Here is a 44,924-nt window from a genome sequence, read left to right as displayed (position 1 = left end):
CCACGGCCCTCCCGCCCCGTCCCGCTCCACGGACGCGACCTCGGTGTGGAACCGGATGTGCGGGGTGACTCCGAACCGCTCGGCGTAGTCGGCGAGATATCCCGCGACCATGTCGGCGGACGGGTAGTCCGGCCACCGCCCCGGCATCGGGAAGTCCGCGAACTCCGTGCGCCCCTTGCTGGTGTTGAGGTGCAGGGACGCGTAGGCGGGCGACAGGCCGCTGCCGTTGCCGCGCGCCCAGAGCCCGCCGGGACGGTCGCCCTTCTCGTAGACCACGGCCTCGAGACCCGCGTCGCGCAGCGCCTTGCCGGTGGCGAGACCGGCCGCCCCCGCACCGATCACGGCGACACGACAGGTCATTCAGCACTCCGCAGGTGAACATTGATTGTGGTGAGGTCCAACTTTAGGCAGGAGCGCCCGTGAGGGACATGGACGCGACCACGCATTTGGCGACCGAACTTGTGGTGCAACACAATCGTCGTCATGAACGAGGATGACACCGACTGGACGCCGGTCATCGACCTCATCGAGCGCGTCAACGGCGACGAGGACCTGCTGGCGTCCGTGGTCGCCGGGGTGTCCTCGCTGGTACGGGAGGTGTCGGTGCTGCCGCCCGCCGACATCGCCGGCCACACCCGCGTGCTGCTCGCCGCCGCGACCCGCGCGATCGCGTCCCGGCGCGGGCCGACCGAGGCGGAACTGTCGTTCGTGGCCGAGCTCGGCGTCACCCGCGCCAGGCAGGGCGTGCCCATCGAGGCCGTCCTCAGCGCCATCCACGTCGCCGAACGCGCCATCTGGTCCCGGGCACGGGAGGTGGCGGCCCGCGAGGGCATCCGGGCCGGCCTTCTCCTCGACGCGCGGGAACTGTACGACGACTGGGCCGAAGCCGTCCGGTCCCGGCTGATCAAGGCGCACCGCGAGGCGCAGGCGGGCGGACGGGCGGGCCCGGACGAGCGCGACGCCGCGATCCTGCGCCGCCTCCTGGACGGCGGGTCGGCCGCCGCCCTGGCCGCCGCCGAAGCGGGCCTCCCGCCCAACACCCCGCTCTGGGTCCTGACCACCCGCCCCGCCGGCGCCCACGAACCCCCGCGCCGCCTCACCGCCACCACACGCGACGTGCCGGGCTCGCGCGGTCCAGGGGTGTCGGCACTGCTGGACGGGTTGCTGGTCGCCGTGGCCGTGCGGGCGCCCGCGGCCGACGGCGCCGCATACGCGGTCGGGATCGCGGGACCGGCGGAGCCGGAGAACCTGGCGGCCGCGCGCCGGCTCGCCGTGTCCGCGCTCGCCGCCGCGGAGGCGACCGGCCGGACGGGGCCGGTGCACGCCGCGGACGTCGCCGTCCTCGCCGCGATCACCGACCGCACCGACCTGGCCTCCGTCCTGCTCGAACGGCACCGGGCGGCCTGGACCGGCCTCGGCGCGAGCGGCGAGCCGGTCGCGCGGGCGGTGTGCGCCTGGCTGGAGGCGGGGCGCGACGTGACCTCGGCGGCCGGACGCCTGTTCGTGCACCCCAACACGGTGCGGAACCGGGTCCAGCGCTTCACCGAGGCCACCGGGATCGACCCGTCCGACACGTTCGGCGCCGTCAACGCCTGGTGGCTCTGCCGGACCTGGCTCGCACCCGCATGACCGTCGGCGACGCCGACACCGGGAAGATCCGTCGCCGGAACGATCAACCTTTCCGCCTCCCGCCGCGTCAGAATCGTGGGAACGCCGGTACGAATCCGAGGAGCGGCCTGTGACGCGGTGGCGCGTGTCGGATTTCGAGGAGATCCGGGAACTGGGGCGCGGGGCGCAGGGACGGGTCGTCCTCGCGCGGCACGCCGAACGCGGTTTCCCCGTCGCGATCAAGTACCTGCCGGCCGGGGCCGACCCGGACGCGCGGGAACGGTTCCGGCACGAGGCCGTGATGCTCGGACGGGTCGACAACCCGCATGTCGCGCGGCTGTACCGGCTCGTCGAGCACGACGGGGAGCTCGCCATCGTGATGGAGGCGGTGGACGGCGTCTCGTTCAAGGAGATCATCGGCCGGTACGGAACCCTGGAGCCCGAGGCCGCGCTCACCGTCCTGAAGGGCTCGCTGCTCGGCCTCGCCGCCGCCCACGCCGCCGGCGTCGTGCACCGGGACTACAAGCCCGCCAACGTGATCGTCCCCGCCGACGGGCGCAGCAAGCTCATCGACTTCGGCGTCGCCACGGCCGAGGGCGCCGCGTCGGGCGCGGGCACGCCGCTCTACATGGCGCCCGAGCAGTGGCGCGGCGAGCCCGCCACGCCCGCCACCGACGTCTACGCCGCCACCTGCGTGTTCTTCGAGTGCCTGACGGGCGGCCGCGCGTACGGGGGCGGCGACCGCGCGTCGGTCATGGCGGGCCACCTGTCCGGGGACGTCCCGGCCGACGAGGTCCCCGGGCCGCTGCGCCCGCTCATCGCCGCCGGCATGGCCAAGGACCCGGCGGAGCGCCCGCCCGGCGCGGCGGAGTTCGTCGGGGAACTGGACGAACTGGCGCGGACGGCCTACGGGACCGGCTGGGAGTCCAAGGGCCTGCGCACGCTCGCCGGGAGCGCCGTCGCGCTCTCCGCGCTGTTCCCCATCGCCGCCGGTCTCCTCCCGGCCGGCACGGCGGCCGCGGGGGCCGGGGCGGGAGCCGGGACGGCCGCCGGATCGACGGGCCTGCTCAGCGCGGTCGGCACCAAGACGGCCGCCGCCATCGCGGGCACCGCCGTCGTCGGCGCGACGGCCGGAGGCGTCGGCGTCTACCAGGCGTCCACGTCCGCGGAGGAACACCCGGCCGTGGTGAGCACCACCCCGACCCCGTCCGGGGAGCCGATGCGGATCGGCAAGATCACGATCCGCGCCCCGGCCGCCTGGAAGACGCACCCGATGCAGAACCGGGACACCTCCCCCGGCGAATCGACCCCGCCCGACAGCTACTACGTGGCAACCGCGAACAACTGCGACGAGATCGTGGAGCAGGGCGGCATCGCTCCCAGCGCCTACATGTGCCGGGGGTTCTTCGTGCTGGGTCCCAGCTTCTTCGACGCGCCCGGCGCGTACATCGCCAGCCCGTACAAGACCAGCGACAGCTACGGGGTGCTGTTCGGCCAGGACGAGGGCATGAGCTGCCCCCGGCACGAGAACCTGCGGGCGGTCGGCGTCGAGCACGGCGCCACGCGGACGGCGCAACGGTTCGCCGACATCGGCTCGAAGAAGGCGGAGTACAACCAGTGGCGCGTCCCCTGCTACACCCGTGACGCCACCACCGACGACCCGATCGGCTACGGCCCCACCCGCAGGACGCAGTTCGCCTACACCGAGCGCCTGTGGTACCTCCCACAGTCGAAGATGCTGGTCGTCGACCTCTGGGACACCCCCGGCCTGGAACGCCGCCTGACCGACGCCGAATGGGCTTGACCGCATCCGGCTCAGTCGCCGGTGGGGTCCAGGGTTCTCGCCTCCTCTGCCAGTTGCCTGGCGGTGGCCGGGGAGCCTGCCGCGTCCAGTTCGTGGCCCAGTTCTTCCAGTTCGCGGCCGCCGGCCATGAGGGCGGTCAGTTCGTCGCGGGTGATCTCCTCCTTGGTGTGGTAGGCGATGCTCTGGCCGCGGTTGAGGATCAGGAAGCGGTCGCCGACCGGGTAGGCGTGGTGCGGGTTGTGGGTGATGAAGATGACCGCGAGGCCCCGTTCCCGCGCCTGGACGATGTAACGCAGCACCACCCCGGCCTGCTTGACGCCCAGGGCGGCCGTGGGCTCGTCCAGGACGAGGGCCTTGGCGCCGAAGTAGACGGCGCGGGCGATCGCCACGCACTGCCGCTCGCCGCCGGAGAGGGTGCCGATGGGCTGGTTGACATCGCGGAGGTCGATGCCCATCGCGGCCATCTCGCCGTGGGTGGTGGACCGCATGAACTCGACGTCCAGGCGGCCGAGGCCCTTGCGCTTCTCCGAGCCGAGGAAGAAGTTGCGCCAGACCGGCATCAGCGGGACGACCGCGAGGTCCTGGTAGACCGTCGCGATGCCGCGGTCGAGCGCGTCGCGGGGCGAGGCGAACGCGACCTTCTCGCCCTGCACCTCGTAGGCGCCCGTGTCGTGGCGGTGCAGCCCCGCGACGACCTTGATGAGGGTGGACTTGCCCGCCCCGTTGTCGCCCAGGACGCACGTCACCTCGCCGGCGGACGCCTCCAGGCTCACGTCCCGCAGCGCGATGACGTTGCCGTAGTTCTTGCCGACGCCGCTCAGCCTGAGCAGCGGCGCGTCGTTCACATGCACGGGAGACGCGGTCACGAGGCTCGCTCCACTCTGCGCCGGACGACCAGGTTCACCACGGTGGCGATGAGCAGCATCGCGCCGAGGAAGAACCGGAACCAGTCGGGATTCCACTCCGCGTACACGATGCCCTTGTTCGTCATGCCGAAGATGAACGCGCCGATCGCCGCGCCGATCGCCGATCCGTACCCGCCGGTCAGCAGGCATCCGCCGATGACCGCGCAGATGATGTAGAGGAACTCGTTGCCGACGCCCTCCCCGGACTGGACGGTCGCGAACGCGAACACCAGGTGCATGCCGGAGAACCAGGCGCAGAAGGCCACGCCCATGAACAGGCCGATCTTGACGCGGGCGACCGGGACGCCGACCGCGCGGGCGGCGGCGGCCGATCCGCCCGCCGCGAAGATCCAGTTGCCGATGCGGGTGCGCAGCAGGATCCAGGTCGCGATCGCCACGAACAGCAGCCACCAGAACACGGTGATCTTGACCCGGACGTCCAGGATCGTGATGTCGGAGGCGAAGATCGCGCGGGCGCTCCCGAAGCCGTCCATGTCGCGGACGGAGTCGCTCGCGACGTTGCCGGTGAGGGCCTTGGTGACGCCGAGGTTCAGGCCCGCGAGCATGAAGAACATGGCGAGGGTGATGATGAAGCTCGGCAGCTTCGTCCAGTTGTAGAGGAGCCCGTTGACCATCCCGAGCGCCAGCGTCAGGACGAGCGAGATCGCCACGCCCGCCCACACGTTCAGCGTGAACTGGTAGGCGGTCAGTGCGGCGATCAGCGCCGCGGACGTCACCATCACCCCGGCGGACAGGTCGAACTCGCCGCCGATCATCAGCAGCGACACCCCGACCGCCATGATCCCGAACGTGGAGCTCGCGTAGAGCACGGTCGAGAACGAGCCGGTCTGCAGGAACGCGTCCGCGACGACCGAGAAGAACACGAACAGCGCGACGGCGCCGAGCAGCGCGCCGAGCTCCGGGCGGCCCAGCAGCCGCCGCAGCGGCGACTGCCGGGCCAGGCGCTCGTCCGCGCCCGGCCCGGCCACCGGCGGCTCGGTGACCGTGTGGGTCACCGGGTCCCCCGGTCGGCGAACGCCTCCAGTTCCGCGGCGTTGTCCTTGGTGACGATCGCCGGGCCGGTCAGCACCGGGCGCCCGCCGCCGAGGACGTTGCCGTTGTTCTTCAGCAGCCACAGCTGGTCGACGGCCCCGTAGCCCTGGAGGTAGGGCTGCTGGTCGACGGCGAACTCGATGGCGCCCGACTTGATCGAGGCGATGAGGTCCTTGTTCAGGTCGAACGTGCCGATCTTGGCCTCGCTGCCGGTCTCCTCGACCGAGTCGACGGCGGTCGCGGCGAAGGGCGCGCCCAGCGTCAGGACCCCGTCGATGCTCTTGTCGGACTGGAGCTTGGCCGTGATGGACGACTTGACGTCCGGCATGTTCGCGCCCTGGACGAACAGGTTCTCCAGGTCGCCGTCGAACGTCTTGCGCGCGCCGTCGCAGCGGGCCTCCAGGCCCACGTTGCCCTGCTCGTGGACCACGCACAGCGCCTTGGAGGCGCCGATCTTCCCCAGCTCGGTGCCGGCCGCCTCACCCGCGATCGACTCGTCCTGCCCGAAGTGCGCGATCGCGCCGAGCTCCGCCGACTCCTCCTGGCCGGAGTTGATCGAGACCACCGGGATGTCCGCGGCGGCGGCGCGGGCCAGGACGTCCTTCATCGCGTCGGGCTTGGCGAGGGTGACGATGATGCCGTCCACCTTCTTGTCGATGGCGGCCTGGACGAGCTGGGCCTGCTTGCCGCCGTCCGGGTCGGCCGAGTACAGGAACTCGACGTTGTCCTTGTCGGCGGCGGCCTGGGCGCCCTTCTGCACGATGTCCCAGAAGGTGTCACCGGGGGCGGAGTGCGTCACCATGGCGATCTCCAGCCGGGGGCCGGAACCGCCGGTGTCCTCCTCGGCCTCCTTGCCGCCCGAACCGCTGCATGCGCTCAGAACCAGCACGCTCGCGGCGAGAACCGCGAGCCCCTTGGACGATCCACGCGCGAAAACGCCTCTCATCGGATCTGCTCTCCGTTTCTCCCCGAATGGACGGTCTGAGGAGTTGATCACAGATGCTGGCGGCGTGCCCGCTGATCCCCTTCATAACGGGCGCGTGCCCGCCTGGTGGAGTCCAGCGCCGCCACCTCCGCGACCGGGACGTCCCACCATGCCGCACTGTCCGGGGTGCCTGCCAAGGGGTCCGTCTCAATGTGGATAACCGTCGTCCGCGCGGCCCTCCTCGCCTCCCCGAGCGCGTCGCGAAGATCGTCGGCGGTGGACGCGCGGAGCACGCCGGCGCCCAGGCTGGCCGCGTTGGCGGCCAGGTCGACCGGCAGCGGATCGCCGTCGAGGCCCGTGCCGGTGCGGGCGCGGTGACGGGTGCCGAAGCGCTGCGCACCGACCGACTCCGACAGGTTCCCGATCGAGGCGAACCCGTGGTTCTGGACGAGCACGACGATCAGCTTGACTCCCTCGGCGAGGGCCGTGGTCAGCTCCTGGGACATCATCAGGTACGACCCGTCCCCGACGAGGACGAACACCTCGCGGTCGGGAGCGGCCATCTTGACGCCGAGGCCACCGGCGATCTCATAGCCCATGCAGGAGTAGCCGTACTCGACGTGGTAGCCCTTCGGGTCACGGGCCCGCCACAGTTTGTGGAGGTCGCCCGGCATGGACCCGGCGGCGCACACGACGACGTCCTGCGGGCCGCCGGCCTCGTTGACGGCGCCGATGACCTCGGACTGGGCGGGTGGCTTCCCGCCCTGGGACGCGTACGCCCGGTCGACTTTCGCGTTCCAGTCGGCCGTCAGGACTCGGGCCTCGTTCCGGTAGGCGTCCGGGACGCAGTAGCCGTCCACCGCGGCGTTCAGGCCCCGGATGCCTTCCCTGGCGTCCGCGACGACGGTGATGCCCGCGAGTTTGACGGCGTCGGACCTCGCGACGTTGACGTTGACGAACGCCACGTCCGGGTTGGCGAACAGGCTGTGGGACGCGGTCGTGAAGTCGCTGTAGCGGGTGCCTATGCCGATGACGACGTCGGCTTCGCGGGCCAGTGCGTTCGCCGCGGTCGTGCCCGTCGCGCCTATGGCGCCCACTGAGCAGGAATGGTCCCAAGGCAGGGCGCCCTTGCCCGCCTGGGTCTCGGCCACAGGGATCCCGGTGCGTTCGGCGAAGGCGCGCAGGTCGTCGGTGGCCCGGGAGTAGATGACGCCGCCGCCCGCCACGATGAGCGGGCGTTCGGCGGCTTGGAGGACGGCGGACGCCTCGTCCAGCGAAGCGGGTTCGGGCAGAGGCCGCGCTATGCGCCACACCCGCTGGGCGAACAGCTCGTCCGGCCAGTCGTACGCCTCCGCCTGCACGTCCTGTGGCAGCGCCAGCGTGACCGCACCCGTTTCGGCCGGGTCGGTGAGGACGCGCATCGCCGCCATGAGCGCGCTGGGGAGCTGTTCAGGACGGTTGATGCGGTCCCAGTATTTCGACACGGGCTTGAGGCAGTCGTTGACGGACACGTCGTAGGACCGGGCGTCCTCAAGCTCCTGCAACACCGGGTTGGCCGGGCGAGTGGCGAAGACGTCGCCCGGCAAGAGCAGGACGGGCAGCCGGTTGATGGTGGCCAGGGCCGCACCGGTCACCAAGTTGGTCGCCCCAGGGCCGATGGACGTCGTGCAGGCGAAGGTGGCCAGCCGGTCGTTCATCCGGGCGTATCCGGACGCGGTGTGCACCATGGCCTGTTCGTTGCGGGCCATGTAGTACGGGAACTCTCCGTGGTCTGGCGAGTCGTCGGCGTGCTCCAGCAACGCCTGGCCGATGCCTGCGACGTTGCCGTGGCCGAAGATGCCGAAACAGCCCGCGAAGAACCGCCGCCGGTCCCCGTCCCGCTCGCTGTACTGCGCCCCGAGGAACCGGATGAGGGCCTGCCCCACCGTGAGCTTCATGACCGTCCCTCCGGCGAGGTCAGCGGCAGCCGCGGGTCGATCGCCTGCCCCTGCCAGGTGTCACGGATCCAGGCGTGCGCCGGATCGTCGCAGATACGCCAGGCCCGCTCCGGGGACGGCCCGGCCATCACGTTGAGGTAGTAGAGGTCGTGCCCCGGCGGCGCCATGGACGGCCCGTGCCAGCCGTGCGGGATCAGGACGGCATCGCCGCTGCGCACCTCCGCGAGGACGTCGACCGGGCGTCCCGGCGAACCGTAGACGCGCTGGTACGCCATGCCGTCCCGGGCGACCTCGAAGTAGTAGATCTCCTCCAGGACGGCCTCGTCCGGCGTCTCCTCGTCGTGCTTGTGCGGCGGGTAGGACGACCAGCAGCCGCCCGGCGTCAGCACCTCGCACGCGATCAGCTTCTCGGCGAACGGGAAACCCTCCGGGGTACCGAAGTTGTTGACCTGCCGGCTCGCCGGGCCGGCGCCGCGCAGCTCGACGGGGACGTCCCCGGCGGGACCGTAGCGCGGTTCGAGCCGGGCCTCGCAGCGCGCCCCGGCCAGCGCGAACCGGCCGCGCCCGCGCACCGCGACGCGCGCGTCCCGCGGCACGTAGGCGAAGTCGCTGACCCGGCTGAAGACGTGGTCGCGGCCGTCCAGCCCGAACCGCTCGCCGTCGCACTCGACCTCGCACGCCCCGGCGAGCGGCAGCACGATCATCTCGAACTCGCCGGTCCGGAACTCGTGCGAGCCGCCGTCCCGCAGTTCGAGGACGCGCAGCGCCGAGTGCACCCATCCGGCCGACTCGGGCGTCACGACCAGCCCGTACGGCTCCTCGGCGGCCGTTCCCGCGGGCAGGTGGTACTTCATCGGGGGTCCTCCAGGAGAGCTTCGACTTCGTCCGGCGACGGCATCGCGGCGGAGCAGGCGACGCGGGACGCGACGATCGCCCCGGCGGCGCCCGCGAACTCGATCAGCCGCCGCAGGTCCCATCCGGCGAGGAGCCCGTGGCAGATCGCGCCACCGAACGCGTCGCCCGCGCCGAGTCCGTTCACGACGTCGACCTTGACCGGCGGCACCTCCACCACCTCGCCGGCCGTCGCCGCCAGAACGCCCTCCGGCCCCATCTTCACGATCGCGAGTTCGGGGCCGCGGGCCAGGATCGCGCGTGCGGCGGCGTGCGGCTCGCGCTCCCCCACGGCGACCTCGCACTCGTCCAGGTTCCCCACCGCTACGGAGGCGCGCTCCAGAGCGAGCCCTGCCCAATGCGGGGCCTCGGCGGGGTCGGCCCACAACATCGGCCGGTAATCGAGGTCGATGACGGTCTGCCCGGGGTGTTCGCCGAGCGCGGTCAGTGTCGCCTCACGGCTCGGCTCCTGCGAGAGCCCGGTGACGGTGGCCCACAGGATGCGCGCCTCACGGATCGCCTCTAGGTCGAGCTCGTGCGGATGGATTTCCAGGTCAGGGGCCTTGGGGTAGCGGTAGAAGTACAGCGGGAAGTCGTCCGGAGGGAAGATCTCGCAGAAGGCCAGCGGGGTCGGCAGCCCGGGGACGGCCGTGACGAACCGGTCGTCCACCCCGTACCCCTTGAGGGCGTTGTGGACGAACCGGCCGAACGGGTCGTCCCCGGTGCGGGTGACGACGGCGGCGCTGCGGCCGTGCTTCGCCGCGGCCACCGCGACGTTGGTGGGGCTGCCGCCGAGGTACCTGCCGAACGACTCGACGTCCTCCAGCGGCACGCCCACCTGGTCCGGGTAGACGTCGACGCTCACTCGTCCCATCGTGATGAGGTCGAAGGTCATCGGGCCACTCCGGTGAGGAAGTCCAGGCTTCTGCGGACGTCGTCGTAGGGACCGCCGCCTTCTGCGGGCTCCTCGGTCAGGACGGTGTCCTGCTCCATCACGTACCAGCCTTCGTAACCGGCGCCCTCCAGCGCGCGGATGATGCCGGAGATGTCGATGTCGCCGTCCCCCAGCGGCCGGTACAGGCCGTCGCGAACCGCGTCCGTGTAGGTGACCTGGCCGTTGAGCACGCGGTCGGCGAGCGCGGCGTCCACGTCCTTCAGGTGGACGTGCGCGATGCGTGGTGCGGCGAAGCGCGCCAGCCACACCGGGTCGGTGCCGCCGACGAGCAGGTGCCCGGTGTCCAGGCACAGCGGGACGCTGCTGCCGCCCAGCACCCGCTCGACCTCCGCGCGCCGTTCCACGACCGTCCCGACATGCGGATGGAGGGTGACCAGGCGGCCGCGTGCGGCGGCCCGCAGGGTGATCGCGTCGAGGTTGGCCAGCAGCGTCGCCCACGCCTTGGTGTCCAGTTCCGGACGCCCGTCGTAGCCGTCCAGCCCGGTCGCGGCGGCCAGGATGAGGACGCCGCCGGCGCGGTCCAGGGCGCGGTCGACGTCCGGCATCGGGTCGTACGCCGGATCGTGCAGGACCGTCGGGACGAACGCCCCCACGAGACCCAGCCCGTAGGACGCCAGCAGCGCGTCCCTCGCGCCCGTGTCGCCGGGCAGGAAGCCGTCCGGCCCCAGTTCCGTCGCCGCGAGGCCGAGGTCGCGCATGTCGGCGAGGACCCGTCCGGGCTCCAGCTGATGACCCCAGCCGGGGACCTCGCACACGCCCCACGAGATCGGCGCGGCCGCGACCCTCATCGCCGCACCTCCTCGGTCCCGACGATCCGCCCTTCCCGGAAGGACAGCTCGCACGCCTCCGCGAGGTAGAACGCCTCCAGCGCCTCCTCAGGCGGGCACGGGTTGCCGCGGCGGCCGGCCACCACGTCCACGAAGGCGCGCAGTTCGGCGTCGTAGGCGTCCGCGAACCGCTCCATGAAGCCGCCGTAGGCGTGTTTCGGCGCCCCGCCCGGCTCGCTCTCCGGGGCATCGGGTTCGGGCAGTGCGGACACGGGCGTCCGTTCGTCCATACCGGTGACGATGCTGTCCTTGGACCCGAACAGCTCCAGGCGCGAGTCGTATCCGGCGGCGTTGTAGCGGGTGGCCGACACGAGCCCGAGCGTCCCGTCGTCCAGGACGAGCAGGGCGGATCCGGTGTCGATGTCGCCGCACTCGCGGAAGAAGTCGTCGCCGCGGTTGGAGCCGGAGGCCATCACCCGGACGACCTCGCGTCCCGTCACGAACCGGATGAGGTCCAGGTCGTGGATGACGCAGTCGCGGAAGAGCCCGCCGGACGTCGGGACGTACTCGGCGGGCGGCGGCGCGGGGTCGAAGCTGCACGAGCGGACGGTGTGCAGCCAGCCGAGCCGCCCGGACGCCAGGGCTTCGCGCGCCGCGGCGTTCCCGGAATCGAACCGGCGCTGGAACCCCACCTGCACGGGCACCCCGGCGGTGGCCGCGGCGGCCACTGTTTGGAACGTTCCATCAAGATCCGGCGCGAGCGGCTTCTCGCAGAACACCGGAATCCGGGCGGCCATGGCCCGCTCCACCAGGTGCGCGTGCGCGTCGGTGGCCGCGGCGACGACCAGCCCGTCCAGGCCGGCGGAGAACAGGTCCCCGACCGCGTCCAGCGCCGCGACGCGCGGCGATCGGGGCAGCCGGGCGGCCAGGTCGCGGGCGCGGCCCGGATCCGCGTCGGCGATGCGGAGGGCCTCCACATCGGGCAGTTCACACAGAGCGGTGGCGTGGCGCGCGCCTATGCGTCCCGCGCCTGCCAGTCCGATCTTCATCGATCCCCTCCCGGTCGGCGGTCAGGTGACTCACGAGTGTGCTGGAGCGTTCCAGGAGCGTCAACGATCGGTTGTGCGCGTTCCCGGTATTGGAAGTGTCCGAAATCGCGGTCGTTACTCTTGGGCGAGGGGCGATCAGGGCTGTCGCCCGGACGTTACCAAGCGCTAGTTTGTGAGCCATGCGGGTCTTCGTCACCGGCGCCTCCGGGTTCGTCGGGTCCTACACCGTCCGTGCCCTCCTGGCCGCCGGGCACCGCCCGCGCGCGCTGGTCCGCGACCCGGGCAAGACGACGAAGATCCTGGAGACGATCGGCGTCAACGCAGCGGACGTGGAACTCGTCCCAGGCGACATGCTGGACGCGGACACCGTCACGCAGGCGCTCGACGGCTGCGACGCCGCGATCCACGCCGCCGCCGCGATCGGCGTGACCGGTGCCGCCGGAGATCTCGTCGAAGCCAACGTCCGGGGCACCCGCAACGTCGTCGGCGGAGCCGTCGCCCGCGGCCTCGACCCCGTGGTCCACGTCTCGACGATCGGGGTGTTCGTCCCGCCGTCCGCCCCGGTCATCACCGCGGACGGCGCCCTCGCGAGCCCGCGCACCGGCTACGGCCAGTCCAAGCTGGCCGCCGAGCGGTACGCCCGCGACCTGCAGGCCGACGGCGCACCGGTCACGATCGTCTACCCGGGCGGCGTGTGCGGCCCCCACCAGCCCACCCTGGACACGCTGATGGAGGGCCTGGCCGCCGCGCTGGGGAAGGTGTGGCCGCTCCCGGGCGGCGGCGTCTCGGTCATCGACGTCCGCGACCTCGGCGAGGCGCTGGCACGTTCCGTCGGCGCCCGGCAGGGACCGAGCCGGTGGGTCCTGGGCGGCCACTACCTGACCTGGCCCCAGTACGCGGACCTCTGCGACCGCCTCACCGGCGTGAGATGCCGGCGCGTCCCGGTCCCGAGCCGCGTGATGCTCGGGCTCGGCTCGGCCCTGGACGCGGCCAAGCGCGTCCGCCGGTTCGACTATCCGCTCACCCGCGACGCCGCCGAGTTCATGGTGACGCTGGTGCCGACCGACGACCGTCCCGCCCTGGACGCGCTGGACCTCACCCTGCGTCCGGTCGAGGATACGGTCGCCGACGGCCTGCGATGGCTGGCCGAGACCGGCCACCTGAAACCACGCCGGGCCGGGCGGCTCGCGCCCGAGGAGAAGCCGATGCCGGAAACGAACGTCTCCCGTCCTCGCCGGCGCGCGCCGGGCGGCGGCCACACCGGCAGGCCGGGAGAGAAGCGTTCGCTGATCCAGCGCACCTTCGGACCGGTCTTCCACCGGGTCTCCGGCGCCGGATGGTTCGCCAAGATCGGCCCCAGGATCGTCCCGCCCATCGACAAAGCCCTGCACAAGGTCAGCGGGGGGCGCCTCCTGCTCGGCCAGCTCCTCGTCCCCAGCCTCGTGCTGACGACGACCGGCGCGGTCAGCGGACTCCCCCGCTCGACACCCCTGGCGTGCCTCCCCGACGACGACGGCGGCTTCTTCGTCGTGGGCTCCAACTTCGGGCGCGAGAAGCACCCCGCCTGGACCGGGAACCTCCTGAAGAACCCCGAGGCCGAGGTCAGCTTCCAGGGACGTACCGTGCCCGTCACCGCCCACCTGCTGGACGGCGCCGAACGCACCGAGATCTGGCCCCGTCTCACCCAGGTGTGGCCCGTCTACGACCGCTACGTGGAACGCGCGGACCGCGAGCTGAGAATCTTCCGCCTCACGCCTAGGTAGACGTCACCCGGTCAGTCGCCTCGGACGGTTCTGGAGAGGCGGCGGCCCAGGATGATGTAAGCGATGACCACACCGGCGACATTGAGGATGACGTCGTCGATGTCGAAGGCGCGGCCCATGACGAGGGCGCCCTGGATCGCCTCGATGACGAGCGAGAGCATGCCAGCGAGCAGGGCCAGGCGTATGGGGCCGCGGAGGGTCGTCCAGACGATGGGGAGGAGCACGCCAAGGGGTGCGAGGAGCGCGAGGTTGCCGCCGATCTGGAGCAACGCATCCTTGGTAGGACGGTCCAGGTAGAAGCGGAGCGAGCGGCCGGGGTCGGTGTTCCCGCCCGCCTGGCCGTTGTCCCGGACGGGAGTCAGCGTCAGCTTGAAAGCGAAATAGAAGAACACGCCGAGAGCGCCCAACGCGATCGTCACTACGACGACGCGCAGGGCGATGACGTACCAAGGGGCCTTCTCGCCCGGGGCCGCGGGCTGCCACATCTCCGTCAACACCCGCCGCAGCGTCCCCGTCCCCTGGCCGGCCATGCACGACCGGGGATACGGGGTGGCCGAAACCCGCATTGACGTCGCAACGCCCGCGCCGGGTTCAGGCCCGGCGCGGGCGTTGCGCGAGGGTCAGGCCGCCACCGGCGTGTTGGCCGGCTCCAGGGCCAGGTCCAGCACCTCGCGGACGTCGCTCACGGCGAAGACCGTGAGGTTCTCCAGCACCTCGGCCGGGACGTCCTCAAGGTCCGGCTCGTTGCGCTTCGGCACGATCGCGGTGGTGATGCCGAGCCGGGACGCGGCCAGCAGCTTCTGCTTCAGGCCCCCGATCGGCAGCACCCGCCCGGTCAGCGACACCTCGCCGGTCATCGCGACGTCCGAGCGGACCGCCCGGCCCGACAGCAGCGACGCCAGCGCGGTCGTCATCGTGATGCCCGCGCTCGGCCCGTCCTTCGGGATCGCGCCGGCGGGCACGTGGACGTGCACGCCGCGGTCCTTCAGGTCGCCGACCGGCAGCTCCAGCTCCGCCCCGCGCGAACGCAGGTAGCTGAGCGCGATCCGCGCCGACTCCTTCATGACGTCGCCGAGCTGCCCGGTGAGCGTCACGCCCGTGTCGCCGGTCTCCTTGTCGGCCAGCGACGCCTCGATGTAGAGGACGTCGCCGCCCGCGCCGGTGACCGCCAGGCCCGTCGCGACGCCGGGCACGCCCGTCCGCCGCTCGTTCCTGCTCAGCTCGACCTCCGGCGTGTACCTGGGCCGCCCCAGGTAGTCCTTCAGGTCGCCGGCGCCGATCGAGACCGGCAGCCCGGACTTCTCCAGCGCCACGTTCGCGGCGACCTTCCGCAGCACCCGCGCGATCGACCGGTCCAGCGACCGGACGCCCGCCTCGCGGGTGTACTCGGCCGCCAGCAGCCGCAGCGCGTCGTCGCCGAAGCCCACCTCGGACGCCTCCAGCCCCGCCTTGTCGAGCTGGCGCGGCAGCAGGTGGTCGCGGGCGATCGTGACCTTCTCGTGCTCGGTGTAGCCGTCCAGCTCCACGAGCTCCATCCGGTCGAGCAGCGGCGCGGGGATCGCCTCCACCACGTTCGCGGTGGCGAGGAACAGCACGTCGCTCAGGTCGAGCTCCACCTCCAGGTAGTGGTCCCGGAACGTGTGGTTCTGCTCGGGGTCGAGGACCTCCAGCAGCGCCGCCGTCGGGTCGCCCCGGTAGTCGGCGCCGACCTTGTCGACCTCGTCCAGCAGGACGACCGGGTTCATCGAACCGGCCTCGCGGACGGCGCGGACGATCCGGCCCGGCAGCGCACCCACGTACGTACGGCGGTGGCCACGGATCTCGGCCTCGTCCCTGACACCGCCCAAGGCGACCCTGACGAACTTGCGTCCCATGGCCCGTGCGACCGACTCGCCGAGGGACGTCTTACCAACGCCAGGAGGCCCGGTCAGAGCCAGGACCGCACCGCTCCTGCGTCCGCCCACAACGCCCAGGCCCCGGTCCTCACGCCGCTTGCGCACGGCCAGGTACTCGACGATGCGCTCCTTCACGTCGTCGAGCCCCGCGTGGTCGGCGTCCAGTATCTCCCGTGCGCCGGTGATGTCGTAGGCGTCCTCGGTCCGGTCGTTCCACGGGATGTCCAGGACCGTGTCCAGCCAGGTGCGGATCCAGCCGCCCTCGGGCGAGGCGTCGGACGACCGCTCCAGCTTGTCGACCTCCTTCAGCGCCGCCTCGCGGACCTGCTCCGGCAGGTTCGCCGCCTCGATGCGGGCCCGGTAGTCGTCCTCCTCGTCGGCGGGGTCGCCGTTCAGCTCGGCCAGCTCCTTGCGGATGGCCTCCTGCTGCTGCCGCAGCAGGAACTCCCGCTGCGTCTTCTCCATGCCCTCCTGGACGTCCTTGCGGATCGTCTCCGCCACGTCCAGCTCGGCCAGATGGTCGCGCGCCCACCCGATCACCAGGTCGAGCCGCTCCACCACATCCGGCGTCTCCAGGACCTCGGTCTTCTGCTCGTCCGACAGGTAGGGCGCGTATCCGGCGTTGTCGGCCAGCGTGGACGGGTCGTCGATCTGCTGCACGACGTCCACGACCTGCCAGGCGCCGCGCTTCTGCAGGATCGCGCTGACCAGGCTCTTGTACTCCTTCGCCAGTTCCTGCGCGCGCCCGGACGGCTCCGGCACCTCGATCAGGGTGCCCTCGACCCACAGCGCCACGCCCGGCCCGGTCGTCCCGGTCCCGATCCGCACGCGCTGCACGCCCCGGACGACGGCCCCCGGCTCACCGCCGGGCAGCCGCCCCTCCTGCTCGATGACGCCGAGCGTCCCGATGCCGGCGTACTGCCCGTCCATCCTGGGCACCAGCAGCACCCGCGGCTTGCTCGCCGACCGGATGCCCGGCCCCTTGGACTGGGCCACCGCCCGCGCGGCCTCGATGGCGGCCCGCACTTCGCCGCTCTCGGACAGGTCCAGGGGCACCACCATGCCCGGCAGAACGGCCCCGTCGTCCAGGGGCAGCACCGGCAACGTCAGGGTCTCGCTCATGCTCAGCTCCAAGTCCGTACGTCCACCCAACATCAAGTTGAGTCATACTCACTCAAGAAAACGGAGCAGCATTTTGTTTCCTCAGCAACGTTCGCTGAGAGCGATCACTGTTTCCCACTCGCCGCCGACGCGCCGAGCGGCGGCCGCCGCGGTCCTCCCGGCCTGCGCCGCACTGCTCCCCGGACGCCCGCGGGGGAGGCGAGGCCGGTGGCGGCGCGCACGCGGGCGGGCGGGCAACGAGGAGGCAAAGTCCGCTTCGCGATCATGATTCTTTGCGCCGGGGGCGGTTTACGTGCGCATGACGTGGGGGTACCTAACGCAACGAGATCGTGACACAGGGTGAACGAAAGATCCTCGGGGCGGCAAAGCCCCAGGTCGAAAGTAGGAGGGGTCCGGGATGCACCGCACAGAGCGTGAGAACCGGCCCGTCCCGGCGCCCCTGTCCCCGCGCGGCCCGGTCCGTACGGCCGAGGGCGGTCACGGCGTGCTCGACCGCGGCGGGCACCGTCCCCCAAACGGTGCCGCGGCGAGCGCGCACGGCGATACACCTCGGGTCCTCGGCCGTACCGGACCGGCCCGGCGCTTCGACCACCTCCGGACCCCGGTGCCGCACGCCCCCGCGGCACCGGCGTCCCCCACGAGCCGGGCCGGCGGCACCACCCGAGCCGTGCCGCCGGCCCGGCCTCCGTCATCCGGACGCCGCCGCGGCGTCCTTCCCCGGACGCCGGCCGGGTCACCCGGCCGGCCGGAGCGGAAGGGAGGTGGGAACCAGCCCCGAGACGAACCGGCTTCCAGCCGGTGAAACACAGGCGGCCGGAACTCCGTCCGACCCCCGTCCCGGCCGCCAGCGCAGTGAACGCTTCTCACCCGGTGCGGATCACCAAGGAGAAGGGTTCGACAGGGATCACTGCGGAGCCGGGCCCGTGCAGGCGTCACGCCCCACGGGTCCCGGTTCGCAGTTTCCGGCGCCAGACCTGCCCGTGGACGACGTCCCCGAAGCGTTCCACCGGGGGCTCCTCCGCTTCCAGGACGAATCCGGCCCGCTCGTAGACGCGGTGTGCCGGGCGCTGGAGCGCGGTCGTCCACAGCATGATCTCGGAGTATCCGGCGCCGGCGGCGAAGCGGACGCACTCGCCGACCAGCGCGGCTCCGACGCCCATGCCCCGCGTGTCCGGCTCGACGTGCAGCAGCCGGAGCTGCGCGACGTCTCCGGTCCGGCGGACGCAGAGGACGCCGCCGACGCGCACGCCGCCGGACTCGGCGATCCAGGCGTTCTCGCGCTCCGGGTCGTGATTCTGGACGTAGTCGGCGACGACCTCCGCGACGAGCGCCTCGTAGGTGCGGTCCCAGCCGCATTCCCGGTCGTAGAGGTCGCCGTTGCGCTCCACGATCCAGCCGAGGTCGCCGGGGCGCAGCGGGCGCAGGACGAAGCCGTCCGGGCGAGGACGGTCCCCGAGGATGTCGTGGACGGCGCGCATCGCGGCCAGGAGGCGCCGCCGGTCCCCGGCGGGCAGATCGCCCAGCAGCCCGCGGATGTCGGCGACGGACCGCTCGTCGAGCATGGCGAACACTTCGCGGCCGCGCGGGGTGAGCCGGACGATCTGCCGGCGGCCGTCGCCGGGTGCGCGTGTCCGCTCGGCGAGCCCGTCGGCCTCGAACCGGGCCAGCATCCGGCTGAGGTAGCCGGGGTCGAGGCCGAGGGCACGGCGCAGGGCGAGGACCTCGGTGTCGCTCCTCTGAGCCAGCTCGAAGATCACCCGCGCCTCGGTGAGGGAGTACGGCGTCTCGACGAGCCCCTCCCCGAGCACGCCGATCACCCCGGTGTAGAACCGGTTGAACGACCGGACCGTGCGGATGTCCCCTTCGGTAACCTCCATGCCCGTCCCTCCAACGTTTGACTCAGTCAAATATTAGGGGACGAAGGCGGCGGCCATCCAGTGCCGGGGGCTGCCGTCAGGCGGGCGCTTCGGCCTTTGCGTCACCGAGGGCGCGCGCCTCCTGGACGATCCTGCGCTCGACGAAGAAGGTCATCAGCGGCACGATCCCGCCGAGCACGATCACGGCCATCCTGCTCAGCGGCCAGCCGGTCCGCCGCCACAGGTCGTAGGCGCCCGCCAGGTAGACCATGTAGAAGAAGCCGTGGATCGGCGAGACGACGGCCACCATCTCCGGCATGTCCGTCGGCCCGTACTTCAGGACCATGCCGATCGTCAGCAGCACCAGAAGCGTGCCGACCACCAGCGCCAGGATCCGGTACCTGGTCACCGCGCCTTCCAAAGATCACACCTTTCGTCGCCGTCCCCCATGGGACGGTTCACACGGACCGTCCGGGTGGGGCCCGCACGGGGGCGGTCCCCGCGCGGCCGGGTCAGCGGATTCCGCCGGTCCCGGAGTTGAGCCGCGCGAGGTAGCGGTTGTAGGCGGCGAGGGCGGGGTCCTCGTCCTCCTGCTGCCGGATGATCTCCCGCTTGACCGCGGCCTCCGCGGGCTCCTCGATCTCCTTGGGCGCCGGGGCGGTGCCCGCCCGCTCGTCGCGGATCATCTTGACCCACATCACGACCACGAAGAGCGCGAAGATCGGCCATTCGAAGGTGTAGGCCCAACTGCGGTCGTTGCCACTCTGGGCGCGGTCGAACTGCCACCAGCCGAAGGCGAGGAACGCGCCGCACAGAACGAGCGCCAGCACGTGCAGCGCAAGCCAGCCTGGGGTGAGGAACCGTCGCACGTCCCCGAGCCTACCCCCGGGACCGCGGACCGCCGCCACGACCCCGTCCTTGCACCTGGGTGGGATGCCACCGCACTCGCTCCCGCATCGTGAGGAGGCACGGCGGTGTTGAAGGAAAGACGGACCCGCATGGGACGCTGAACAAACCGGGAAGGAGTACCTCGCAATGACCGAGACCCTCGCGTTCGGCACGGTCGACACCGTGCTCGGCCGCCTGCTCGTCGCCGAGACCGACACGGGCGTCGTCTCGCTGGACTTCCACGACACCCCCGCCGCCCGCGCCCGCACGGCCAAGGCCACGGGCCTTCCCGTCGTGGACGCCCCTGATCGCCTGGCCCCGGCCCTGTCCGCGCTCCACGACTACTTCAGCGGCGACCTGAAGCACTTCGAGGTACCGATCGACTGGCGTCTCACCTCCGACGTCCAGCGGCAGGTCCTGTCGACGCTGTACGACTCCGTCCCGTACGGGGAGGTCATCACCTACGGCACGCTCGGCGACCGCAGCGGCACCGGCGTCCACGCGCAGGTCATCGGCCAGGTGATGGGCGCCAACCCGATCCCCCTGATCGTCCCCTGCCACCGCGTGGTCGCCTCGAACGGCCTGGGCGGCTACAGCGGCGGCTCCGGCGTCGAGGTCAAGCGCTGGCTCCTCACCCTGGAGGGCGCCATCCCCGCCACCCTCGACTGGGACCTCACCCGAGCCCCGTAGACCGCCGTCTCCACGCAGGCGTCCGCGTGGTCCCGCAAGAAGGAAACCTACCTACTGGTAGTCGGGAATCGTAGGATGGGGACGTGCCGAGGATCAGTGAAGCGACCGTCGCGGAGCATCGGGCGCGGCAGTTGCGGACGCTCCTCGACGCCGCGCGGGCGCTCGTGGCGGAGGAGGGCCTCGAGGCGCTGTCGCTCGCGGCGCTGGCGAGGCGGGTCGGGTTGTCGCGGCCGAGCCTGTACGAGTACTTCCGGTCGAAGGACGACCTGGTCGCGGCGATCCTTGAGGAGGAGCTGCCCCGGTGGGCGTCGCTCGTCGAGGAGGCCCTGAACGGTCCCGGGGACCTAGAGGGCAAGGTCGAGGCGTACATCCGGGTACAGCTCGGGGTCATGACCGACGGGCGGCATGCCGCCGCGGTCGCCCTGGCCGAGCACGCGCTGGCGGAACCGGCCCTTGAGCGCATCCGGGTCGGCCATGCGATGCTGCTGCGCCCGCTCGCCGCCGCCCTGGAGGACGGCGGCGTCCCGGAGGCGATGCTCCGGGCGGAGTTGATCCAGGGTCTCGTCGACGCGGCCGCGCGGCTCGCGGAGCGCGCACCGGCCGAGGCCGAGGGGGTCATCGCGGCGACGCTGGCTCAGGCCACCCGGGGGCTTCGCTAGGGCGTCGTCGCCGCGAAGGTGACGCCGGTGAGGGTTTCGGAGATCTCCCAGAGCCGTTCGGCCTGGGCTGGGCGGTTCGCCTGCGGGGGCGTGACCACTTCGGTCGGGGCGCCGCGGTACTGGAGCAGGCGGGGTCCGTAGCAGGCGCCGCCGTGGACGTCCGGGGCCGTGGCCGCGTAGAGGGACGGCAGCGCGCCCGCGGCGGCGGACTGGGCCATCACGGCGTTGCCCACGCCGACGACCTTCTCCGTCAGCGTGCTGCCCTGCATCCTGGGGCCGGTCTGCTGGAGGTTGGTGGCGGCGTAGCCGGGGTGGGCGGCGGTGCTGGTCAGCTCGGGGAAGCGGCGGTCCAGGTCCCTGGCGAAGATCAGGTTGGCCAGTTTGGACTGGGCGTAGGCGGTCCACTTGCGGTAACGGCGTTCGCCCTGGAGGTCGTCGAAGTTCAGGCGGCCGGACCAGGCGAAACCCGAGGTGACCGTGACCACGCGGGGGGACGGGGCCGAGCGCAGCGCCGGCAGCAGGAGGCCGGTGAGGGCGAAGTGCCCGAGGTGGTTGGTGCCGAACTGCATCTCGAAGCCGTCGGCGGTGCTGCGGCGCGGGATGGCCATGACGCCGGCGTTGTTGACCAGGATGTCGAGGGACGCGTCGCCGTGCCGGTCCGCGAACGTCCGGACGGACGACAGGTCGGCGAGGTCGAGGGAGCCGAGCACGAGGTCGGCGTCCGGGGCGGCGGCCTTGACGCGGTCGAAGGCCGCCTGGCCGCGCTCGGCGCTGCGGCAGGCCAGCACGACGGATGCGCCGCGCCGGGCGAGCTGGAGCGCGGTGTGGTACCCGATCCCGCTGTTGGCGCCGGTGACGATCGCCCGCCGGCCGTGCAGATCGGGGATGTTCCCGGTCGTCCATCCGCGCATGGGGCACCTCCACGTCATATCGCGACTTCAAAAACTAGACGGGTCTTCGAATAGAGGACAACCGGTTCGCGATGTGGCGCAATTCACAGCCTCCGGGCGCGCCCTCCGGATACCGGAGGGCGCCCCGTTCTCAGGCCGGTTCTCAGGCCCGTTCTCAGGCTGGTTCTCAGGCCGGGAGGTTCTTCTCGATCGCGGCGACGACCTCGTCCGCCTCGGGCTCGGCCTGGGGCGCGAAGCGCGCCGCGACCGTGCCGTCGGGGGCGATCAGGAACTTCTCGAAGTTCCAGCGGATGTCGCCGGTGTGGCCCTCGGCGTCGGGCGAGCCGACCAGGCCCTGGTACAGCGGGTGCCGGCCGTCACCGTTGACCTCGACCTTCTCGGTCATCGGGAACGTGACACCGTAGGTCGCCGAGCAGAACTCCGCGATCTCGTCGGCGGTGCCGGGCTCCTGCCCCATGAACTGGTTGCAGGGGACGCCGACGACGGTGAAGCCGCGTCCGGCGTACCGCTCCTGCAGCCGTTCCAGGCCGGAGTACTGCGGGGTGAGGCCGCATTTGGATGCGACGTTGACAATGAGCACGGCTTTGCCCCGGTACTGGCCGAGGTCGGCGGGTCCGCCCCGCAGGCCGTCGATCTCTACGTCGTAAACAGACATAGGGCCGATCTTAGGAGATCACCCCCCGTGACCGGCCATGTCCTCGTCCAAACTCTCGCCGCCGCCCCGGGACGGGGACCCGGGGATGGCGGCTCGCCCTACGAGCCCAACGCGTTCACGAAGGACGCGAGCTGGTTGCCCGCCTCGCCGAGCTGGCTGAAGGCGTTGTTGACCACGTTGGCCGCGTCCGTGGGTGAGCTCAGCAAGTAGAAGATGACGAACGCGATCGCCACATAGCGGAGGTTCTTCTTCATCCGTACGCCGTCCCTGGTTGTAGCGCAGCGACACAACTGACCCGATCCCATTGTGCCCGGGCGCGTGTGCCCGCAAAGCGCGATTTTACTGTGACGCCGAGGCAACCGCTTGATGGCCACGCGCGAAGATGCCCCGTACCGCCGGGGGTACGGGGCCAGGGAGCCGTCCGTCAGCTCGGTAGCGCGCTCATGAACTGCGACAACGACTCGGCGGCCGAGCCGAGCCCGCTCAGGGCGTTGTTGACGAGACTCGCCGCTCCCTCTGGCCTGCTGATGACGTACCACACCCCGAAGGCGATCCCGGCGATCTTCATATGCTTCTTGTTCACTTCAACCACCCTCTGCAGTCAATGGACTACGGAGAGTGTTTCCCAGTGGTGGCCGGACAGAGAGCAAAGGCACGCAAAGAGACGGTCAGGTCCCGTTGGCGTGCTCGGCGAGGTACTCGATGTAGAGGGGGCGGAGCGCGTCCGCCATCTCCCCCTCCCCCGCGTGCGTGAACTCCTCCAGCAGCGCCAGGCCGTGGAAGAGGTCGAACTCCGCGCGGCCGACCTCGCCCAGGGACGCCGCCGCAGGGGGGATCGCGCGCAGCAGGTCCCACAGGAAGCCGACGTCGCGCCGCTCCTTAGCCAGGCTCATCGCCCGCTCGTACAGCTCCTTGGACGACAACTCGTCCAGACCGGCGCCACCGCCGGGCGTCACTTCGGACATGCCCTGACTCTAACCGGGCGGAAGAGGGCCAATCCCGCTCACTTCTTCTGGATGACGTCCTGCGGGATCTCCTGGTCCTGCTTGAGCGCGTCGAAGAGCCGGGTCGCCTTGGCCTTGTCCCAGGTGATGTACGAGCCGACGCCCGCCGCGCTGCCGTTGCCGCCGATCGGGACGGTGGTCGACACGCCGTCGCCGCCGCTGACGCCCTTCATCGCCCACATCATGCGCATCAGGTGGTGCAGGTGGTCGCCGTCGTCCACCAGGAAGTTGCTGGTGGCGTTCGTCGCCAGCGGGATGCTCTTGAACGGGTTGAGGACCGTCCCCGGGCTCGCCGCCTTCTTCATCAGCGCGCCGAAGAACTGCTGCTGGTTCTCCACGCGTTCGAGGTCGGCGCGGGCGAACTTGCGGGTCCGGACGTACCCGAGCGCGTCGGCGCCGCCGAGGGTCTGGCAGCCGGCCTTGAGGTCGAGCCCCGCCTTGACGTCCTTGATGTCTTCCTTGACGCACATGTCCACGCCGCCGATGGCGTCTACCACGCCGACGAAGCCGTTGAAGCCGATCTCGGCGTAGTGGTCGATGTGGAGGCCGGTGGCCTCCTCCACGGTCCGGGCGAGCAGCTTGGGGCCGCCGAACGCGAACGCCGCGTTCAGCTTGTTGCGCCCCTTGCCCGGGATCGGGACGTAGGAGTCGCGCGGGAGGCTGACCATGGACGTCCCGCCGGAGCCGTAGTGCAGCAGCATCATCGTGTCGGTGCGGCGCCCGGAGGCGAAACCGGTCTTGAGCTTCTTCTGCTCGGCCTTCGACAGGCCCTCGCGGCTGTCGGAGCCGACGATCAGCCAGTTCGTCCCCGGGGTGTCGGCGACCCGGCCGGGGTAGTCCTCCAGGACGGCCTCGCGCTTCAGCTTCGAGTCCAGGTAGAAGTAGCCGCCGACGACGATCAGCAGCAGGACGACCACGATGGCGCCGAACACCCGCCCCGTACGGCGGCGGCGCCGCCGCCTGGGCGGTGGACCGCCGTAGGGGTCGCCCTCGTCGTAGCGGCCCCCGCCGCGGAGCTGGTCACCCGCGTACGGGTCCCCGTACGGGTCTCCGTACGCCTCCCGCCCGTAGGCGGGCTGGTGGTGCTCCGCCGGAACGGAGCGTTGCCTGCTGCGGGCCACGCGGTCGTCCTCCTTGCGTGTCCAGCCTTCCGGCCAGCCGTCGCTCATGGGGTAGACCCTAGACTTCCCGCGCGTCCGCCGCGTCCTTCTCCTGCATGATTGTCCACTGGTACAAATCGCCGCTCTATGTGACATGTGAAGCGGAACCCGTCGTCCTCAGGTCGCACACTGCCCTTGGCGGGCAGTACGCGCGGAGGGCGGCGCATGGGTGCACGACGGCGTTTCCAGAGACGGTTCACGCTCCGCGGAAGGCGCCTCCGCGAGACCCGTCCCGCGCCCGAGCTGCCGGAACTGACCTCGCACGTCTGGCACGCGAAGGACCGGGAGCTGGCCGAGACCGGACTCGGCACGGTAGCACGGCGGCTCCCGGCGGTGATCGCCCAGGCGGCGGGGCTGGCCTGGCGGGCGAGCCCCGCCGACACGGTCGCGACGATCTCCCTCAACCTCGTCGCCGGGGTCTTCACGGCCTTCTGGCTGCTGGCGACCACCGGCGTGCTCACCGCGCTGTTCAGCGCCGGGCCGACGCCGGACCGGGTCCGTGACGCGCTGCCGTCGCTGGCACTGGTCGCGGGCGCGGTGGCGCTGCGCGCCGGGCTGCAGGCGTGCGCGGGCTGGTCGCAGTCGCGGCTGGAACCGCAGGTCCGGCGGCTCGCCGAACTCCGGCTGTACGAGGCGACGACCGCCGTGCACCTGGCCGCGCTCGACGACTCCGACTTCCTGGACGAGCTCCAGCGCGCGCAGGCCAGGGGCATGATGTCGGCGCCGCGGGTCGTCCAGCAGGCGGTGGACGTGCTCACCGGAGCCGTCGGGATGGTCGCGGCGGCCGGGACGCTCGGCGTGCTGCATCCGCTCCTCCTGCCGCTGCTCCTGCTGACCGCCGTCCCGGAGGGCTGGGCGTCCGTGCGCAGCGCGCGGATGCAGTACCTGACGATGCTCACCCTGGTCGAGGTCGCGCGCCGCAAGTGGATCCTGTCGGACCTGATGGTCGAACGGCGGCACGCCGCGGAGGTGCGGTCCTTCACCATGCGGAAGTTCCTGCTGAGCCAGTACGACCGGCAGGCCGCCTACCAGCGGACCGTCGAACTGGACCTCGCCCGCCGGCAGACCATCGCGCGGGTCACCGGAGACCTGCTGAAGGGCGTCGCCACGGCGGCCGTCTACATCGCGCTGGGGCTCATGCTGTGGAAGGGCGCGGTGCCGCTGGCGGTGGCGGGCACGGCGGTGCTGGCGATCCGGTCGGGCCAGTCCTCCCTGGCCAACCTCGTGTTCGCGGTCAACCAGTGCTACGAGGAAGGCCTGTACTTCGGCGACTACCTGGCCTTCTGCGCGAAGGCCGAGGAGCGCGTCCCTCGCCGCGCACTGCAGCCCGCCAGGGCGGAGGGACACGAAAACGTCCTGGACGGCTTCGACCGCATCCGCGTCCAGGACGTCAGGTTCACCTACCCGGGCGCGGACACACCGTCCCTCAACGGCATCTCGCTGGACCTGCGCAAGGGTGAGGTCGTCGCGCTCGTCGGCGAGAACGGCTCCGGCAAGACGACCCTCGCCAAGGTCATGGCCGGCCTGTACGACCCGGACTCCGGCGAAGTCCTGTGGGACGACGTGCCCCTGACGAAGGTGGCGCCCCACGACGTGTGGGAACGCGTCGCCGTCATCGCCCAGGAGTACACCCACTGGCCGATGACCGCCCGGCAGAACATCACCATGGGCCGCGGCCGCGAGCACGTCCAGGGCGAGGGCGAGGGCGAGGACCCGGCGATGCTCGCCGCCGCCCGCGCCTCCGGGGCCGACGAGGTCGTCGGCGACCTCGGCCGCGGATACGGCACGCTGCTCGACCGCCGGTTCAAGGGCGGCGCGGAGCTGTCGGGCGGGCAGTGGCAGCGTCTCGCCGTCGCACGCGGCTTCTTCCGCGACGCGCCGCTGCTGATCTGCGACGAGCCGACCGCGGCCCTCGACGCGCGGGCCGAGCACCAGCTGTTCGAGCGGATCCGCACGCACGCCGACGGCCGGACCGTCCTGCTCATCACGCACCGGCTCGCCAGCGTCCGCCACGCCGACCGCATCTACGTCCTGGAGCACGGACGGGTCATCGAAGAGGGCGACCACACCACGCTGATGGACCAGGGCGGCCTGTACGCGGACCTGTACTCGCTCCAGGCCGCCGCCTACGCGAACGGCGGCCCGCGCCCGCAGCCCGGCCAGGGCGCCGGCGCGGCGCCGGACAGCGGGCCTCAGAGGTAGGCGCCGAAACCGAAACCGGTCCGTTCGGGCGGCGGGGCGTCGGGGAGGTCCTCGGGTCGGAGCGTCCCCACCTCGGCGGCCTCGATCCCCCCGGCGCCCTCGTCGTCCTCCGCGGTGATGCGCCGCGCCTGCCGGGAGATCGCCGCCTCCAGCAGGTTGCGGACGAGCCGGGCGTTGCCGAACGAGGAGCCCCGCGGCTGCGCGGCGACCAGGCGGCGCACCGCGTCCAGGGTCCCGGACGCGAGCGCGAACCCGGCCTCCGCCGCCATGGACTCGAAGATGGTGACGAGCTCGTCGTCGGAGTAGTCCGGGAAGCGCAGGACCTTCGGGAACCGTGACCGCAGCCCCGGGTTGGCCTTCAGGAACCCCTCCATCTCCGCGTCGTAGCCGGCGACGATGACGACCAGGTCGCCGCGGTGCTCCTCCATCAGCCGCAGCAGCTCGGCGATCGCCTCGTGGCCGAAGTCGCGCCGGTCGCCGCCCGAGGACGACAGCGCGTACGCCTCGTCCACGAACAGCACGCCGCCGAGGGCGCGCTCGACCGCGCCCCGGACCCGAGGCGCGGTCTGCCCGACGAACTCGGCGACGAGATCGGCGCGGGTGACCTCCACCAGGTGCCCGGACGACAGCAGCCCGAGGCGCGCGTACACGGCGGCGATGAGCCGGGCGATCGTCGTCTTCGCGGTGCCCGGGTTGCCCATGAAGACCATGTGCCGGGACGGCGACGCCGGGGACAGCTTGGCGTCGCGCCGTAGCTGCTCGGCGCGGACCTCGGCCACCAGCGAGGACACCTCCCGCTTGATGTCGGCCAGCCCGATCAGCCGGTCGATCTCGGCGAGCGGGTCGCCGGGGACGTCGTCGCGGGCGCGGGTGAGGGTCTCGGGGACGTCCTCCAGCAGGATCTCGTCCAGCGACTCGGTCTCGTCGACGATGCCGTCGGCCAGGACGCGCCGTCCCTGCATCGCCACCGCCCGGTCCAGCAGGTTGATCATGGCCCGGGCGTTGCCGAACCCGCGTTCGCGCGGCGCCGCCTCGGCCAGTCCGCGGACCTTCTGCAGCACGCCGGCGGCCAGCTCGAAGCCCGCGTCGGCCGCCTTGGCCGCGAAGACCTCCACCAGCTCGTCCTCGGTGAGGTCGGGGAACCGGACGGTGCGGGGGAAGAACGCGGCCAGGCCGGGATGCGACTTCAGCAGCCCGTTCAGCTCCGCCTCCGGCCCGGTCAGCACGACGACGAGGTCCTCGCTGTGCGCCTGGACGCCGGTGACGAGCACGTCCAGGACCTCGCGTCCCCGGGCGGCGTCGGCGGCGGCCGACACCAGGGCGTGCGCGTCGCGGACGACCAGGACGCCCCCGTGGGCCTGCTCCACGGCCCGGCGGACCCGCAGGACGCTCTCGCTCGCGTACTCGCCGAGCAGGTCGGCGCGCTCGACCTCCACCAGATGCCCGGACGACAGCACCCCGAGCTCGGCGTAGAGGCGGCCGAGGATGCCCGCCACCTTGCGCTTCCCGGTGCCGGGATTGCCGATGAACACCAGGTGCCGGGGCCGTGCCCTGGCCGTCATGCCGGCCTCGCGGCGCAGCCGCGCCGCCTTCGCCTCGGCGACCAGCGCGTCCACCTCCCGCTTGGCGGGCTCGATGCCGGCGCACGCGGCCAGCTCGGCGAGCGGGTCGGTGTCGGCGGAGCGGCCCGGGACGAGGCGCTGCGGCACGTCCGCCGCCGTCACCTCCAGCGGCCCGGGGAGCGCGGCGGCGTCCGGCTGTTCCCCGTCCGCCTCCTCGTGCGCCTCCTCGGCGCGCCGGACGGCCGCGGCGACGGCCTCGCCCGCCATGTGCTCCACCAGCCGCGCGCCGCGCAGGTTCAGCAGCGGCGGGGTGCGGCGGAGCATGGTGGCGGCGGCCGCGGCCACGCCCGGTTCGACGCGGGCGCCGCGCCGCACGACCGCCAGGGTGAACAGCTCGGCGAAGTGGTCCTCGCCGAAGTCGCGGGTGCGGGCGACGTCGAACGCCCGGACGAGAGCCGGGTTGGCGTCGAACAGCCGCCGGTCCCCGCCGGGACGGCACAGCGCGACGACGCTGAGGGACGGGGAGCGGGCCATGAGGCGCCGGAGCTCCTCCACGGCCGCGGCGCCGCACCGCTCGTGCGCGGCGAGCTTCTCCAGGTCGTCGACCACCAGGAGCATCCGCGCCTCCAGGCAGTCGCGGACGCGGGACTGCAGCCACAGGACGGCGTCGCTCACCCCCAGCGACGCGAACACCTGGTCCGATATCCACATCGCCTCGCGGACCGCGCCGCCCTCGGCCAGCAGGCGTTCCACCGCCTCCGCGGCGGTCCCCTTGCCGGTGCCCTCCGGGCCCGCGATCAGCAGGCGGACCGGACGCTCCCCGGCGAGCCGCGCCGCCACCGCGTCCTCGAGCACCCGGGACAGCTCCGGCTGCCCGACCAGCATCTCGCCGGTGACCGTGCCACGTCGCTGACGCCGCTCCCCGCCGGCCTCGCCGTCCTCGGCGTTCTTGGCGCCGCCCAGCGACGCACCGAGCGTGTTGGGGACCCGCCGCGCGGTGAACAGCCGCCGCAGGTCGGCCTGGAACGCGCGCACGGGCACGCGGCAGCGCGGGCTCATCGGCGGGTCCGGAAGCCCCTGGACCGCGCCCGTGATGCGCACGGCCATGTCGAGCCAGGCACGGGACGCATCGGCCTCCCCCGCCACCAGGCCCCGCGCCAGCCAGGACCGCACATCGAGCTGCCACGCCTCGGGAGAGAAGCCCTCCCTCGCCGCGCGGAAGCGCTCCTCCAGGTTCTCGTAGCGCGTCGTGCCCAGCACCACGGCCAGCTCCGCGGGAACGACGGAGACCTCCGCCGCCAGGAGCAGGCGGGCAAGGGCGACGTCAGGCTCGTCCCCGTCCGCGACGGCTCCCGCCAAGCACGCGTGCGCGGCGTCCAATCCCGCGCACGCCCAACCCAGGTACCCGACCGGCCCCGCCAGTTCGGGCAGGACGGCCAGTTCCTCGTCGGTCAGCCCCGACGCCCACGCTTCGTCCAGCCGCCCGATGGGGACGCTCATGTCCTGCTCGCGCAGCCCGGGGTCGGCGGCGCGCCGGTCGAACAGGTCCATCAGCGCCCGCCGTCGCCGCTCCACCGGCTCCAGGCCCTCGAAGACGTCCAGGCCCGCACGCGCCAGCTCGAACATCACCGTCCGCCGCTCGCGGTCGTTCCCGGCGGGCTCGGGCAGCCACAGGCCCGGCGGGCGCCACCGCCCGCCCTGCGTGAACCAGGCCAGCGGCTCCCGGGCGGCCGGCTCGGGCGTCGCGAGGAACGCCGACAGCAGCTCGTAGTCCACGTCCCCCCGCGACCCGCCGCGGACCGCCGACGCGCCGAGCAGGAACGTCAGCAGCGACCACTGCTCGGCCCCCGCCGCGCTGGTGTCCCCGCCGTAGAAGTCGCTGAGCTGCCGCGTCAGCACCACCGCGCGCGGATCCCGGTTGTACTCCAGAGCCCGCTCGCGCATCTCCTCGTACAGGCCGTCAGGCACGCGCCAGGGACCGAACGCGTACACGTCCAGCACGGGCTCATCGGTGAGCAGCACTTCAAGATGATCCGGCAGCCGGGGGGAACTCACGATGCAGTTCTACCGCAGCGGGGTCACAGCGGGAGCGCGGTCGGGCGTTTGGGGGCGCGGCCGTCGCCGGTGGAGCGGCCGGTCGTCCGCCGGCCGATCCACGGCAGGAGGTACGTGCGTGCCCAGCGGACGTCCTCGCGGCGCGAGGTGAGCCAGTCGGCACGGTCCAGCGGCGGCCAGGGCTCGCGCCAGTCGCCGCGGGTGGGCAGGCCGATGGCCTCGGCGACGAGGAGGGCCATCCGGCGGTGCCCCTCGGGCGAGAGGTGGAGGCGGTCCTCGTACCAGGCGCGGGGATCGTCGAACACGCGCAGGGGCCACAGGTCGACGACGGTGCAGCCGCGGCGGTCGGCGATGGCGCGCAGGTGCATGTTGTAGGTGGCGGCCTTGCCGCGGATGCGGCCGCCGCCGCGCAGGCCCCGGGTGTCGAAGCCGGTGAAGACGACGACGCGGGACCCGGTGGCGCGCAGGCGGCGCACGGCGTCGTCGAAGACGACCGCGAGCGCGTCGGGGTCGGCCCCCGGCCGGATCATGTCGTTGCCGCCGGCGCACAACGTCACGAGGTCGGGCGCCAGCTCGACGGCGCACGGCACCTGGTCGTCGACGATCTGCCGGGCGAGCTTGCCGCGGACGGCGAGGTTGGCGTAGCGCAGTCCCGGGTGCCGCTCGGCGAGGAGCTCCGCCAGCCGGTCAGCCCAGCCGCGGAAGCGGTCGTCCTCACCGGGGTAGGGGTCGTTCAAGCCCTCGGTGAAGCTGTCGCCGAGGGCCACGTACGTCCGGATCCGCTCCAATTCACCCATCGCAACCCCCATTTCCGGTTCATGGTCGATCACGAAGATAAATCATGCACCGTGCATACGACCACACGGCTTACGCGACCGTGGTCCGGTTCAGGGGAAGCCGCGTCAGGTCCAGCTCGGCGAGGCGGTTCCGACCTGGCCGCCGGACGCGGCGGGCGGCGCGGAGGCGCCCGCGGACGGCATGGCGTGCATCGACATCGCGTGCTGGACGAGCGTGATCAGCACCTGCTTGGTGGACTCGCGGCTCCGCGCGTCGCACTGGACGATCGGCACGTGCGCGCTGATCGACAGGGCGTCGCGGATGTCCTCCACCGCGTACTGGAACTCCCCGTGGAACCCGTTGACGCCCACCACGAACGGCAGGCCGAGCTCCTCGAAGTAGTCCACCGCGGCGAAGCAGTCCTCCAGCCGGCGGGTGTCGACCAGCACGACGGCGCCGATCGCGCCGCGGACCAGGTCGTCCCACATGAACCAGAAGCGATGCTGCCCGGGGGTGCCGAACAGGTAGAGGATCAGCTCGCTGTCGAGCGACACGCGCCCGAAGTCCATCGCGACCGTCGTGGTCGTCTTGTCGGGCACGGCCGACAGGTCGTCCACGTCGGCGCTGGCCGCGGTCATCACCGCCTCGGTGGTGAGCGGCATGATCTCCGAGACCGACCCGACGAAGGTGGTCTTGCCGACACCGAACCCGCCGCCGACGACGATCTTGACCGAGGTCAGCTCGGCCTCTCCGCCGTGCGACCCCGGGGCCGGAACCTGGTCAGAGCTTCCGAAGGCCACTGAGCACCCTTTCTAGCAAGCGGAGGTCCGGCTGTCCGCCGGCGGTGGTGGCGGGCTGGGACTGGTGAAGCCGCAGCAGCCCTTCGACGGCCATGTCGGCGACGAGGACCCGCGCCACGCCGAGCGGCAGGCGCAGCAGGGCCGAGACCTCGGCCACCGAGCGGGCCGACCGGCACAGGTCCATGATCGCCCGGTACTCGGGGGTCAGCACGGCCACGTCCCGCGGCGGGTACGGCGCCGCGGTGACCAGCGCCTCGATCGCCAGATCGTAGCGCGGCTTGGTCCTCCCCCCGGTCACGGCGTACGGGCGCACCAGCGAGCTGGTCTCGTTCTCGGGACGCTCAGGGGGACGAGCCGGGGCCGGTGTCCGCCCCTGATCACCAGGCCAGCGCCCGGGACCCCCGGGACTGCCTCCGAAGCTGCCTCGATCCATGTCGCCGACCTCCGTCAGAGTCAGTCACGGTCTAATAGCGGGCGGGACCGGCGCCCATCTCCGTCACCGGAGGCCCCGAGTACGGAGGCTGGCCCTGATCCTGGGCGCGCAGCGCGGGCGTCAGCACCCGGCCCACGCGCTCGACCAGCAGCGTCATCTCGTACGCGACGAGCCCGAGGTCGCAGTCGGGCGCCGCCAGCACCGCGAACACCGACCCGTTCGTGATGGACATCACGAACAGCAGGCCGCGGTCCATCTCGACGACGGTCTGGTTGACCCCGCCCGCGTCGAAGATCTTCGCCGCGCCCTGGGTGAGGCTCATCAACCCGGAGGCGATCGCCGAGAGCTGGTCCGCACGCTCGGGCGGGAAGCCCGACGAGTACGCCATCGGCAATCCGTCCGAGGAGACCACGACGGCGTGCGCGACCTTCGCGACACGGTCCGCGAAGTTCGTCACCAACCAGTTGAGATCCTGCCCGCTCACCGGGTGCCTCCTGTCTCGCCGTCACCCTGTGACGGCGCCTCACCTGACGTGCCTGCACCGCGAGCCTCGTGGCGTCCCCGATGGACGCCACGCTGGAGGCTCGCGAAACGGTTGCGTACAACGTCGGCCGTCTGGCCGAATCCCTGCTGACCATCTGTGTGCTGGCCCGGTCCGTGCCCGCCCGGCGCCGGCTGGGCCTGCCCCTGCGGCGCCGCCTGGCCCTGCGCCGGACCGGCCGCCTGCGCGCCACCGGCCGGCGTGGCCGCGCGGCCGACCGCCCCCGGCACCCGGTTCTTGCCGGGCACCCGCTTGGGCAGACCGACGTTGGTGCGGGACGTCGCGACGGGCTCGCGGGCGGCCTCGGCGGCGCGGAATCCCGCGTCCGCCGGGGACTCCCAGCCCCGCACCGGGTCCTCCCCGGACCCGTCTCCCGACCTTCGCATGAACCACTCCGATTGCATCGCGTCGAAGATGGGCGAACGCTCGGGGACCCGCGGCGGCGCCTTCTGCTCGGGCGGAGCCTGCGCCGGCGGGGCCTGGGGCGCCCGCATGGACGGTTCGGGGACGGGGTTCGCGACCTCCTCCGGCGCGTGCGGCGCGGACATCGCGCCCGGCCGGGCCGGTTCCTGCGCCGGTATCTCGCCGGTCTCCCACTGGGCGCGACCGGGCCGGGGGTGGGCGCCGGTCGCCGAAGCGTCCCCGTAGGGGTCATGTGACGGCTGCCCCGAGTTCCCGCTGACCTGCTCCAGCGGCCCCGTCCCCCACGGGATCTGCCGCCCCGTGCCCGGCTCGGGCACCACCGGCTGGGCCTCCGGGACGACGGACTGCGGGCCGCCCGGGGGGTGGTAGGCGCCGTTGCCGGCGGCTCCGCCGTCCTGCTGCCGCTCGCTGCGCGGCTGGAAGAGGCCGTTGGACATGCCGTCGTCGGCGGGGCGTCCGGGAAGCTGCGCACCCGGCCGCCGGATGGGCAGCTCGCCCGGCCTGCGCGGGGGCTGCCCGTCGCCGGGCTGGTACGGGTCGTCCGCGGGCGGACGCCGGGCTCCGGGCGGCCCCTGCTCGCCGTGCGGGAGGGCCTGCTGCGGGCCCGTGCCCGGGAACGCGGCGTGCGCGCCGGTCCCGGCGGCCGGGATCGGGCCGGTCTCGTTCATGGCCGGCTGGGGGCCGGTGCCGCCGCGCAGGGGGCGCAGCGGCCCGGTGCCGGAGCCGCCGATCATCGAGTGGGAACCGGTCCCCCCGCCCATCGGCGCGCCCGCCGGCTGCCCCGCGGGCCCGTAGTCGTCCTGCCGGAACGCGCCGCCGGAGCCGATGGCGGGCGGCTCGGCGGTCGCGGTCAGCGCGGCGAGCTGCTGGCCCTCGGTCTCGCGCCCGCCGAAGCCGCGGGCGCCGACGCCGTTGGACTCGCCGGGGGTGATCACCGCGTCCGGCAGCACCACGAACGCGGTGAGGCCGCCGCCCTGGGCGGCGCGCAGCTCCACCCGGATGCCGTGCCGGACCGCCAGGCGGCCGACCACGAACAGGCCCATGCGCCGTGCCGCGGAGAAGTCGATGACGGGCGGGTTCGCCAGCCGCCAGTTGGCCTGCTCCAGCTCCTCCGCCGACATGCCGACGCCGTTGTCGGTGATCTGCAGCATCGAGCCGCCGCCGCTCAGCATCTGGCCGGAGACGGTCACCTTCGTGTGCTCGGACGAGAAGACCGTGGCGTTCTCGATCAGCTCGGCGAGCAGGTGGACGAGGTCGTTGACGACGGGCCCGGCGACGGTCATGTCGCCTTGAACCCGCAACGCGACCCGTTCGTACTGCTCAACCTCGGACAGTGAAGCGCGGACGACGTCGATCAGCGGGACGGCCTGGTTCCACCGGCGCACCTGCTCCTGACCGCCGAGGACGAGGAGGTTCTCACAGTTGCGGCGCATGCGGGTGGCCAGGTGGTCCAGCCGGAACAGGTTTCCGAGCTGCTCCTCGTCGCGCTCGCTCTGCTCCAGTTCCTCGATCAGGCGCAGCTGGCGCTCGATCAGGGACTGGCTCCGGCGCGAGAGGTTGACGAACATCGCGTTGATGTTGCCGCGCAGGACGGCCTCGTCGGCCGCCAGCCGGACCGCCTCGCGGTGGACCTCGTCGAAGGCCCGCGCGACCTGGCCGATCTCGTCGGTGGAGTCGATCTCGATCGGTTCGACCTCGATGCCGCCGGCGGCGGCCTCCGGGTCGCGCAGCCGGTCGACCAGGCCCGGCAGCCGCGTGCCGGCCACCTCCAGCGCGCCGGACTGCAGCCGCAGCAGCGGCCGCACCAGGGAGCGGGCCACGAGGATGACGGTCGCCAGGACGATCGCGAGGACGAGGAACAGCAGCGCCCCGTCGCGGATCGCGTCGGTCTGGGCGTCGGACTTGGCCTCGTTCGCGGTGTCCGCGAGCTCGGCGGCGACGTTCCGCTCGACCTCGTGCAGCTTGGTGACGCGCACGTTGGAGTCGTTCGCCCAGTCCTGGGCGAAGTTGCGGCCGAGCCTGACCCGCAGCGACGGGGACGCGTCGGCGACGGCGAGCGTCCGCAGCCGGGAGATCTCCGCACGGTCCAGTTCGGGGCCGGCGACGGTGTCCTCGAAGATCCGCAGCTGAGCCGGTGTGGCCAGGCCGCGGAACGTATCGATGCTTCGGCTCAGGCCGGTGCGGGCATCGTCGACCGCGGCGCGGCCGAACGGTGAGAACCCTCCCTCGTAGAGGGCCGCGGCGATGAGCGCCCGCTCGCGGGACGCCGCGTTCTTGGCCTTGGCGAGGTCGGCGAGCGCGAGCGCGGTCTGCGCGAGCCCGGGCGTCGGGGCCTCCTGGGCGACCAGCAGGTGGTAGTTGCTGAAGTCGTCGATGAACTCGCCGTACTTGGTGATGATCACGCCGGACGCGAGGCGCGTGGACACCGACCGCAGCGCGGCCAGGTCGTCGGCCCGGTCGAGGACGTTGTCGATCGCCTGTTCCGTCGCGGGCGAGGCGACGTCGAGGCCGTCGGCCGTCTCCCGCACCTTGCGCGCGGCGGCGTTCACCGCCTGCTGGATCGCCTTGAGCTGGTCTTCGTCGATGGCGCGCACGCCTCCCGAGGCCAGCCTCGCCATCGCGTCGCGCTCGTTCTCCACCTGTTGCGTGAGCGCAGTCAGATCCTTACCGAGCGTAGCCATATCGCCCGTCTGGCTGAAGGCGTCGGCGTCGTCCATGGAGACCTGGACGCGGTAGCCCGCAAGGAGTGCGGCCACGATCGTGGGCACCGCGATGAGGGCGAAGAGGCGCGTCCGCACGCGCCAGTTGCGCAGCTTGAGCCGGCCTCCCAGGAAGCCTCGCTTGGGGGCGTCTTCGCTGGCAGACGGGACTGGCTGAGGGGACTGCGGGGCCATCTCGGCCCCTTCGGCTTTCCGCACTGCCCTCCGCTACCTCTCAATGGGTCGATCGCTCGCGGCGCACAGTGACCCTGACGGAGATCCGGGTCGTGTCGCCTGCCCGCACCACTGTGGGCAAGCGCCGAACATTGCAACACAGAGCAACCATCATGGCCAACCCGAATGATCACACAGGTCTAGACTTGTGATGCAGGAGATAGAAATGTCACAGCTTGTTCATGAGTGTTCACATAAGTGCACGTAAAGCTGGCATCTCGCCCATGGCGCGCCCGGGGTGCGCTACGCTCCCGCCTCGTTGAAAGATCAGCTTTCAACCAGCTTCCCCCGCAAACTGGAGCGTTGTTCATGTCTGCTTCCCACCGCCGCACAGTCATCGGCGGCGCGCTCGCCATCGTGCTCGGGCTGACCGGCGTCGCCTGCGGCGACTCCGAGGACGGTACCTCGGCCAACGGCCTGGAGAAGTCCGATATCACCCTCGGCACGATGACGATCGCCGACACCGTCCCCATCCAGATCGCCATCGACAAGGGCCTGTTCAAGGCCGAGGGCCTGAACGTGAAGACGCAGGTCATCCAGGGTGGCGCCGCCGGTATCCCGCTGCTGAAGAGCGGCCGGCTGCACTTCAGCTTCGGCAACTACGTGTCGCTGTTCACCGCCGGCATCAAGGACCCCGGCTTCAAGCCGAAGATCGTCGCCGAGGGCTTCCAGAGCGCCTCGAAGTCGCACACCCTGATGGTGCGCAAGGACTCCCCGTACCAGACGGTCGCGGACCTCAAGGGCAAGAAGATCGGCGTCAACACCCGCCGCAACATCAGCACGCTGCTGGTCCGCGCCGCCGCCAAGCCCGTGAACGTGGAGTTCGACGAGGACGACAACTTCGTCGAGATCCCCCCGCCCAACATGGAGCAGGGCCTGAAGTCCAAGAGCGTTGAGGCCGTCCAGGCGATCGAGCCGTTCGGTACCCAGATGGAGCAGTCGATGGGCGCCCGCATGGTCGCCGACCTGTCCAGCGGCCCGACCGCCGACTTCCCGATCGCCGGCTACGCCGCCACCGAGGAGTTCATCAAGGAGAACCCGAAGACGTCCGCCGCCTTCCAGCGCGCGATGCAGAAGGCCCAGGGCATGGCCGCCGACCGCAAGCTCGTGCAGGACACCCTGCCGACCTTCGCCAAGGGCATCGACGCCAAGGTCGCCTCGACCATGAGCTACGGCACGTTCCCGACGACGCTGAGCGCCACCCGCCTCCAGCGCGTGGCGGACCTGATGCTCGAGTTCGAGTACATCGAGAAGAAGATCGACGTCAAGCAGTTCATCGCCGACTCCGCCGCATGAATTTTCGCCGCATCGCTTTGGGCGCCGCCGGGGCTGCCGGGGTGGTCGCCGTCCTCGAGGTCGTAAGCCGTGCAGGCCTCATCGACGAGACCGCCCTGCCCCCGGCGTCGACCGTTTTGGGGGAGGCCGCGAAACTGGCCGTCGACCAGGACTTTCTCCTCGACGTCGGAGCCACGCTGCAGGCGTGGTTCGGGGGGCTCGCGCTGGCGGTGCTCGTGGCGGTCCCGCTGGGCGTCCTGCTCGGCTCGGTCCCGCTGCTGGGCACCGCCGCCCGCGCGCTGGTCGAACTGCTGCGCCCCATCCCCTCGGTCGCGCTGATCCCGCTCGCCATCATCCTGTTCGCCGACCCCACGCAGATGAAGATGTCCCTGATCTTCTACGCCTGCCTGTGGCCGATCTTGATCAACACCCTGTACGCGCTTCGCGACGTCGACCCGGTCGCCAAGGAGAGCCTGCGCGCCTTCGGATTCGGGACGCCGTCGGTGCTGTGGCGCGTCTCGCTCCCGAGCGCCGCGCCGTTCATCACCACCGGCGTCCGCATCGCCGCGTCCGTCGCCCTCATCGTCGTGGTCAGCACCGAGCTGTTGGCCGGAGGGGTCAACGGCGTGGGAATCTACCTCAGCTCCACCCAGGCCGGCGGCGGCCGGACCGACCTGCTCCTGGCCGGGGCCGTCTGGGCCGGTGTCCTCGGGCTACTGGCCAACCTGGCGCTTCTCGGGCTAGAACGGGTGGCGTTCCGCTGGCACAGCGCCCGCGTGGAGGGGATCGCATGAGGGCCCTGAAAGCCCTGCGAGGGTTCATCGAGCGCGCCTGGCTGGTCGTCCTCTTCGTCGTGCTGTGGGAGCTGATCACCCGTGCGGTGAACGAGACCTACTTCCCGCCGCCCACCACGATCGTCAAGGCGCTGCACGAACTCTGGTTCTCGGGACCCGCGTCCAGCTTGTTCCTCACGGACAACGCCACGGACGACTTCTCCACCAGCCTGAGCCACCTGTTCATCGGGTGGGCCTCCGCGGGCGCCGTCGGCGTCGTGGTGGGCGCGGCCATCGGACGGTCCCAGACCCTGTACGACATGGCGTCACCGGTGCTGGAGTTCCTCCGCGCCGTACCGCCGCCGACCCTGCTGCCCTTCTTCATCATCGTCTTCCAGCTCGGCACGACGATGCAGGTCGTCACGATCGCGTTCGGCGTGGTGTGGCCGGTGCTGCTCAACACCTGCGACGGCGTCCGCACCGTGGACACCCTGCAGCTGGAGACCGCCAGGGTGTTCGGCATCGGCCGGCTGCGCCGGCTGGTGACGATCATCCTCCCGGGAGCGGCGCCGAAGATCTTCGCGGGGCTGCGGGTGGCGCTGTCGTTCGCGCTGATCCTCATGGTCATCTCGGAGCTGTTCGGCAGCACCGCGGGCATCGGCTCCGAGCTCATCGGCGCCCAGCGCGCGTTCGAACTGCCCCGGATGTGGGCCGGCATCGTCATGCTGGGCATCCTCGGCTTCCTGTTCAACGCCGTGTTCATGCTCCTGGAACGCCGCCTGCTGGCCTGGCACATCGGCGCGCAGAGGCTCGCGAACTGACGATGACCCTCATGCTGACCCTCAGAACGCACACACAGAAAAGGCGGCCGTGATGCTTCAGATAACCGGCCTCACGCACTCCTACGGCGACGGCCACCGGGCCATCGACGGGCTCGACCTCACCGTCCCGGACGGGCAACTCGTCAGCATCGTCGGCCCGTCCGGCTGCGGCAAGTCCACCCTGCTGCGCTGCATCGCCGGGCTGATCCGCCCGACCGGCGGGACGCTCACCCTGGACGGGAAGCCGATCAACGGCGTGCCCGACGACCTCGCGGTGGTCTTCCAGGACTACAGCCGGTCGCTGTTCCCCTGGCTGAGCGTCCGCGACAACGTCGCGCTGCCGCTGCGCCGGCGCGGGAAGTCGCGCTCGCAGCGGCGCGCCGCCGCGGAGGAGGCACTGGAATCCGTCGGCCTGCACGACGCGGGCCGCAAGTACCCGTGGCAGCTGTCCGGCGGCATGCAGCAGCGCGTGTCGATCGCCCGGGCGCTGGCCTACCGCCCCTCGCTGATGCTGATGGACGAGCCGTTCGGTTCCGTCGACGCGCAGACCCGGGAGGACCTGGAGGATCTCGTCCTGGAGGTGCACCGCACCCAGAAGATAACGATCCTGCTGGTCACCCACGACATCGACGAGAGCGTCTACGTCGGCGACCGGGTGGTCGTGCTGAACCGCTCACCCGCCCGGGTGCACGCGGACCTGCCCGTCGGGCTGCCGTCCGTCCGCGACCAGATCGACACCCGCGGGCTGCCCGAGTTCGTGCAGCTCCGGGCCGAGGTCGGCCGGCTCGTCCGCGGCGGCGCGAAGGTGCCCGGCGCGGCGCCCGCCGCCGAACGGTCCGAGGCGGAGGACCAGGAGCCGGAGAAGCTGAAGGAGTCCGGCGTGGGCAAGGGCGCCAAGCCCGCTCACTGAAGCACCCACTCACTGAAGACCGCCGCCATGAGCGGCGAACGGGAACGAGTCCGGGGCGGACGGGGCCGCCGCCACACCGGCCCCGCCTGCCCGGGACGAACGGGAGGCGATTCATGCGCGTACTCATCGTTGGTGCGGGGATCGGCGGGCTCACCACCGCGCTGAGCCTGCGTGAGGCCGGTGTCGAGGCGCTCGTCGTCGACTCCGCCGTCCAGCTGCGGCCGCTCGGCGTCGGCATCAACCTGCTTCCCCACGCCGTCCGGGAGCTCACCGAACTCGGGCTCGGCGACGAACTGGCCGAGATCGGCATCCCGACCGCCCAGACGGTGCATTTCGACCGGTACGGCGGCCGGATCTGGGCCGAGCCGCGGGGACGGGCGCTCGGCTACCACTGGCCGCAGTACTCGATCCACCGCGGAGAGCTGCAGATGGCGCTGCTCGACGCGGTCCTGGCGCGGCTCGGCAAGGACGCCGTCCGCACCGGGACCGTCTTCGAGGGCTTCGAGCAGGACGGGACGCAGGTGCGGGCGCGCCTGCTCGACCGCGCGTCCGGCACCGCCGGCACCGTCACGGCCGACGTGCTGATCGGCGCCGACGGGCTGCACTCCGCCGTCCGGGCGCAGCTCCACCCGGGCGAGTCGGCGCCGCTGTGGAACGGCATCAGGATGTGGCGCGGCGTCACCGAGGGCGAGCCGTTCCTGAACGGCCGGACTCTCGCGATCGCGGGCAGCAACGCCGCGTCCAAGATGGTCGCCTACCCGATCTCCATGCGCGCCGAGCGGCGGGGCAAAGCGCTCCTGAACTGGGTCGCGGAGGTGAAGCTCGCCGACGACCAGCTCGACGACACCGCCGACTGGAACCGGACGGGCCGCCTGGAGGACGTCCTCCCCTACTTCGCGGACTGGACGTTCGACTGGCTGGACATCCCGGCGATGCTGTCCGCCACGGCGGAGATCCTGGAGTACCCGATGGTCGACCGGGACCCCCTCGACCGCTGGACGTCCGGCCGGGTGACCCTGCTCGGCGACGCCGCCCACCCGATGTACCCGATCGGTTCCAACGGCGGCTCGCAGGCCGTCCTCGACGCCCGCGTCCTGGCGCACGAGCTGGTCAAGGCCGCCGATCCCGGCGCCGGGCTGCTCGCCTACGAGCGGGAACGCCGCGAGACGGTCAACCGCATCGTGCTGGCCTGCCGCGACATGCCCGCCGACCGCATCCTGCAGACCGTCAGCGAACGCGCACCGGAGGGCTTCGACGCCATCGAGGACGTCCTGGCGCCGACCGAGCTGAACACCATCGCCGGCGCCTACCGCCAGACGTCGTTCTCCGACGTCGAAACCCTCAACACCCGCCCGTCCTACACACCCTCCGCCTGAGAACCCGCCCTGAGGGATCCGGCTCGCCGCCGCGATCGTGCCGTCCGACCTCGGGACCGGATGCAGGTGCCTCGATCACTACGGAGCCGTCCCTCCTGGACCTGACCGTCGCCGACGACGACCCGCCCGCCGACGAATCCTGAGTCAGGCGGCCGGCATACTGCATCACCGGGCGGTCGTTACCGCGTCCAGACGGGTGCTCATGGCGTGGGCGGCGCGATCGTAGAAGGACGGGTCGTCGTGGAGGCGTGCCTGCGTTGAGCCGCCGCGGCAGACGGCGTCCAGCTCGAACGCGAGCTGGGCGACGTCGGTGGCCGCGTCGATTTCACCGTGCTCCCGGGCCTGGCGCAGGCAGCGCTCCAGGAAGTCCCGCCAGTCGCGTTGTGAGGACGCGATGGCGTCGCGGACGCGCCCCGGGCGGGCGTCGAACTCGGCCATCGTGGAGTCGAAGAAGCAACCGCCGGGGAAGACGGGTTGGCGCTGGTAGCGCCGCCAGGCGTCCAGCAGCGCCCGGACGCGCCCGAAGCCTCGGGGGACGGCGAGGGCGGGCTCGATGACGTGCTCGCGGTAGACGTCGACGGCCTTGGCGACGGTCGCGAGCTGCAGTTCCTCCTTGGATCCGAAGTGCGTGAAGACGCCGCTCTTGCTGATCCGCAGCTCGGTGGCGAGCCGGCCGATCGACAGGCCCTCCAGCCCCTCCGCCGACGCGATGTCGGCGGCGCGGCCGAGGATGGCCTGGCGTGTCTGCTCACCCTTGAGAACCCGCCCGTCGGTGCTCACGCCAACTAATCTGCACGACCGTTCGTGCAAAGTCAATGCGGCAACCCCCTTGACGGGCGAGGTCTGCACCAAAGAGTGTACGACCGTTCGTTTATTTTCCTTGGAGAGGCTCCGTATGACCGCCGAGACCACCGCGGCGCCGCCCGCCGCCACCGCGCGGCGCGACGTGCCCTGGCTGGCCGCCGGGGCGACGTTCCTGGCGATGCTCGACGCCACCGTCGTCAACCTGGCCGTCCCCGACCTGCGCGCCGACTTCCCGGGGGCCTCGCTCTCCGGGCTCACCTGGATGATCACCCTGTACGCGGTGCTGTTCGCGGCACTGCTCGCCCCGGCCGGGCGGCTCGCCGACCTGGTCGGCCGGCGCGTGCTGTACCAGTGGGGCGTCGGGCTGTTCACGCTCGCCTCGCTGGCCTGCGCGATCGCGCCGAACCTGCCCGTCCTGCTGACGACGCGCGCGGTGCAGGGCGCCGCCGCGGCCGCGATGATCCCCGCCTCGCTCGCGCTGCTCCTGCGCGACACGCCCGCCGAACGGCGCGCGAGCGCCATCGGGCTGTGGAGCGCGGCGGGAGCGTTCGCCGCCGCCATCGGCCCCGGCCTGGGCGGGGTCCTCGTGGACCAGTTCGGCTGGCGGTCGCTGTTCATCATCAATGTGCCGTTCGGCCTGGCCATGGTGCTGGGCGGGCTGCGCCTCCCCCGCACCGGGAGCGGCGACGGACGGCTGCCCGACCTGGTCGGGACGATCCTGCTCGGCGGCGGCGTGGGCGGCATCGCGCTCGGCGTCACCCAGACCCAGGACTGGACCTGGACGGACACCCGCACGCTGACCCTGCTGATCGGCGGCGCGGTCCTGGTCGCCGTGACACTGTGGAGGTCGGCGCGGCACCCGGTGCCCGCGCTGGAGATCTCACTGTGGCGCAGCCGCCAGTTCGCCCTCGCCAACGCCGCCTCGTTCCTGTACGGGACGGCCCTGTACTCATGGCTGCTGCTCGGCGTCCTCTACCTCACCGCCCAGTGGGACTACTCGATCCTCAAGGCGGGGCTCGCCTCGACGCCCGGGGCGTTCACCGCGACTGCGGCCGCGATCGTCATGGGCCGCCTGACCGGCCGCATCGGCGTCCGTCCCGCCGTCGCCGGGGGCGCGCTCATCATGGTCGCCTCCGGTGTCTGGGCGTGCGCGTCGCTTCCGGCCGAGCCGCACTTCCTCACCTTCTGGCTCCCGGTCGGGCTCCTGGTCGGGGCCGGGATGGGCATGCTCAGCACCGGCACCGCGTCCGCCGCCGCGCTGTCGGTCGACCCGCTGCGGTTCGCCGGCGCCACCGGCCTCAACACGACGGCGCGCCAGCTCGGCGGCGCGCTCGGCATCGCGGCCCTGGCGGCGCTGCTGCCCGCCCAGGCGGTGCACGACGACTACACCGCCGTCTACCTGTTCTGCACCCTCGCCGCCGGCGGCGCGGCCCTCGCGGGGCTGCTGCTGACCGTCCGGCCCAGCACATCCTGAGGAGACCACGATGACCGAGACGATCCTGTCCGAGCGGACGGACCCGGCCGTCCTATCCCCCGCCAAGGCGGCCGCGCTGCTGGCCGACGCGCCCTGGACGAGGATGGTGACGATCGGCGACAGCGTCGCGGCGGGCGTCCGCGAACCCGTGCCCGGCTACCGGGACATGTCGTGGGCAGACCGGGTCGAGGAGGCCCTGCGCGCGGTGGCGCCCGACTTCACCGCGCGCAACCTCGGCCGCCGCGACCTCGTCGCCGCGCAGATCGCGGCCGAGCAACTGGAGCCCGCCCTGGCGTTCGGCCCCGACCTGGCAATAGTCGTGGCCGGCGGCAACGACATGCTTCGCCGGCACTTCGACGTGGACGAGGTACGGCGTGAGCTGGCCTCGATGGTGTCGGCGTTCCGCGCCGCCGGGGCCGACGTCGTGACGATCGGGCTGCTGGACATCACGGTCGCCGGTCTCGGACCGCCCCGCTACCGGGAGGTGATGTCGACTCGGACGCGGCAGCTGAATGCCCTGGCCGCCGACATCGCAGCCGATCACGGCGCCTGCCATGTCGTCAACCCGCCCGACCATCCGGTGGCCGCCGACCCGGGCATCTACAGCGGCGATCAGCTGCACCTCAACGCCCGGGGGCACGCCTTCGCCGCCGCCAACACCATCCGGGCCATGGCGGGCTACTTGGCGTCGGCGTAGCGTTCCACGACCGCGATCTCCATGGGGAACACGACCGGGGTGTCGCCGAACAGCAGCCTTCCCGCCTCGTCCGCCGAGGCGTGGACTGCGGCGGCGACGTCCCCGGCCAGCTCGGCGGGGGTATGCACGATGACCTCGTCGTGCTGGAAGAACACCAGACGCGGCAGACCGCCGAGCGCGGTGAGGCGACGGCGCAGGGAGCCGAGCAGCGCGAGCGCCCAGTCGGCGGCGGTGGCCTGGACGACGAAGTTGCGGGTGAAGCGGCCCCGGCTGCGCAGCGCCTGCGCCGCCGTGCCCTGACCCGGCTGCGAGGCCGCGTCATCACCGGCCGATGTCAGCTCGCGCCACCCGGCCGACGGCGGCGGGCAGGTGCGGCCCAGCCGGGACCGGACGAGATGCCCGCGCTCCCCCGCCCGCGCGGCGGCCTCCACGTACCCGAACGCGTCGGGGAACCGGTTCTTCAGCACGGCGAGGAGCCGCACCGCCTCCCCCGTCCCGCCGCCGTACATGGCCGACAGCAGCGCGAGCTTGGCCTTGTCCCGCGCACTCAGCCCGTCCTCCAGCCCCCGCC

Annotated in this window: 40 protein-coding genes and 1 pseudogene; 13 read left to right on the top strand and 28 right to left on the bottom strand. The window is 72.0% G+C overall.

Annotated elements, in window-relative coordinates; genetic code table 11:
• The coding region (locus tag E1285_RS13860) for an FAD-dependent oxidoreductase (RefSeq protein ID WP_132151906.1) at positions 1-360 on the bottom strand (360 nt) is incomplete at its 3' end.
• Between the two features lie 123 nt (positions 361-483).
• Here E1285_RS13860 and E1285_RS13855 point away from each other — a divergent pair.
• Entirely contained in the window at positions 484-1,629 is a 1,146-nt protein-coding gene (locus tag E1285_RS13855; RefSeq protein WP_132151904.1) for a helix-turn-helix domain-containing protein, read from the top strand.
• Between the two features lie 109 nt (positions 1,630-1,738).
• Positions 1,739-3,412, top strand: a complete 1,674-nt coding sequence (locus tag E1285_RS13850) for a serine/threonine-protein kinase (RefSeq protein ID WP_132151902.1) — start codon at positions 1,739-1,741, stop codon at positions 3,410-3,412.
• 11 nt (positions 3,413-3,423) lie between these two features.
• Here E1285_RS13850 and E1285_RS13845 read toward each other — a convergent pair whose 3' ends face one another.
• Genes E1285_RS13845 through E1285_RS13810 form a run of 8 tightly spaced genes read right to left on the bottom strand, consistent with a single transcriptional unit; the run spans position 3,424 to position 11,894 of the window.
• Positions 3,424-4,278: an ATP-binding cassette domain-containing protein gene (locus tag E1285_RS13845; protein WP_132151900.1), complete on the bottom strand. Its 855-nt coding sequence runs from the start codon at positions 4,276-4,278 to the stop codon at positions 3,424-3,426.
• Complete coding sequence (locus E1285_RS13840) at positions 4,275-5,333, bottom strand: ABC transporter permease (RefSeq protein ID WP_132151898.1); 1,059 nt, start codon at positions 5,331-5,333, stop codon at positions 4,275-4,277. Before E1285_RS13840 ends, E1285_RS13845 begins: the two co-directional genes overlap by 4 nt.
• Positions 5,330-6,316, bottom strand: a complete 987-nt coding sequence (locus E1285_RS13835; RefSeq protein ID WP_132151896.1) for a sugar ABC transporter substrate-binding protein — start codon at positions 6,314-6,316, stop codon at positions 5,330-5,332. Before E1285_RS13835 ends, E1285_RS13840 begins: the two co-directional genes overlap by 4 nt.
• 47 nt (positions 6,317-6,363) lie before the next feature.
• Positions 6,364-8,232, bottom strand: coding sequence for a 3D-(3,5/4)-trihydroxycyclohexane-1,2-dione acylhydrolase (decyclizing) (iolD, locus tag E1285_RS13830; RefSeq protein WP_132151894.1), 1,869 nt, complete (start codon positions 8,230-8,232; stop codon positions 6,364-6,366).
• Positions 8,229-9,086 (bottom strand): 5-deoxy-glucuronate isomerase, encoded by an 858-nt coding sequence (gene iolB, locus E1285_RS13825; RefSeq protein ID WP_132151892.1) that lies wholly within the window; start codon positions 9,084-9,086, stop codon positions 8,229-8,231. Before iolB ends, iolD begins: the two co-directional genes overlap by 4 nt.
• Positions 9,083-10,018 (bottom strand): 5-dehydro-2-deoxygluconokinase, encoded by a 936-nt coding sequence (gene iolC, locus E1285_RS13820; RefSeq protein ID WP_132151890.1) that lies wholly within the window; start codon positions 10,016-10,018, stop codon positions 9,083-9,085. Before iolC ends, iolB begins: the two co-directional genes overlap by 4 nt.
• On the bottom strand, positions 10,015-10,866 hold the full coding sequence (locus E1285_RS13815) for a TIM barrel protein (RefSeq protein ID WP_132151888.1): 852 nt from the start codon (positions 10,864-10,866) through the stop codon (positions 10,015-10,017). The genes iolC and E1285_RS13815 overlap by 4 nt, the downstream gene beginning before the upstream one ends.
• Entirely contained in the window at positions 10,863-11,894 is a 1,032-nt protein-coding gene (locus E1285_RS13810) for a Gfo/Idh/MocA family oxidoreductase (RefSeq protein ID WP_132151886.1), read from the bottom strand. Before E1285_RS13810 ends, E1285_RS13815 begins: the two co-directional genes overlap by 4 nt.
• Before the next feature lie 179 nt (positions 11,895-12,073).
• Here E1285_RS13810 and E1285_RS47310 point away from each other — a divergent pair, with 179 nt between their 5' ends.
• A complete protein-coding gene (locus tag E1285_RS47310; RefSeq protein ID WP_132151884.1) occupies positions 12,074-13,657 on the top strand; it encodes a nitroreductase family deazaflavin-dependent oxidoreductase in 1,584 nt (527 codons plus the stop codon).
• A gap of 11 nt (positions 13,658-13,668) precedes the next feature.
• On the opposite strand, the gene E1285_RS13800 is transcribed toward E1285_RS47310, so the two are convergent.
• The 5 genes from E1285_RS13800 to E1285_RS13780 form a co-directional block, all read right to left on the bottom strand.
• A complete protein-coding gene (locus E1285_RS13800; protein ID WP_243722763.1) occupies positions 13,669-14,154 on the bottom strand; it encodes a VanZ family protein in 486 nt (161 codons plus the stop codon).
• 123 nt (positions 14,155-14,277) lie between these two features.
• Positions 14,278-16,674, bottom strand: a complete 2,397-nt coding sequence (gene lon, locus E1285_RS13795; RefSeq protein WP_132151880.1) for an endopeptidase La — start codon at positions 16,672-16,674, stop codon at positions 14,278-14,280.
• A 932-nt stretch (positions 16,675-17,606) separates the two neighbouring features.
• Complete coding sequence (locus tag E1285_RS13790; RefSeq protein WP_132151878.1) at positions 17,607-18,551, bottom strand: helix-turn-helix domain-containing GNAT family N-acetyltransferase; 945 nt, start codon at positions 18,549-18,551, stop codon at positions 17,607-17,609.
• Between the two features lie 76 nt (positions 18,552-18,627).
• On the bottom strand, positions 18,628-18,951 hold the full coding sequence (locus E1285_RS13785) for a DUF3817 domain-containing protein (RefSeq protein ID WP_132151876.1): 324 nt from the start codon (positions 18,949-18,951) through the stop codon (positions 18,628-18,630).
• Between the two features lie 91 nt (positions 18,952-19,042).
• The gene (locus tag E1285_RS13780; protein ID WP_132151874.1) at positions 19,043-19,399 is read right to left on the bottom strand and encodes a hypothetical protein; all 357 of its coding nucleotides are present in this window, start codon (positions 19,397-19,399) and stop codon (positions 19,043-19,045) included.
• Between the two features lie 166 nt (positions 19,400-19,565).
• On the opposite strand from E1285_RS13780, the gene E1285_RS13775 reads away from it, so the two are divergent.
• Both E1285_RS13775 and E1285_RS13770 read left to right on the top strand, forming a co-directional pair.
• Positions 19,566-20,108: a methylated-DNA--[protein]-cysteine S-methyltransferase gene (locus E1285_RS13775; RefSeq protein WP_132151872.1), complete on the top strand. Its 543-nt coding sequence runs from the start codon at positions 19,566-19,568 to the stop codon at positions 20,106-20,108.
• Positions 20,109-20,191: 83 nt separating this feature from the next.
• A complete protein-coding gene (locus E1285_RS13770) occupies positions 20,192-20,767 on the top strand; it encodes a TetR/AcrR family transcriptional regulator (RefSeq protein ID WP_132151870.1) in 576 nt (191 codons plus the stop codon).
• On the opposite strand, the gene E1285_RS13765 is transcribed toward E1285_RS13770, so the two are convergent.
• The 6 genes from E1285_RS13765 to E1285_RS13750 all read right to left on the bottom strand — a co-directional run bounded on the left by E1285_RS13765 (position 20,764) and on the right by E1285_RS13750 (position 24,506).
• Positions 20,764-21,678 (bottom strand): oxidoreductase, encoded by a 915-nt coding sequence (locus E1285_RS13765; protein WP_132151868.1) that lies wholly within the window; start codon positions 21,676-21,678, stop codon positions 20,764-20,766. The two genes, E1285_RS13770 and E1285_RS13765, sit on opposite strands and share 4 nt — an antisense overlap.
• Positions 21,679-21,844: 166 nt before the next feature.
• A complete protein-coding gene (locus E1285_RS13760; protein WP_132151866.1) occupies positions 21,845-22,333 on the bottom strand; it encodes a glutathione peroxidase in 489 nt (162 codons plus the stop codon).
• A gap of 98 nt (positions 22,334-22,431) precedes the next feature.
• Positions 22,432-22,587 (bottom strand): hypothetical protein, encoded by a 156-nt coding sequence (locus E1285_RS45575; protein WP_165966603.1) that lies wholly within the window; start codon positions 22,585-22,587, stop codon positions 22,432-22,434.
• 170 nt (positions 22,588-22,757) lie between these two features.
• Positions 22,758-22,916, bottom strand: coding sequence for a hypothetical protein (locus E1285_RS45570; RefSeq protein ID WP_165966602.1), 159 nt, complete (start codon positions 22,914-22,916; stop codon positions 22,758-22,760).
• A gap of 85 nt (positions 22,917-23,001) precedes the next feature.
• On the bottom strand, positions 23,002-23,298 hold the full coding sequence (locus tag E1285_RS13755) for a hypothetical protein (RefSeq protein ID WP_132151864.1): 297 nt from the start codon (positions 23,296-23,298) through the stop codon (positions 23,002-23,004).
• A 38-nt stretch (positions 23,299-23,336) separates the two neighbouring features.
• The gene (locus tag E1285_RS13750) at positions 23,337-24,506 is read right to left on the bottom strand and encodes an LCP family protein (RefSeq protein ID WP_132151862.1); all 1,170 of its coding nucleotides are present in this window, start codon (positions 24,504-24,506) and stop codon (positions 23,337-23,339) included.
• Positions 24,507-24,662: 156 nt separating this feature from the next.
• Here E1285_RS13750 and E1285_RS13745 point away from each other — a divergent pair, with 156 nt between their 5' ends.
• The gene (locus E1285_RS13745; protein ID WP_132151860.1) at positions 24,663-26,699 is read left to right on the top strand and encodes an ABC transporter ATP-binding protein; all 2,037 of its coding nucleotides are present in this window, start codon (positions 24,663-24,665) and stop codon (positions 26,697-26,699) included.
• Here the strand turns inward: E1285_RS13745 and E1285_RS13740 are convergent.
• The 6 genes from E1285_RS13740 to E1285_RS13715 form a co-directional block, all read right to left on the bottom strand.
• Complete coding sequence (locus E1285_RS13740) at positions 26,690-30,316, bottom strand: AAA family ATPase (RefSeq protein ID WP_132151858.1); 3,627 nt, start codon at positions 30,314-30,316, stop codon at positions 26,690-26,692. The two genes, E1285_RS13745 and E1285_RS13740, sit on opposite strands and share 10 nt — an antisense overlap.
• Positions 30,317-30,339: 23 nt before the next feature.
• Entirely contained in the window at positions 30,340-31,113 is a 774-nt protein-coding gene (locus E1285_RS13735) for an SGNH/GDSL hydrolase family protein (protein ID WP_132151856.1), read from the bottom strand.
• Between the two features lie 105 nt (positions 31,114-31,218).
• On the bottom strand, positions 31,219-31,833 hold the full coding sequence (locus E1285_RS13730) for an ATP/GTP-binding protein (protein WP_132151908.1): 615 nt from the start codon (positions 31,831-31,833) through the stop codon (positions 31,219-31,221).
• 40 nt (positions 31,834-31,873) lie between these two features.
• A complete protein-coding gene (locus tag E1285_RS13725) occupies positions 31,874-32,326 on the bottom strand; it encodes a DUF742 domain-containing protein (protein ID WP_132151854.1) in 453 nt (150 codons plus the stop codon).
• 31 nt (positions 32,327-32,357) lie between these two features.
• Positions 32,358-32,810 carry a roadblock/LC7 domain-containing protein gene (locus E1285_RS13720; RefSeq protein ID WP_132151852.1) on the bottom strand — a complete coding sequence of 151 codons (453 nt, stop codon included), beginning with the start codon at positions 32,808-32,810 and terminating at the stop codon, positions 32,358-32,360.
• Positions 32,807-36,184, bottom strand: coding sequence for a nitrate- and nitrite sensing domain-containing protein (locus tag E1285_RS13715; RefSeq protein WP_132151850.1), 3,378 nt, complete (start codon positions 36,182-36,184; stop codon positions 32,807-32,809). Before E1285_RS13715 ends, E1285_RS13720 begins: the two co-directional genes overlap by 4 nt.
• Before the next feature lie 348 nt (positions 36,185-36,532).
• On the opposite strand from E1285_RS13715, the gene E1285_RS13710 reads away from it, so the two are divergent.
• The 5 genes from E1285_RS13710 (at position 36,533) to E1285_RS13690 (ending at position 41,378) form a co-directional block, all read left to right on the top strand.
• The gene (locus E1285_RS13710; protein ID WP_132151848.1) at positions 36,533-37,519 is read left to right on the top strand and encodes an ABC transporter substrate-binding protein; all 987 of its coding nucleotides are present in this window, start codon (positions 36,533-36,535) and stop codon (positions 37,517-37,519) included.
• Entirely contained in the window at positions 37,516-38,292 is a 777-nt protein-coding gene (locus E1285_RS13705) for an ABC transporter permease subunit (RefSeq protein ID WP_132151846.1), read from the top strand. Before E1285_RS13710 ends, E1285_RS13705 begins: the two co-directional genes overlap by 4 nt.
• Positions 38,289-39,092 (top strand): ABC transporter permease, encoded by an 804-nt coding sequence (locus E1285_RS13700; RefSeq protein WP_132151844.1) that lies wholly within the window; start codon positions 38,289-38,291, stop codon positions 39,090-39,092. Before E1285_RS13705 ends, E1285_RS13700 begins: the two co-directional genes overlap by 4 nt.
• Positions 39,093-39,144: 52 nt before the next feature.
• Positions 39,145-40,002, top strand: a complete 858-nt coding sequence (locus E1285_RS13695) for an ABC transporter ATP-binding protein (protein WP_132151843.1) — start codon at positions 39,145-39,147, stop codon at positions 40,000-40,002.
• Positions 40,003-40,115: 113 nt separating this feature from the next.
• The gene (locus tag E1285_RS13690; RefSeq protein WP_132151841.1) at positions 40,116-41,378 is read left to right on the top strand and encodes a flavin-dependent oxidoreductase; all 1,263 of its coding nucleotides are present in this window, start codon (positions 40,116-40,118) and stop codon (positions 41,376-41,378) included.
• 165 nt (positions 41,379-41,543) lie between these two features.
• Here E1285_RS13690 and E1285_RS13685 read toward each other — a convergent pair whose 3' ends face one another.
• The gene (locus E1285_RS13685) at positions 41,544-42,158 is read right to left on the bottom strand and encodes a TetR/AcrR family transcriptional regulator (protein WP_132151839.1); all 615 of its coding nucleotides are present in this window, start codon (positions 42,156-42,158) and stop codon (positions 41,544-41,546) included.
• Between the two features lie 115 nt (positions 42,159-42,273).
• On the opposite strand from E1285_RS13685, the gene E1285_RS13680 reads away from it, so the two are divergent.
• Both E1285_RS13680 and E1285_RS13675 read left to right on the top strand, forming a co-directional pair.
• On the top strand, positions 42,274-43,656 hold the full coding sequence (locus E1285_RS13680; protein ID WP_165966601.1) for an MFS transporter: 1,383 nt from the start codon (positions 42,274-42,276) through the stop codon (positions 43,654-43,656).
• Positions 43,657-43,666: 10 nt separating this feature from the next.
• Positions 43,667-44,353 carry an SGNH/GDSL hydrolase family protein gene (locus E1285_RS13675; protein WP_132151835.1) on the top strand — a complete coding sequence of 229 codons (687 nt, stop codon included), beginning with the start codon at positions 43,667-43,669 and terminating at the stop codon, positions 44,351-44,353.
• On the opposite strand, the pseudogene E1285_RS13670 reads toward E1285_RS13675, so the two are convergent.
• Positions 44,335-44,924, bottom strand: a pseudogene (locus E1285_RS13670) (bifunctional 3'-5' exonuclease/DNA polymerase); the annotation flags it as partial. The gene E1285_RS13675 and the pseudogene E1285_RS13670 sit on opposite strands and share 19 nt — an antisense overlap.

The organism is Actinomadura sp. 7K507 (assembly GCF_004348425.1).
In the GTDB taxonomy this organism is placed as follows: domain Bacteria; phylum Actinomycetota; class Actinomycetes; order Streptosporangiales; family Streptosporangiaceae; genus Spirillospora.
The sequence above is the reverse complement of the archived record's forward strand: the minus strand, read 5'-3'. Positions and strand labels throughout refer to the sequence as shown.

Coding starts and splice junctions, on each gene's coding strand:
- iolB (WP_132151892.1), bottom strand. CDS start 9,086: ATGAAGTACCACCTGCCCGCGGGAACGGCCGCCGAGGAGCCGTACGGG.
- E1285_RS13755 (WP_132151864.1), bottom strand. CDS start 23,298: ATGTCCGAAGTGACGCCCGGCGGTGGCGCCGGTCTGGACGAGTTGTCG.
- E1285_RS13715 (WP_132151850.1), bottom strand. CDS start 36,184: ATGGCCCCGCAGTCCCCTCAGCCAGTCCCGTCTGCCAGCGAAGACGCC.
- lon (WP_132151880.1), bottom strand. CDS start 16,674: ATGAGCGAGACCCTGACGTTGCCGGTGCTGCCCCTGGACGACGGGGCC.
- E1285_RS13855 (WP_132151904.1), top strand. CDS start 484: ATGAACGAGGATGACACCGACTGGACGCCGGTCATCGACCTCATCGAG.
- E1285_RS13760 (WP_132151866.1), bottom strand. CDS start 22,333: ATGTCTGTTTACGACGTAGAGATCGACGGCCTGCGGGGCGGACCCGCC.
- E1285_RS13695 (WP_132151843.1), top strand. CDS start 39,145: ATGCTTCAGATAACCGGCCTCACGCACTCCTACGGCGACGGCCACCGG.
- iolC (WP_132151890.1), bottom strand. CDS start 10,018: ATGACCTTCGACCTCATCACGATGGGACGAGTGAGCGTCGACGTCTAC.
- E1285_RS13735 (WP_132151856.1), bottom strand. CDS start 31,113: ATGGGTGAATTGGAGCGGATCCGGACGTACGTGGCCCTCGGCGACAGC.
- E1285_RS13790 (WP_132151878.1), bottom strand. CDS start 18,551: ATGGAGGTTACCGAAGGGGACATCCGCACGGTCCGGTCGTTCAACCGG.
- E1285_RS13710 (WP_132151848.1), top strand. CDS start 36,533: ATGTCTGCTTCCCACCGCCGCACAGTCATCGGCGGCGCGCTCGCCATC.
- E1285_RS13835 (WP_132151896.1), bottom strand. CDS start 6,316: ATGAGAGGCGTTTTCGCGCGTGGATCGTCCAAGGGGCTCGCGGTTCTC.
- E1285_RS13700 (WP_132151844.1), top strand. CDS start 38,289: ATGAGGGCCCTGAAAGCCCTGCGAGGGTTCATCGAGCGCGCCTGGCTG.
- E1285_RS13675 (WP_132151835.1), top strand. CDS start 43,667: ATGACCGAGACGATCCTGTCCGAGCGGACGGACCCGGCCGTCCTATCC.
- E1285_RS47310 (WP_132151884.1), top strand. CDS start 12,074: ATGCGGGTCTTCGTCACCGGCGCCTCCGGGTTCGTCGGGTCCTACACC.
- E1285_RS45575 (WP_165966603.1), bottom strand. CDS start 22,587: ATGAAGAAGAACCTCCGCTATGTGGCGATCGCGTTCGTCATCTTCTAC.
- E1285_RS13815 (WP_132151888.1), bottom strand. CDS start 10,866: ATGAGGGTCGCGGCCGCGCCGATCTCGTGGGGCGTGTGCGAGGTCCCC.
- iolD (WP_132151894.1), bottom strand. CDS start 8,232: ATGAAGCTCACGGTGGGGCAGGCCCTCATCCGGTTCCTCGGGGCGCAG.
- E1285_RS13725 (WP_132151854.1), bottom strand. CDS start 32,326: ATGGATCGAGGCAGCTTCGGAGGCAGTCCCGGGGGTCCCGGGCGCTGG.
- E1285_RS13705 (WP_132151846.1), top strand. CDS start 37,516: ATGAATTTTCGCCGCATCGCTTTGGGCGCCGCCGGGGCTGCCGGGGTG.
- E1285_RS13745 (WP_132151860.1), top strand. CDS start 24,663: ATGGGTGCACGACGGCGTTTCCAGAGACGGTTCACGCTCCGCGGAAGG.
- E1285_RS13750 (WP_132151862.1), bottom strand. CDS start 24,506: ATGAGCGACGGCTGGCCGGAAGGCTGGACACGCAAGGAGGACGACCGC.
- E1285_RS13680 (WP_165966601.1), top strand. CDS start 42,274: ATGACCGCCGAGACCACCGCGGCGCCGCCCGCCGCCACCGCGCGGCGC.
- E1285_RS13775 (WP_132151872.1), top strand. CDS start 19,566: ATGACCGAGACCCTCGCGTTCGGCACGGTCGACACCGTGCTCGGCCGC.
- E1285_RS13690 (WP_132151841.1), top strand. CDS start 40,116: ATGCGCGTACTCATCGTTGGTGCGGGGATCGGCGGGCTCACCACCGCG.
- E1285_RS13765 (WP_132151868.1), bottom strand. CDS start 21,678: ATGCGCGGATGGACGACCGGGAACATCCCCGATCTGCACGGCCGGCGG.
- E1285_RS13810 (WP_132151886.1), bottom strand. CDS start 11,894: ATGAAGATCGGACTGGCAGGCGCGGGACGCATAGGCGCGCGCCACGCC.